General features: G+C 71.5%; 57 protein-coding genes (1 of these 57 running past the window's edge). 15 read left to right on the top strand and 42 right to left on the bottom strand.

All coding sequences use genetic code 11. From position 1 onward, the window contains the following. Positions 1-148: 148 nt before the first annotated feature. Genes kal through kdd form a run of 4 tightly spaced genes read right to left on the bottom strand, consistent with a single transcriptional unit; the run spans position 149 to position 3,976 of the window. Positions 149-559 (bottom strand): 3-aminobutyryl-CoA ammonia lyase, encoded by a 411-nt coding sequence (gene kal / locus AC57BS_RS20055; protein WP_496413207.1) that lies wholly within the window; start codon positions 557-559, stop codon positions 149-151. Further along, a complete protein-coding gene (gene kamE / locus AC57BS_RS20050) occupies positions 556-1,293 on the bottom strand; it encodes a lysine 5,6-aminomutase subunit beta (protein WP_496413206.1) in 738 nt (245 codons plus the stop codon). Before kamE ends, kal begins: the two co-directional genes overlap by 4 nt. Next, positions 1,290-2,885 carry a lysine 5,6-aminomutase subunit alpha gene (gene kamD, locus AC57BS_RS20045; protein ID WP_496413205.1) on the bottom strand — a complete coding sequence of 532 codons (1,596 nt, stop codon included), beginning with the start codon at positions 2,883-2,885 and terminating at the stop codon, positions 1,290-1,292. Before kamD ends, kamE begins: the two co-directional genes overlap by 4 nt. After that, a complete protein-coding gene (gene kdd / locus AC57BS_RS20040) occupies positions 2,885-3,976 on the bottom strand; it encodes an L-erythro-3,5-diaminohexanoate dehydrogenase (protein WP_496413204.1) in 1,092 nt (363 codons plus the stop codon). The genes kamD and kdd overlap by 1 nt, the downstream gene beginning before the upstream one ends. Positions 3,977-4,148: 172 nt before the next feature. Between kdd and AC57BS_RS20035 the strand changes: the two genes are divergently transcribed. Both AC57BS_RS20035 and AC57BS_RS20030 read left to right on the top strand, forming a co-directional pair. Further along, the gene (locus AC57BS_RS20035) at positions 4,149-5,615 is read left to right on the top strand and encodes a KamA family radical SAM protein (RefSeq protein ID WP_496413203.1); all 1,467 of its coding nucleotides are present in this window, start codon (positions 4,149-4,151) and stop codon (positions 5,613-5,615) included. Between the two features lie 192 nt (positions 5,616-5,807). Beyond that, positions 5,808-6,752 (top strand): putative endonuclease domain-containing protein, encoded by a 945-nt coding sequence (locus tag AC57BS_RS20030; RefSeq protein ID WP_496413202.1) that lies wholly within the window; start codon positions 5,808-5,810, stop codon positions 6,750-6,752. Between the two features lie 111 nt (positions 6,753-6,863). Here the strand turns inward: AC57BS_RS20030 and AC57BS_RS20025 are convergent, their stop codons facing one another. Continuing rightward, positions 6,864-7,070, bottom strand: coding sequence for a hypothetical protein (locus tag AC57BS_RS20025; protein ID WP_496413201.1), 207 nt, complete (start codon positions 7,068-7,070; stop codon positions 6,864-6,866). A gap of 156 nt (positions 7,071-7,226) precedes the next feature. Between AC57BS_RS20025 and AC57BS_RS20020 the strand changes: the two genes are divergently transcribed. Further along, positions 7,227-7,613, top strand: coding sequence for a hypothetical protein (locus AC57BS_RS20020; RefSeq protein ID WP_496413200.1), 387 nt, complete (start codon positions 7,227-7,229; stop codon positions 7,611-7,613). Here the strand turns inward: AC57BS_RS20020 and AC57BS_RS20015 are convergent. The 11 genes from AC57BS_RS20015 to pafA all read right to left on the bottom strand — a co-directional run bounded on the left by AC57BS_RS20015 (position 7,589) and on the right by pafA (position 18,920). Then, positions 7,589-8,041: an Lrp/AsnC family transcriptional regulator gene (locus AC57BS_RS20015; RefSeq protein ID WP_496413199.1), complete on the bottom strand. Its 453-nt coding sequence runs from the start codon at positions 8,039-8,041 to the stop codon at positions 7,589-7,591. The two genes, AC57BS_RS20020 and AC57BS_RS20015, sit on opposite strands and share 25 nt — an antisense overlap. A gap of 10 nt (positions 8,042-8,051) precedes the next feature. Then, entirely contained in the window at positions 8,052-8,987 is a 936-nt protein-coding gene (locus AC57BS_RS20010) for a 5'-3' exonuclease (protein WP_496413198.1), read from the bottom strand. A 102-nt stretch (positions 8,988-9,089) separates the two neighbouring features. After that, positions 9,090-11,894: a DEAD/DEAH box helicase gene (locus AC57BS_RS20005; protein ID WP_496413197.1), complete on the bottom strand. Its 2,805-nt coding sequence runs from the start codon at positions 11,892-11,894 to the stop codon at positions 9,090-9,092. Further along, positions 11,891-12,796, bottom strand: a complete 906-nt coding sequence (locus AC57BS_RS20000) for a diacylglycerol kinase (protein ID WP_496413196.1) — start codon at positions 12,794-12,796, stop codon at positions 11,891-11,893. Before AC57BS_RS20000 ends, AC57BS_RS20005 begins: the two co-directional genes overlap by 4 nt. A 62-nt stretch (positions 12,797-12,858) precedes the next feature. Continuing rightward, positions 12,859-13,254, bottom strand: a complete 396-nt coding sequence (locus tag AC57BS_RS19995) for a hypothetical protein (protein WP_496413195.1) — start codon at positions 13,252-13,254, stop codon at positions 12,859-12,861. Between the two features lie 45 nt (positions 13,255-13,299). After that, the gene (tatC, locus tag AC57BS_RS19990) at positions 13,300-14,136 is read right to left on the bottom strand and encodes a twin-arginine translocase subunit TatC (protein WP_496413194.1); all 837 of its coding nucleotides are present in this window, start codon (positions 14,134-14,136) and stop codon (positions 13,300-13,302) included. An 18-nt stretch (positions 14,137-14,154) separates the two neighbouring features. Continuing rightward, positions 14,155-14,439, bottom strand: coding sequence for a Sec-independent protein translocase subunit TatA (locus AC57BS_RS19985; RefSeq protein ID WP_496413193.1), 285 nt, complete (start codon positions 14,437-14,439; stop codon positions 14,155-14,157). 5 nt (positions 14,440-14,444) lie between these two features. Then, a complete protein-coding gene (locus AC57BS_RS19980) occupies positions 14,445-15,482 on the bottom strand; it encodes a helix-turn-helix transcriptional regulator (protein ID WP_496413192.1) in 1,038 nt (345 codons plus the stop codon). Then, positions 15,479-16,462 (bottom strand): helix-turn-helix transcriptional regulator, encoded by a 984-nt coding sequence (locus AC57BS_RS19975; RefSeq protein WP_496413191.1) that lies wholly within the window; start codon positions 16,460-16,462, stop codon positions 15,479-15,481. The genes AC57BS_RS19980 and AC57BS_RS19975 overlap by 4 nt, the downstream gene beginning before the upstream one ends. A gap of 41 nt (positions 16,463-16,503) precedes the next feature. Beyond that, positions 16,504-17,457 carry an FKBP-type peptidyl-prolyl cis-trans isomerase gene (locus AC57BS_RS19970; protein ID WP_496413190.1) on the bottom strand — a complete coding sequence of 318 codons (954 nt, stop codon included), beginning with the start codon at positions 17,455-17,457 and terminating at the stop codon, positions 16,504-16,506. Positions 17,458-17,558: 101 nt separating this feature from the next. Next, positions 17,559-18,920, bottom strand: a complete 1,362-nt coding sequence (pafA, locus tag AC57BS_RS19965) for a Pup--protein ligase (RefSeq protein WP_496413189.1) — start codon at positions 18,918-18,920, stop codon at positions 17,559-17,561. A gap of 78 nt (positions 18,921-18,998) precedes the next feature. On the opposite strand from pafA, the gene AC57BS_RS19960 reads away from it, so the two are divergent. Both AC57BS_RS19960 and AC57BS_RS19955 read left to right on the top strand, forming a co-directional pair. Beyond that, complete coding sequence (locus tag AC57BS_RS19960) at positions 18,999-19,472, top strand: hypothetical protein (protein ID WP_496413188.1); 474 nt, start codon at positions 18,999-19,001, stop codon at positions 19,470-19,472. Positions 19,473-19,482: 10 nt separating this feature from the next. Further along, positions 19,483-19,893, top strand: a complete 411-nt coding sequence (locus AC57BS_RS19955; protein ID WP_496413187.1) for a hypothetical protein — start codon at positions 19,483-19,485, stop codon at positions 19,891-19,893. A 152-nt stretch (positions 19,894-20,045) separates the two neighbouring features. On the opposite strand, the gene prcA is transcribed toward AC57BS_RS19955, so the two are convergent. From prcA to dop, 4 genes are all read right to left on the bottom strand, one after another. After that, complete coding sequence (gene prcA / locus AC57BS_RS19950) at positions 20,046-21,077, bottom strand: proteasome subunit alpha (protein WP_496413186.1); 1,032 nt, start codon at positions 21,075-21,077, stop codon at positions 20,046-20,048. A gap of 22 nt (positions 21,078-21,099) precedes the next feature. Further along, complete coding sequence (prcB, locus tag AC57BS_RS19945; RefSeq protein ID WP_496413185.1) at positions 21,100-21,930, bottom strand: proteasome subunit beta; 831 nt, start codon at positions 21,928-21,930, stop codon at positions 21,100-21,102. A gap of 5 nt (positions 21,931-21,935) precedes the next feature. Then, a complete protein-coding gene (locus AC57BS_RS19940; RefSeq protein ID WP_496413184.1) occupies positions 21,936-22,133 on the bottom strand; it encodes a ubiquitin-like protein Pup in 198 nt (65 codons plus the stop codon). A 69-nt stretch (positions 22,134-22,202) separates the two neighbouring features. Further along, positions 22,203-23,723, bottom strand: coding sequence for a depupylase/deamidase Dop (gene dop / locus AC57BS_RS19935; RefSeq protein ID WP_496413183.1), 1,521 nt, complete (start codon positions 23,721-23,723; stop codon positions 22,203-22,205). A 3-nt stretch (positions 23,724-23,726) separates the two neighbouring features. Between dop and AC57BS_RS19930 the strand changes: the two genes are divergently transcribed. Next, positions 23,727-24,350, top strand: coding sequence for a class I SAM-dependent methyltransferase (locus AC57BS_RS19930; RefSeq protein WP_496413182.1), 624 nt, complete (start codon positions 23,727-23,729; stop codon positions 24,348-24,350). Between the two features lie 150 nt (positions 24,351-24,500). Here AC57BS_RS19930 and AC57BS_RS19925 read toward each other — a convergent pair whose 3' ends face one another. From AC57BS_RS19925 to AC57BS_RS19905, 5 genes are all read right to left on the bottom strand, one after another. Continuing rightward, positions 24,501-24,848: a hypothetical protein gene (locus tag AC57BS_RS19925; RefSeq protein ID WP_496413181.1), complete on the bottom strand. Its 348-nt coding sequence runs from the start codon at positions 24,846-24,848 to the stop codon at positions 24,501-24,503. Between the two features lie 7 nt (positions 24,849-24,855). Continuing rightward, positions 24,856-26,601 (bottom strand): proteasome ATPase, encoded by a 1,746-nt coding sequence (arc, locus tag AC57BS_RS19920; protein ID WP_496413180.1) that lies wholly within the window; start codon positions 26,599-26,601, stop codon positions 24,856-24,858. Positions 26,602-26,717: 116 nt separating this feature from the next. Continuing rightward, the gene (locus tag AC57BS_RS19915) at positions 26,718-27,257 is read right to left on the bottom strand and encodes a GrpB family protein (RefSeq protein ID WP_496413179.1); all 540 of its coding nucleotides are present in this window, start codon (positions 27,255-27,257) and stop codon (positions 26,718-26,720) included. Next, complete coding sequence (locus AC57BS_RS19910) at positions 27,254-28,216, bottom strand: tRNA (adenine-N1)-methyltransferase (protein WP_496413178.1); 963 nt, start codon at positions 28,214-28,216, stop codon at positions 27,254-27,256. The genes AC57BS_RS19915 and AC57BS_RS19910 overlap by 4 nt, the downstream gene beginning before the upstream one ends. Before the next feature lie 48 nt (positions 28,217-28,264). Then, positions 28,265-29,434, bottom strand: a complete 1,170-nt coding sequence (locus tag AC57BS_RS19905; protein WP_496413177.1) for a site-2 protease family protein — start codon at positions 29,432-29,434, stop codon at positions 28,265-28,267. A gap of 90 nt (positions 29,435-29,524) precedes the next feature. Between AC57BS_RS19905 and AC57BS_RS19900 the strand changes: the two genes are divergently transcribed. Continuing rightward, a complete protein-coding gene (locus tag AC57BS_RS19900) occupies positions 29,525-30,439 on the top strand; it encodes a RecB family exonuclease (protein WP_496413176.1) in 915 nt (304 codons plus the stop codon). A gap of 9 nt (positions 30,440-30,448) precedes the next feature. Here the strand turns inward: AC57BS_RS19900 and AC57BS_RS19895 are convergent, their stop codons facing one another. The 6 genes from AC57BS_RS19895 to AC57BS_RS19870 form a co-directional block, all read right to left on the bottom strand. Beyond that, positions 30,449-31,609 carry an ABC transporter ATP-binding protein gene (locus AC57BS_RS19895; protein ID WP_496413175.1) on the bottom strand — a complete coding sequence of 387 codons (1,161 nt, stop codon included), beginning with the start codon at positions 31,607-31,609 and terminating at the stop codon, positions 30,449-30,451. Beyond that, entirely contained in the window at positions 31,606-32,619 is a 1,014-nt protein-coding gene (locus AC57BS_RS19890; protein ID WP_496413174.1) for an ABC transporter ATP-binding protein, read from the bottom strand. Before AC57BS_RS19890 ends, AC57BS_RS19895 begins: the two co-directional genes overlap by 4 nt. A gap of 5 nt (positions 32,620-32,624) precedes the next feature. Then, entirely contained in the window at positions 32,625-33,599 is a 975-nt protein-coding gene (locus AC57BS_RS19885; protein WP_496413173.1) for an ABC transporter permease, read from the bottom strand. A 6-nt stretch (positions 33,600-33,605) separates the two neighbouring features. Next, complete coding sequence (locus AC57BS_RS19880; protein WP_496413172.1) at positions 33,606-34,616, bottom strand: ABC transporter permease; 1,011 nt, start codon at positions 34,614-34,616, stop codon at positions 33,606-33,608. A 90-nt stretch (positions 34,617-34,706) separates the two neighbouring features. Continuing rightward, positions 34,707-36,380, bottom strand: coding sequence for an ABC transporter substrate-binding protein (locus AC57BS_RS19875; RefSeq protein WP_496413171.1), 1,674 nt, complete (start codon positions 36,378-36,380; stop codon positions 34,707-34,709). 93 nt (positions 36,381-36,473) lie between these two features. Then, a complete protein-coding gene (locus AC57BS_RS19870; RefSeq protein ID WP_496413170.1) occupies positions 36,474-37,184 on the bottom strand; it encodes an HAD family hydrolase in 711 nt (236 codons plus the stop codon). A 126-nt stretch (positions 37,185-37,310) separates the two neighbouring features. Here AC57BS_RS19870 and AC57BS_RS19865 point away from each other — a divergent pair, with 126 nt between their 5' ends. Beyond that, positions 37,311-38,693 carry an ABC1 kinase family protein gene (locus AC57BS_RS19865; protein WP_496413169.1) on the top strand — a complete coding sequence of 461 codons (1,383 nt, stop codon included), beginning with the start codon at positions 37,311-37,313 and terminating at the stop codon, positions 38,691-38,693. Continuing rightward, positions 38,575-38,994, top strand: a complete 420-nt coding sequence (locus AC57BS_RS19860) for a hypothetical protein (RefSeq protein ID WP_496413236.1) — start codon at positions 38,575-38,577, stop codon at positions 38,992-38,994. The genes AC57BS_RS19865 and AC57BS_RS19860 overlap by 119 nt, the downstream gene beginning before the upstream one ends. 19 nt (positions 38,995-39,013) lie before the next feature. On the opposite strand, the gene metH is transcribed toward AC57BS_RS19860, so the two are convergent. Next, complete coding sequence (gene metH / locus AC57BS_RS19855; RefSeq protein ID WP_496413235.1) at positions 39,014-42,691, bottom strand: methionine synthase; 3,678 nt, start codon at positions 42,689-42,691, stop codon at positions 39,014-39,016. 208 nt (positions 42,692-42,899) lie between these two features. Here metH and AC57BS_RS19850 point away from each other — a divergent pair, with 208 nt between their 5' ends. Further along, a complete protein-coding gene (locus tag AC57BS_RS19850) occupies positions 42,900-43,745 on the top strand; it encodes a PAC2 family protein (protein ID WP_496413168.1) in 846 nt (281 codons plus the stop codon). A 246-nt stretch (positions 43,746-43,991) separates the two neighbouring features. On the opposite strand, the gene mshC is transcribed toward AC57BS_RS19850, so the two are convergent. The 4 genes from mshC to AC57BS_RS19830 form a co-directional block, all read right to left on the bottom strand. Continuing rightward, on the bottom strand, positions 43,992-45,230 hold the full coding sequence (gene mshC, locus AC57BS_RS19845) for a cysteine--1-D-myo-inosityl 2-amino-2-deoxy-alpha-D-glucopyranoside ligase (protein WP_496413167.1): 1,239 nt from the start codon (positions 45,228-45,230) through the stop codon (positions 43,992-43,994). A gap of 201 nt (positions 45,231-45,431) precedes the next feature. Then, entirely contained in the window at positions 45,432-46,220 is a 789-nt protein-coding gene (locus AC57BS_RS19840) for an SCO1664 family protein (RefSeq protein ID WP_496413166.1), read from the bottom strand. After that, positions 46,210-46,794 (bottom strand): DUF3090 domain-containing protein, encoded by a 585-nt coding sequence (locus AC57BS_RS19835; protein WP_496413165.1) that lies wholly within the window; start codon positions 46,792-46,794, stop codon positions 46,210-46,212. Before AC57BS_RS19835 ends, AC57BS_RS19840 begins: the two co-directional genes overlap by 11 nt. A 10-nt stretch (positions 46,795-46,804) precedes the next feature. Then, positions 46,805-47,521: a histidine phosphatase family protein gene (locus AC57BS_RS19830; RefSeq protein WP_496413164.1), complete on the bottom strand. Its 717-nt coding sequence runs from the start codon at positions 47,519-47,521 to the stop codon at positions 46,805-46,807. Between the two features lie 32 nt (positions 47,522-47,553). Here AC57BS_RS19830 and corA point away from each other — a divergent pair, with 32 nt between their 5' ends. Continuing rightward, positions 47,554-48,558, top strand: coding sequence for a magnesium/cobalt transporter CorA (gene corA / locus AC57BS_RS19825; protein WP_129453960.1), 1,005 nt, complete (start codon positions 47,554-47,556; stop codon positions 48,556-48,558). Continuing rightward, on the top strand, positions 48,549-49,787 hold the full coding sequence (locus AC57BS_RS19820; RefSeq protein ID WP_496413163.1) for an MFS transporter: 1,239 nt from the start codon (positions 48,549-48,551) through the stop codon (positions 49,785-49,787). The genes corA and AC57BS_RS19820 overlap by 10 nt, the downstream gene beginning before the upstream one ends. Here the strand turns inward: AC57BS_RS19820 and AC57BS_RS19815 are convergent. Beyond that, positions 49,753-50,574, bottom strand: coding sequence for an undecaprenyl-diphosphate phosphatase (locus AC57BS_RS19815; RefSeq protein ID WP_496413162.1), 822 nt, complete (start codon positions 50,572-50,574; stop codon positions 49,753-49,755). The genes AC57BS_RS19820 and AC57BS_RS19815 overlap by 35 nt on opposite strands. Before the next feature lie 67 nt (positions 50,575-50,641). On the opposite strand from AC57BS_RS19815, the gene AC57BS_RS19810 reads away from it, so the two are divergent. Both AC57BS_RS19810 and AC57BS_RS19805 read left to right on the top strand, forming a co-directional pair. Next, positions 50,642-51,589, top strand: a complete 948-nt coding sequence (locus tag AC57BS_RS19810) for an aldo/keto reductase (protein WP_496413161.1) — start codon at positions 50,642-50,644, stop codon at positions 51,587-51,589. Between the two features lie 43 nt (positions 51,590-51,632). Beyond that, entirely contained in the window at positions 51,633-51,860 is a 228-nt protein-coding gene (locus tag AC57BS_RS19805; RefSeq protein ID WP_496413160.1) for a DUF5703 family protein, read from the top strand. 24 nt (positions 51,861-51,884) lie between these two features. On the opposite strand, the gene AC57BS_RS19800 is transcribed toward AC57BS_RS19805, so the two are convergent. The 3 genes from AC57BS_RS19800 to rpe are packed head-to-tail and all read right to left on the bottom strand — an operon-like array spanning position 51,885 to position 53,445. Next, entirely contained in the window at positions 51,885-52,349 is a 465-nt protein-coding gene (locus AC57BS_RS19800; RefSeq protein WP_496413159.1) for a DUF427 domain-containing protein, read from the bottom strand. A gap of 23 nt (positions 52,350-52,372) precedes the next feature. Further along, positions 52,373-52,786, bottom strand: coding sequence for an MmcQ/YjbR family DNA-binding protein (locus tag AC57BS_RS19795; protein ID WP_496413158.1), 414 nt, complete (start codon positions 52,784-52,786; stop codon positions 52,373-52,375). Beyond that, entirely contained in the window at positions 52,783-53,445 is a 663-nt protein-coding gene (gene rpe, locus AC57BS_RS19790) for a ribulose-phosphate 3-epimerase (RefSeq protein WP_496413157.1), read from the bottom strand. Before rpe ends, AC57BS_RS19795 begins: the two co-directional genes overlap by 4 nt. Positions 53,446-53,675: 230 nt before the next feature. Between rpe and AC57BS_RS19785 the strand changes: the two genes are divergently transcribed. Further along, the gene (locus AC57BS_RS19785) at positions 53,676-54,146 is read left to right on the top strand and encodes a hypothetical protein (protein WP_496413156.1); all 471 of its coding nucleotides are present in this window, start codon (positions 53,676-53,678) and stop codon (positions 54,144-54,146) included. A 1-nt stretch (position 54,147) separates the two neighbouring features. On the opposite strand, the gene ligD is transcribed toward AC57BS_RS19785, so the two are convergent. After that, positions 54,148-55,122, bottom strand: a complete 975-nt coding sequence (ligD, locus tag AC57BS_RS19780; RefSeq protein ID WP_496413155.1) for a non-homologous end-joining DNA ligase — start codon at positions 55,120-55,122, stop codon at positions 54,148-54,150. A gap of 22 nt (positions 55,123-55,144) precedes the next feature. Next, a protein-coding gene (locus AC57BS_RS19775; protein ID WP_496413154.1) for a hypothetical protein crosses the window boundary here: on the bottom strand, positions 55,145-55,655 show its final stretch. It continues 542 nt past the right edge of the window; the window shows 511 of its 1,053 coding nt (coding positions 543-1,053); the start codon falls outside the window, past its right edge — the gene reads right to left on this strand; its stop codon occupies positions 55,145-55,147.

The raw sequence follows: 55,655 nt of genomic DNA, 5'->3' as shown, positions 1-55,655 counted from the left end.
GGCTCGGGGAGTGTCAACACGCGTCTGACCTGCGAGAACGCGCGTTTTCGCAGGTCAACGAACTGCACTCGCGGAGAAACTCGTCAGACAAATCTCGGCGGTCGCGGCGTGTCGCAGCGTGACACGCCGAGGGTCGGACCTCCCCGCCTCAGCGGCGCGGTGGTACGACGACGGTGCCGGTGGCAGTGGTGGCCACGACCGGCGGGTCGAGGACCTCGGCGGCGCCCGGGGCGGCCTCGGTCGGTGCGCCCCGACCGACGACGTGCACGGCGAAGTCCATCACCCGGCTGCGGGTGCCCTCCTTGACCAGCGTCGCGGTGATCTCGAGGACGTCGCCGGCGCGGACCGGGGCCTTGAACTGGACGTCGGAGTAGGACGCGAAGAGTCCCTCGTCGCCGTCGAGGACGATGCACATCTCGGTCGCGACGTCGCCGAACAGGCCGAGGCTGTAGGCGCCGTCGACGAGGTTGCCGGCGTAGTGGGCGTGGGAGTAGGGCACGTAGCGGCGGTGGGTGACCACGGTGCCGACACGGCCCCCGTACGGCTCGGTGTCGCTCATGAGGCCTTCTCCTGGGTGAGGCGGTGGACGATGAACGAGGCCACCTCGCCGGGCGTCGTACCCCGGCTGAAGACGCGGTCGACGCCGAGCTCGTCAGCCATCGTCTCGTCGAAGCGGGGGCCGCCGACGACGAGCAGGGGCCGCTTGGCCGCGGGATAGGCCTCGCGGAACGCCGCGGACATCTCGCGCGTGTTGAGCAGGTGCGCGTCGCGCTGGGTGACGACCTGCGAGACGAGGACCGCGTCGGCCTTCTCCTCCCGCGCGGCCTCGACGAGCTGCGGGACCGAGACCTGGGCGCCGAGGTTCACGACCTTGAGCTCGCGGTAGTACTCCAGGCCCTTCTCCCCCGCGAACCCCTTGATGTTGAGGATCGCGTCGATGCCGACCGTGTGGGCGTCGGTGCCGATGCAGGCCCCCACCACGGTGAGTCGGCGGCGCAGCGAGCGCTTGATCGCGGCGTTGGCCTCCTTGGGCGTCAGGAGCGGGTAGTCACGCTCGACCACCTCGACGGTGCTGGGGTCGACGAGGTGGTTGACCCGGCCGTAGACGACGAAGAACGTGAAGCCCTCCCCCATCGGCTTGGCGTGCACGACGAGCGCCGGGTCCATGCCCATCTTGGTGGCGAGCTGCACCGCGGCGCCCTCGGCGACCTTGGAGTGCTCGATCGGCAGCGTGAACGAGAGCTGCACCATGCCGTCGCCGGTGGTGTCGCCGTAGGGGCGGATCAGGCTCATCGGCCGGCTCCTTCCAGGATCTCGGTCGCGGGGTTGTGGTAGTCGCGGGCCTTCCTCGCGACGCCGTCGAGGCCCCTGCCCTTGTCGGCGGGACGCTTCATCAGACCGAAGGTGCCGTCGGCGATCGCGGCCAGCAGCGGCGGGTCACCGGCGGCGTCCCTGTCGTCCTTGATCTGCTGGAGCAGCCCGATCGCCTCGCCGAGCACCTCGCGCGCACGCGTCGCGATGAAGCCGTCGGGCGAGGGGTGGAAGTCCTCGCGCAGGTTGCCGGCCGCGTTCATGACGTAGCGGACGTTCTGCAGGGCCAGGTCGCGGTCGGAGATCCACGGGGTCACGACGGCCTCGGTCATCATCCCGACCAGCAGGATGCCCTGGCCGGTCATGGCACCGACGAGGTTGAAGAAGCCGTCGAGGAGGTAGCCCTTGAAGATGTCGCCGGTCATGTGGCGCGTCGGCGGCATCCACTTCAGCGGTGCGTCGGGGAACAGCTCGCGCGCGAGCATCGCGTGGGCGAGCTCGAGGCGGAACGAGTCGGGGACCTCCGGGTCGATCTCGAAGGCGTGCCCGAGCCCGAGCTGCCAGTCCTCGAGGCCGGCCTCCTTGGCGAAGTACTCGTTGAGCAGCTGGCTGGTCGTCACGGTGTGCGCCGCCTCGACCGCGTCGGCGGTGGTGAGGTAGTTGTCCTCGCCGGTGTTGATGATGATGCCGGCGCGGGCGTGCACCTGGCGGCTGAAGCGCTGGTCGACGAAGGTCCGGATCGGGTTGATGTCGCGGAAGAGGATCCCGTACATCGAGTCGTTGAGCATCATGTCGAGGCGCTCGAGCCCGGCGAGCGCGGCGATCTCGGGCATGCACAGGCCGGAGGCGTAGTTGGTGAGCCGGACGTAGCGGCCGAGCTCCTTCGACGTCTCGTCGAGCGCCGCGCGCATCAGGCGGAAGTTCTCCTGCGTGGCGTAGGTGCCGGCGAAGCCCTCGCGGGTCGCGCCCTCGGGGACGAAGTCGAGCAGCGACTGTCCCGTCGAGCGGATCACGGCGATGACGTCCGCGCCCTCGCGCGCGGCCGCCTGTGCCTGCGGGATGTCCTCGTGGATGTCGCCGGTGGCGACGATGAGGTAGATCCACGGCTTGCTGGGGGCGTCGCCGACCTTGGCGATCATCTTCTCGCGTGCGACACGCTGGCGGTCGATCTGCTTGATGCCGGCGCCGACCGCCTTGCGCGAAGCCGCCCGCGCGCGGATGGCCTCCTTGCCCTCGGGGACGCGGAAGGTCACCGAACCTGCGGCCGCCTTCTGGGCGAGGGTGAGCAGGTCGTCGCCCTCCCCGCGCAGCAGCGCGTCCCACACGGGCAGGCTGACACCGTGCTCGAGGCCGACGTCCGCGCGGACGGCGTCGGTGAGGCGGTTGACCCACGGGGTGCCGTCGGGGTCGGCGCCGCCGAGGCCGGCCAGGCGCAGCGTGGCACGCTCCACCGACACCGTGGTGTGGCGAGTGGCGAGGTCGACGATGGGCTTGCCGACCTGGCGGGCGAGCGTGCGCGCGCGGCGTACGTCGGCCTTGTCGATGCCGAGCTGGCTGCCCTTCCTCGCTGCCATCAGAGCCTCCGCTCGAACAGGGCGCGGACCCCGGCGTCGGAGCGCAGCAGCTCCATCGCGTACGCCGCGTGGCCGGGGACGTAGCCGTTGCCGACGAGCATCCGGACGTCGGCGGCCAGCCCCTCGGCCCCCAGCGCCGCGGCGCTGAAGCTGGTGGCCATGGAGAAGAAGATGACGGTGCCGCCCTCGGCGGTCGCGAGGATCGCGCCGCCCTCGCAGCCGGGCACGTCCACGCACACGACCGTGAGGTCGGCCGGGCCGCCGGCCTCGGTGACCGCATCCCGCAGGGCGATCGGGTCACGGGCGTCGGCGATCGTGACGGCATCCGCGATGCCGGCTCCGGCGAGGAGGTCGTGCTCGTCCTGGTGGGGCACGACACCGATGGTGCGCGCCGCGCCGGCCGCACGGGCGGCCGCGAGGCTGAGCGAGCCGGACTTGCCCGCCCCGCCGATGACCGCCACCACCGGTGCGCGCCCGCGGGCGGCGTACTCCTCCACGACCCGCCGGGTGAGTGCCGGGGCACCGCACACGTCCATCACGCTGAGCGACAGGGCCGGGTCGAGGTCGTCGGGGATGACGGCTGCGATCGAGCGGCCGAAGAGCACGGCGTAGCCGTCGCAGGGCACCTGCTCGCTGTGGCCGTCCCAGCGGGCGAGGCCGTCCTCGATGACGAGGGGGGTGAGGGTCAGGCTGACGAGCGTGGCGACCCGGTCCCCCACCGACAGCCCCAGGGGTGACTCGGGTCCGACCTCCTCGACGGTGCCGACGAGCATGCCGCCGGACCCCGTCTCGGGGTTCTGCATCTTGCCGCGCGTGGCGACGATGTCGAGGACCTCGGCGCGTACGGCGTCGGCGTCGGTCTCGCCGTACTTCGTGTGCTTGCGCTCGAGCTGGCGGAACGACGCCGCGTCGAGGTTGAGCCGCTCGACCCGCACCCGGACCTCGTCGGGCCACAGCTCGGCGCGGGTGTCGAGCCGCTGGGCGGCCTGCGGCAGCACGGCGCCGTCGTCGAGGACGCGGTGCAGGCCGGTCGGATCGCCGACGGGCAACCCGGTCCGCTGGTCCGACTGGAGGTCCGCGGGGGGTGTCATTCAGGTCATCCTTCTTGTCTTGCGCCACAGAGCCGCAAATCTTGCGGCGTGGCATTGGACTGGCCGCACGTTCTCCGCGTACTGTTCCAGATGTGTCGCCGCACACACAACCGGCACGCCGCTCGGCCACAACCCCGGGGCGACCCCGGGGTTTCCGCTTCAAGGAGATCTCATGAGCATCGAGACCACCAGCCCGCTGGACCTGGCCCTCGCCACCGGTCAGCCCTACCCCTACGAGCGGGTCGAGCTCGTCGAGCCCGACTGGACGCGGTTCCCAGGGTGGGCCGGCGTGAGCGCCGCCGACTGGGCTTCGGTGCAGTGGCAGCGCGCGCACTGCATCAAGAACGTCAAGCAGCTGCGTGAGCTGATGGGTGACCTGCTCGACGAGCGGTTCTACGCCGACCTCGAGCGCGACCAGGCCGAGCGCGCCACGATGTCGATGCTCGTGCCGCCGCAGATGATGAACACCATGGTGCCGGCCTTCGAGCCCGCGGGCGCCGGCTCGATGACCGAGGCGTTCTACGCCGACCCGATCCGCCACTACATGATCCCCGTGCTGAGCGACCGGCGCACCGACTGGCCCTCGCACCCGCACGCAGCGCGCGACTCGCTGCACGAGCACGACATGTGGGCCACCGAGGGCCTCACCCACCGCTACCCCACCAAGGTCCTCGCCGAGCTGCTGCCGACCTGCCCGCAGTACTGCGGCCACTGCACCCGCATGGACCTGGTCGGCAACTCGACGCCGGTGATCGACAAGCTCAAGTTCGCCGGCAAGCCCAACGACCGGCTCGGCGACATGCTCGACTACCTGCGTCGTACGCCGTCCGTGCGCGACGTGGTCGTCTCCGGCGGCGACGTGGCCAACATGCCCTGGCCGCGCCTCGAGGCGTTCCTGATGTCGGTGCTGGAGGTCGAGAACATCCGCGACATCCGGCTCGCGACGAAGGCCCTCATCGGCCTCCCGCAGCACTGGCTGCAGCCCGACGTCGTCGAGGGTGTGAGCCGGGTGGCCGCCGTGGCCCGCTCGCGCGGCGTCTCGCTGGCCATGCACACCCACGCCAACCACGCGAGCTCCGTGACGCCCATCGTCGCCGAGGCCTCGCGCGCGATGCTCGACGCCGGCCTGCGCGACGTACGCAACCAGGGCGTGCTGCTGAACGGCGTCAACGCCGACCCGCACGCGCTGCTCGACCTGTGCTTCCGCCTGCTCGACGGCGCGCAGATCATGCCCTACTACTTCTACATGTGCGACATGATCCCGTTCTCGGAGCACTGGCGGGTCTCGCTCGCCGACGCGCAGCGCCTCCAGCACCACATCATGGGCTACCTGCCGGGCTTCGCGACGCCGCGCATCGTGTGCGACGTGCCGTACGTCGGCAAGCGCTGGGTGCACCAGAACGCCGACTACGACACCGAGCACGGGATCTCCTACTGGACGAAGAACTACCGCACGTCCATCGAGGGTGACGACGCCGAGGCGCTGTCGCGCTACTACGAGTACTACGACCCGATCCACACGCTGCCCGAGTCGGGCCAGCAGTGGTGGGAGGAGCACGGGCGTCTCGACGAGACCTCCCTCAAGGCCGCCGAGATGGCCGAGGCGTCGCGGCGTACGGCGGCCCTCCAGGCGTACTGAGGCCCCGGTTCTCCCGGATCCGGGGTTTCGGGTTTCCGCGGTCCGGGGACTCCCCGCTCGTGCGGGGAGTCCGGCACTTCGAGGGGCGTACAACACCCTCCAGGTGTCGGACTCCCCCACCCAGCAGCGCTTTCTCCACAGGCGGGACGGCTGCCCGTTTGGCCCGCGGGTGATCCCGGGCACCACTGGGGCATGGCCGAGTTCCAGCTGTCCCCCAATGACGTCCTGCTACGGCGCGACCTGATCGCAGAGGGCCTCACCGACCGCGACATCCACGCGCAGGTGAAGGCCGGCGCGCTGACCAAGCTGCGCTACGGCGCGTACGCCCCGACCGGGCTCCTCCACGAGGTCGACGGGGTCGACATGATGCGTGCGCGCGCACGAGCGGTGCTCCGCACGGCGCACGAGTCCGCGGTGCTGTCGCACCAGAACGGCCTCGCCGAGCACGGAGTCCCGCTGTGGGGCGTCGGGCTGGACGAGACACACCTGACCCGTACGGACGGACGAGCCGGGCGGCGGGAGGCCGGCGTCGTGCACCACCGCGCCGTACTCGAACCGCGGTGGTGGAGCGTCCACCACGGCGTCCCGGTGGTGCACCCGGCGCGCGCGGCCATCGAGGTGGCGACCGCTCATGGCCCCGAGGTCGGGCTGGTGGCGGCATGCGGTGTGCTGCACCTCGAGCTCGCCACGGTCGCCGAGCTGCACGAGGCCGCAGCGGCGGCGCGCCACTGGCCCGGCAGCCTCGGCACGAGGCTCGTCCTGGCCCGCGCCGACGGCCGCCTCACCAACGTCGCAGAGGCGCGGACCTGGCACATGTTCTTCGAGCAGCGAATCCCACGACCGGAGCCGCAGGTACGCGTGCTCGACGAGGACGGCAACCTGTTGGGGATCGTCGACTTCCTGTGGCCGGGGCTCGGGGTGTTCCTCGAGTTCGACGGTCGGATCAAGTACGAGCAGCACCGTCGACCGGGTGAGTCGCTCGCCGACTACCTCATGCGCGAGAAGCGTCGGGAGGAGCAGATATGCGTGCAGAAGGGATGGATCTGCATCCGCGTCACGTGGGCCGACCTCCAGCGTCCCGCCGTCCTGGCGCGGCGGATCATGAGGGCGCTGGACAGCCGCAGCCCGAAGCGCTGAACGCCGTCTTGTCGGCGTAGTCCGACACTGTGAGGGCGTTGTACACCCCTCGAAGTGGCGGACTCCCCGCTCGAGCGGGGACTCTGCGAGCCGGTGTTCGCGGCCCCCGGTTCAGGCGGCGCCGAGCCGGGCAGCGAGGGTGTCCGCCCCCGGTCCGGTGAGCTCGCCAGGACCCGGCCGGCGACCGAACAGAAGCAGGAGCAGCGCCCCGGCCGAGCCGCGCGCCTCGGGGCCGTCGCCGTGCGACCAGGCGGCGTCGGTGCCGACGAGCTCGAGGGCGGCGTCGAGGAGAGTGGTGCGTCGCTCGAAGGAGCTCACGCGCCACAGAGTAGTGCGAGCCCAGCGCGACGACGCCGCCGTGGTGGGCGGATGTGCGGGGTCCGGTCCCCGTTCAGGGTGATGTGCACCGGGGGCAGGTGGTGCTTGACTGACCCGGACGCCGGCTCCTGCCGGTGAGCGGCGAGGTGGTGCCTGATGACGCAGCTTCGCTCCTCGCCGCCCGCCGTGCCCCGTCGACGAGGCACGGAGCCGTGGGGCGAGAACGCGCCGATCCGCGCCGAGCTCTTCGGCCCGGACCGGTTTTCCCAGCACGCGGCCAGCCTCGCGGACGAGCACGTCGTCGTACGGAGACCGCCGCGGGTCGTCCCGCTCCTCCATCGACTGAGCGAGGACGCTGCGGCCATCGCGGCGGCGCACCGGGCCCTCGACACGGAGGTGCAGCAGGGACGCGCGGTGACCCCGGCCGCCGAGTGGCTGATCGACAACACGCACATGGTGTCGCGCCACATCGGGCAGATCCGCCAGGACCTGCCCAGGTCCTACTTCAACGCTCGGCCTCAGGCGATGGGGCGGTTCTCGTAGGGGGTCGAGAGCACGATCGTGGTGCGCGTGGACACGCTGGCCACCCCGCGGATGCGGGCGAGGAGCTCCTCGAGCGCGAGGGGCGTGGCGACGCGGATCTTGAGGATGTAGGACTCGTCGCCGGCCACCGACCAGCAGGACTCGATCTCCTCGATGCCGACGAGCCGCTCGGGGTAGTCGTCGGGCTGCGAGGGGTCGATCGGCGTGATCGAGATGAACGCCGTCAGCGGACGGCCGAGCTGGTCGTGGTCGACCGTGGCGCCGTAGCCCTTGATCAGGCCGCGCTGCTCGAGGCGCTTGACCCGCTGGTGCACCGCGGAGGTCGACAGGTCGGTGGCCTTGCCGAGGTCGGTGAAGGACATCCGGCCGTCGGCTGCCAGCAGGGACAGGATCTGCCGGTCCTTGGACTCGACCTCGGAGGAGCTCACAGGACGCACCCTAGTCCGAGCCGGACAGTGCCTGCACGAGTCTCACGGCGGACGAGCCGAGTCCCCAGCGCTCGTCCAGCGCCACGACCGCGTCGTGGTCCGCGGGCGTACGCGGTCGCGCGAGGTCGGGCGACCCGAGGTCGAGGTCGCGGCGTACGGCGACCACGCGGGGCGCGACTGCCAGGTAGTCGGCCGCCGCCTTGACCTTGCCGCGCGGGCCGGGGCCCATGTCGGAGTCGGGGTCCTGCGCGGCCTCCACGATCGCGTCGATCGTGCCGAAGCGGTTGAGCAGGGTCGCGGCCGTCTTGTCGCCCACCCCCGCGACGCCCGGCAGGCCGTCGGAGGCATCACCCCGGAGCGTGGCGAGGTCGGCGTACTGGCCGGCATCCACGCCGTACTTGCCCCGCACCCAGGCGTTGTCGACGCGCTCGTGCCTGCTCACGCCCCGGGCGACGTAGAGCACCCGCACCGCGGCGTCGTCGTCGACGAGCTGGAACAGGTCGCGGTCCCCGGTGACGATGTCGACCGGCATCCCGGCACCGGTCGCGAGGGTGCCGATGACGTCGTCGGCCTCCATCTCGGGGTGGCCCACCACGGGGATCCCGTAGGCCTCCAGCACCGACAGGATGACCGGGACCTGCGCCTCGAGGGGGTCGGGCACCTCCTCGACGTCCGGTCGCGGACCGGGGACCTCGCGCACCACCCGGTGCGCCTTGTAGGACGGGATCAGGTCGACGCGCCACTGTGGTCGCCAGTCGTCGTCCCAGCAGCAGGCCAGGTGCGTGGGGTCGTACTCCCCCACCAGTCGGCTGATGAAGTCCATCAGGCCTCGCACCGCGTTGACCGGGGTGCCGTCCGGGGCCTTCACCGAGTCGGGGACGCCGAAGAACGCCCGGAAGTAGAGCGAGGCGGTGTCGAGCAGCAGGAGGCGGTCGCCGGTGGCCATGGCGTGAGCCTTCCACATCGGCTCCGCCGCACGGGCCCGCGACCTGCGTGATCATGGCCGTGCCCGCCGGCCCGGCCTCACCGTGGTCGACTCGCTCGGCGGTCAGTCCGCGAGGACGGAGTAGGCGATCACGCCGCGCTTGAGCAGCCTGGCCGTCGTGCGGGCGGTGTCGCGCAGCTCCCTGTCGCCGGCCGCGTCGGCCACCTGGCCGCACAGGTCGAGCAGCTGCTTCATCCAGCGGACGAAGTCGCCGGCGGAGAGCCCGGTGACCATCAGGACGTCGTCGAGGTCGTCACCCTCGGCCCACCGCCACGCCGCCCAGGCGAACCCGACGTCGGGCTCGCGCAGGAAGTCGAGCCTGTGGTCGCGCTCGAGCGCGTCGAGCTGCCCCCACAGGCGCACCAGCTCGCCCAGCACCGGGCGGACCCGACCGCCCGGCATCTTGGGCGACGACGCGTCGTCGGCGCGACGCGCCTCGAAGACGAGCGCGGAGAGCACGGCTGCGAGCTCGGAGGGCGCCAGCTCGTCGAAGAGCCCGGCCCGGATCGCCTCCGCGGCGACCAGGTCCATGTCGGTGTAGATCCGTCGCAGGTGCGAGCCCTTCTCGGTGACCGTGTCGCCCTCGAGGTAGTCGAGCGCGGTGAGCACGTCGCAGACCCGGTCGAAGGTGCGCGCCACCGTGTTGGTGCGGTTCTCGACGCGGCGCTTGAGCGTCTCGGTGTCGCGCTGGAGCTTGAAGTAGCGCTCGGCCCAGCGGGCGTGGTCCTCGCGCTCGGGGCACTGGTGGCAGGGGTGCGCCTTGAGGTCGGCGCGCAGCCGTCCGATCTCGCGGTCGGTGGGGGTGTCGCTGAACGACTCGTGCTGCTTCGTACGCCGCGGCGCGGGCGCCTCGAAGGAGTCGGCCCGCGACCGGAGGGCGTTGGCGAGCTCGCGCCTCTGCCCGGGGTTGCGGCCGTTGAACGACTTGGGGATCCGCAGCCGGCCGATCGACTCGACGGGGACCGGGAAGTCCATCATCGCCAGGCGGCGCGCCTGCCGGTCGGCAGTCACCACGTAGGGCCGCGGCTCGTCGCCCGACGTGCCCGGGTCGATGACCACGGCCAGCCCGCTGAACTTCCCCGCCGGCACCTGGATGACGTCGCCGGGGCGCAGCCTGCCCAGGGAGGCGGCGGCCTCGCCGCGGCGGTCCTGGCGGCGCTCCCGCGCGGCGCCCTTCTCCAGCTCGGAGATGCGGCGCCGCAGGTCGGCGTACTCCATGAAGTCGCCGACGTGGCACGTGGCTGCCTCCCGGTAGCCCTCGAGCGCCTCCTCGGCCTTGTGCACCTGGCGGGCGAGCCCGACCACGGCCTTGTCGGCCTGGAACTGGGCGAAGGACTGCTCCAGCAGCTCGCGCGAGCGGGCGCGGCCGAACTGGTGCACGAGGTTGACGGCCATGTTGTAGGACGGCCGGAAGGACGAGCGGAGCGGATAGGTGCGCGTCGAGGCGAGGCCGGCGACCTCGCGCGGGTTCATCCCGGGCTGGTAGAGCACGACGCCGTGGCCCTCGATGTCGAGGCCGCGGCGTCCGGCCCGACCGGTCAGCTGGGTGTACTCCCCCGGCGTCAGGTCGGCGTGGGTCTCGCCGTTCCACTTCGACAGCTTCTCGATCACGACCGTGCGGGCGGGCATGTTGATGCCGAGCGCGAGGGTCTCGGTGGCGAAGACGACCTTGACCAGCCCCTCCTGGAAGAGCTCCTCGACCACCTGCTTGAACGCCGGCAGCAGGCCGGCGTGGTGGGCGGCGATGCCGCGGGTGAGCCCGTCGAGGAACTCGTGGTAGCCGAGGACGTGCAGGTCCTCCTCGGGCAGCGTGCGCGACGCCTCCTCGACGCGGGCGAAGATCTCGTCGCGCTCGGCGGCAGTGGTCAGGCGGGTGTTGGCCTGGACGAGCTGGGAGACCGCGGCGTCGCAGCCGGCGCGGCTGAAGATGAACATGATGGCGGGCAGCAGGCCCTCGCGGTCGAGCCGCTCGACGACGTCCACGCGGCTCGGGATCCACACGCGGCGCCCGTTGCCGACCGCGCGGGGGTTCTTGGACGAGCCCGGCTTGCCCTTGCGGGGCGAGCGCCGGTCGCGCATCAGGCGCGAGCTGGCCCAGTCGTCGCGGGCGATGCGGGTCAGCTCGTCGTTGACCGGTGCGCCCTCCTTGACGAAGCCCGCGCTCGCGTCGACGTCGGAGGAGGCGAAGAGGTCGAGCAGGCGCCGGCCCACCATGACGTGCTGGAACAGCGGGACAGGCCGCTTCTCCTCGAGGATCGTGGTGGTCTCCCCGCGCACCGTGGCCAGCCACTCGCCGAACTCCTCGGCGTTGGACACCGTCGCCGACAGCGACACCAGCGTGACGGACTCCGGCAGGTGGATGATCACCTCCTCCCAGACCGCGCCGCGCATCCGGTCGGCGAGGTAGTGGACCTCGTCCATGACCACGTAGCCGAGGCCGAGCAGGGTGCGGGAGCCGGCGTAGAGCATGTTGCGCAGCACCTCGGTGGTCATCACCACCACCGGGGCCTCGCCGTTGACGACGTTGTCGCCGGTGAGCAGGCCGACGTTGTCGGCGCCGTAGCGCCGCACCAGGTCGTGGTACTTCTGGTTGGACAGCGCCTTGATCGGGGTCGTGTAGAACGCCTTGCGCCCGGTCTGGAGCGCCAGGTGGATGGCGAACTCGCCGACGATGGTCTTGCCGGATCCGGTCGGCGCCGCGACGAGCACCCCACGACCGTCCTCGATCTCCCGGCAGGCGCGGACCTGGAAGTCGTCGAGCTCGAACCCGTAGAGGCCGGCGAAGTCCTTGAGCATCGGGTAGGGCTTCTGTCGCTGGAACGCCGAGTAGCGCTCGGCAGGTGACAGCTCCTCGTCAGGGGTGCTCATGCGATCACCTCCAGTGCACCGGGGACGCACTCCACCGTGAGCGGCAACGGGCCGAAGCGCTCACCGTCGGCGTACGCCACGATGCCGGGCGCCGCGATCGTCACCGTGCGCACCCGTCGGTGGACGTACTCCTGGACACCGTCGATGCGGCCGGTGAAGAGCCGTGGGTAGGAGCGCACCAGCTTGGGTTTGCTCATCCGGGTGATGACCACGACGTCGAGCAGACCATCGTCGAGCAAGGCACCCTCGGTGATCCGCAGCCCGCCACCGAACGAGGGGCCGTTGCCGACCGCGACGAGCATCGCGTCGTGCTCGACCGTCTCGTCGTCGAGCTGGAGGGTGTAGTGGAGGGGACGGAACGTGCGCAGCTCAGCGAGCGTGGCGAGGTTGTAGCGCATCTGGCCGCGGGGCCAGGTCATCGCGTTGGCGCGCTCGTTGACGATGGCGTCGAAGCCGGCGGCGAGGACGGTGACGAACCAGCGGTCGCCGCTGCGGGCGAGGTCGATCGTACGCCGGCGCGAGGCGATGATCCGGTCCGCGGCGGCCACCGGGTCGGTGCGCGGGAGGCCGAGGTAGCGGGCGACGTCGTTGCCGGTGCCGCTGGGGATGAGGCCGAGCGGCACGCCGGTGCCGGCGACCGCCTGCACGCCGAGGTGGACCAGGCCGTCACCGCCGCAGACCACCAGCGCCTCCACGCCGTCGGCGACGCACGCGCGAGCGAGGTCGGCGGCCTCGTCGGCGTCGCGACCCTCGAGGTTGCGCACCACGAACCCGCTCGCACGGAGCCGCAGCAGTGCCGCGTCGCGGTGCCGGGCCCCCTTGCCCCTGCCCGCCGTCGGGTTGGTCAGGAGTGCGATCTCTCGCCCACGCACAGGGTGGTCGGGCGCAGCCGGGTGGTGCATGGCGCGACCCTATCCCCCGGCACCGACCGCGCCACGGCGACCGGCCGCCCAGGAGGTTCGGGTCAGCCCAGCCGCAGCAGCGCGGCGTAGCGCTCGGCACGAGCGCCCACCGCGCGGGCGAGACGTCCCAGCGCGTCGAGGACGAGCTCGGGGCCGAACCGCGTGCCCGGGACCGCCAGGACCAGGCGGGAGTCGAGCTCACCGACCACGACCTGGCCATGGCGCCACGCCTGGTGCACCCGCAGCCGGGTCTCGTCGTCGACGACGGGGGCGGGGTAGGCCTCGTCGACGGCGAGGAGGTCGCACGCGATCGTCAGCCCGGCGTCGGGCTCCGCGGTCAGGCGTCCACGGACCAGGTGCCCGGTGCTCAGCCCGGCGCCGGCCCGCCAGACGACGTCGTGGGTGCCGAGCCACTCAGGCAGGTCGAACGGGTCGACGTCGATGATCGCGGCCTGCATGGGTCCACCCTGTCAGACCGGCACCGGCGGTCGGAGCGGTGGCGCTCAGATCGAGGAGAGCTCGTCGGGGCTCAGGCCGGCGTTGGGGTTGCGTCGCGCCCGACGCCGGTCGTTGAAGCGCGCGATCGCCTCGGAGGCGAAGAACAGCAGCACCATCGGCACCGCCATGAGGGTCATGGTGAAGGGGTCGGCCGAGGGCGTGGCGACGGCTGCGAAGATGAACGTGCCGATGACGATCCACGGGCGGTAGGCCTTCAGCGAGGCGCCCTTGACGACGCCGGCGAAGTTGAGCAGGACGACGAACACGGGGATGTTGAAGGCCAGGCCGAACACGAACAGGGTCCGCGTGAAGAACTGCAGGTAGTCGTTGAAGTCGATGAGGTTGGTGACCCCCTCGGGGTTGAACCCGATCAGGACTTCCAGCGCGACCGGCAGCGTCAGGTAGCCGAGGGCGATGCCGGCGAGGAACAGCGGCCCGGCGATGGCGACGAAGATCCGGCTCATCTTCCGCTCCTGCGCGTAGAGCCCGGGCAGGACGAAGGCCCAGATCTGGTAGAGCCAGTAGGGCGCCGTGACGATCGCTGACGCGAAGCCGCACAGCGTCAGCCAGAGCAGCAGGCCGGCACCGGCACCGCTCGTGGTGGCGGTCGTGGTGCCCTCGGGCAGCTTGGCCCGCGCGTCGTCGTAGGGGCCGTAGACCAGGTCCAGCAGCGCGTGCCTGAAGACCAGTGCGACCGCCAGGGCGATCACGAACACCAGGAGGCAGCGCAGCAGCCGTGCACGGAACTCCCGGAAGTGGTCCGAGAGGGCCATCCGTCCGTCGGGGCCGACGTCGTGGTGGGGCCGGCCCTTGAACAGGCCGACGAGACCGGCGATCCTCACGCTCGTCGCGGCTCCGGGTCAGGCGGTGGTGTCGTCGCGACGCTCGCGGAGCACCTCGCCCGAGGTGTCGCTGCGGGCGTCGCCGGCAGCCTGCTCCCGAGCCTCGATCTCGCGCTGCTCGGTGGTCTTCTGGTCGTCGTCCTCGTCGCGGAGACCCTTGGTCTCCGTCTTGAAGATGCGCAGCGCCTGGCCCGAGCTGCGTGCGAGGTCGGGGAGCTTGGCGGCACCGAACACGAGCACGACGATCGCCAGGATCACCAGCCACTCGAGACCCTGCGGCATGCCGATCATGGGACTGAACATGGGCGTCACTCCGTCATTCCTGGGGGTTGGGGGTGGGCGTGATTCGCTGGTCGCGACGAGTCTACGCCGTCGTCCTCGTAGCGGCTGAGCGCCTCGCGTGCGGAGGCCGTGAACGACTCGGCGTACGCGTCGGGGGCCAGCAGCGTGGCGTGGGGGGCCAGTCGCAGCAGGAGGGACGTCACCCACTCCTCGCTGGCCACCTCGAGGTCGACGTCGACGGTGTCGCCGGGGCCGGGACGCTGGCCGGTGACCGGGTAGTACTCGACGACCCAGCGCGCCGGCGGCGCGAGCCGGAGCGTCACCGTCGTCGTCTCCGCGTCGGTGAACCACCCGCCCGTGAGGTCGCGGGCCCGGGCGCCGGGGTCGGCGACGGAGGTCTCCAGCTCCGTGGCGGCGACGATGCGGTCCACCCGGAACGCCCGGTCGCCGCCGGCCGTGTGGCACCAGGCGTCGAGGTAGAGCAGGTCCTCGACCCGGGCCAGGCCGCGCGGGTCGACGACGCGCGCCGACTGCCGGTCGCGCGAGGGGACGTGGTAGGTGATCTCGACCTGGTGGCCGTGGGCGATCGCCGACTCGAGGACCGGCACGACCGCGCTGGTCTCGAGCGGGGTGGGCGTGACGTGCAGGCGCAGGAGCTCCTCGCCGTCGTGCCCGGCCGCCTCCTCCAGCTTGGCCAGCGTGCGCGCGATGACCTCGCGCGCCTCGGCCGGTGCCGTGTCGACCATGGTGCGGAGCGCCACCACCAGCGCCGTCGCCTCGGCCGGCGAGAAGCGCACGGGTCGGGCGAGGTAGTCGGCGTTGTCGACCCGGATGACGCGGTCACCCTCCAGCGCATCGAGGTCGACCTCGATGAGGTCGCCGGGCAGGCCCGGGGACAGCCCCGTCATGAAGAGCAGCCGCAGGTCGCGCTCGATCTGCTCGGCGTCGGTGCCGAAGTGCGCGGCCGCGTCGTCGAGGCGCACCTCCCCGCGCGCGAGGAGGTAGGGCACGAGCGCGAGCAGGCGTGCGACCTGGTCGGGTGCGGTGTCGGCCTGGTTGGTCATCGGTCCTCCCCCGCCGTGGCGACGACGGCACGCAGGCGGGCCACCACGTCGTCGCGCAGGGACTCGGGTGCCTCGACCACGACGTCGGGGCCGTAGGTCAGGACCTCGTCGGAGAGCTCGTGGACGGTTCCCTCGACCACGACGGCGTCCCAGCCGGGGCGCTCCGCGATCGGGACGACGGACTCGGCCCTGCGCCGCAGGCCGATGCCGGTGCCCTGGCGGACCCGGACCCGGGCGCGTACGGAGGGGAACGACGGCGAGAGCCGCCGGGCGACGGCACGCACGTCGGTGCCCGCGGGCACGTCGTACGCCGCCGACCGGCCGGTGGCGCGCACCGGGCCGACGATGCGTGACAGGCGGAAGACGCGCTCCGCGCCACGGTCGACGTCGAGGCCGACGACGTACCAGCGTCCGGACGACCGGGCCAGGCCCCAGGGCTGGAGGCGGCGCGTGGTGGGCGCCGTCTCGTCGGCCCGCTGGTAGGGGAAGCTCACCTGGCGCCGCTTGCCGACGGCGTCCCAGAGCGGCTCGAAGGCCGGCTCGTCGGCGGTGATGGCCGGGGCGACGACCTCCAGCCGGGACGGGTCGATCTCGACCCCCTGGCCCTTGAGCTTGGCCAGCGCGCGTCCGGTCGCCTTGGCGAGCGTGGCGTGCTGCCAGACCTGCGCGGCCAGGCCCAGCACCGCGGCCTCGTCGGGTTCGAAGCGGATCTCGGGCAGCGAGGTCTGCTCGGTCGGGATGCGGTAGCCGATCTCGTCGTCGAAGAACGCGTCGGCGCTGCCGACCTCAATCACGGCGCCGATCTGGCGCAGCGCGTCCTTGTCGCGCTCGAAGGCGCGCTCGAACGCCTCGTCACCGGCGGGTCCGCGGGCGTGCTCGGGATAGCACGCCTCGCGGATCGCGTCCTTGCCGATGAACCGCTTGGCGCCGAGCAGCAGGATGTGCAGGTTCATCAGCCGTTCTGCCCGTGGCTGGACCATGCGCCTCTCCCTGCCTCTCCCCGTGCGCCCGACCGGTCAGCTCACTTGGCGCCGAGGATGTCGACGACGAAGAACAGCGTGTCGGTGCCCTTGATGCCGGCCTGCTCGTTGCCCTGCTTGCCGTAGCCGTCGGCCGGCGGGATCTCGAGGATCACCCGCGAGCCGACCGTACGACCGACCAGGCGCTCGTCCCACCCGGTGATGACCTGGCCGACGCCGATCGGGAACTCGGCCGGCTCCCCGCTGTAGGACTCGTCGAAGGGCTCCTCGGCGTTGTAGACCTGACCGAGGTAGTCGACTGTGAGGGTCTGGCCGGACTTCACCTTGGGGCCGTCGCCCTTGACCAGGGTGGTGGCGATCAGCTTGCCGGTCGGCGTGTGGGCGGTGCTGAAGTCGAGGCCGGTGATGACACCGTCCTCCTCGATGAGGGTGGGCGCCCAGCCGGCGGGCTTCTTGTCCTCGCCCTGCGGGCCGTCGAGGGGCGGAACGGTCTCGGCGGTGCCCATGATGTCGACGACGATGAGGACGGCGTCGCGGTTGCCGATGCCGATGTCGGGACGACCGCCCTCGCCGAAGGCGTCCTCGGCGGAGGTGAGCAGCACGATGCGGTCACCGACCTGGTTGCCGATCAGCGTCTCCCGTAGGAACGGGAGCGTGTCGTCGGCCATCTCGACGGACTGGGGCCCGGTCTCGTAGGTGCTCTGCGCCTGCTCCTCGGTGAAGCCGTTGCCGACCCACCAGTCGACCGACACGGTGTCGCCGTCGGCGACCTCGTCGCCGTCGCCCTCGACGAGGACCTCGGTCTCGGCCTTCGAGCCGTCGAGGCGACCGTCGAAGGTGACCTTGGGCTCCTCGCCCTGCTTGCCCTCGATGGTGACCGAGCTGAGCGGCGCGCCGCCCTCGTCGGCGTCGCTGGAGTCGGAGCCACACGCGGCGAGTCCAAGCAGGCTGAGGGCGAGGACACCGCTGAGGGCAGCGGAACGTACACGAGACACTGGTTCACCTTGTTCGTTCGGTCGGCGTTGCCCGGTCACCCTATCCAGCAACCCCCACCCGTCCGGGCACGACACCGCCTGACGAGTCGTCAGTGCGCGGGTCACATGCCGTCGATGAGTCGCTGCACCCGCTCGTCGTAGGCCTTGAACGGGTCCTTGCAGAGCACCGTGCGCTGCGCCTGGTCGTTGAGCTTGAGGTGCACCCAGTCGACGGTGAAGTCGCGGCGCCTCTCCTGGGCCTTCCTGATGAACTCGCCGCGCAGCCGCGCGCGGGTGTTCTGCGGAGGGACGCTCTTGGCCTCGAAGATCTTGAGGTCGCTGCTCACGCGGGCGACCGCGCCGCGCTTCTCGAGCAGGTAGTAGAGACCGCGGCCGCGGTGGATGTCGTGGTAGGCGAGGTCGAGCTGGGCGATGCGCGCGTCGCCGAGCGACAGGCCGTGCTTGGCGCGGTAGCGCTCGATGAGCTTGAGCTTGATGACCCAGTCGATCTCGCGGTCGATCAGGCCGAGGTCGTCGGACTCGACGGCCTTGAGCCCGCGCTCCCACAGGTCGAGGGCGCGCTCAATGGTGGGGGTGGAGATCTGGCGGCGGTCGACGAAGTCGCGGGCCTTGCCGAGGTACTCGGCCTGGATCTCCAGCGCGCTAGCCTCGCGGCCGTTGGCCAGACGCACCTTGCGGCGCCCGGTCGGGTCGTGGCTGATCTCGCGGATCGCGCGGATCGGGTTCTCCATCGTGAGGTCGCGCATCACCACGCCCTCCTCGATCATCCGCAGCACGAGGTCGCAGGACGCCACCTTGAGCATCGTGGTCGTCTCGCTCATGTTGGAGTCGCCCACGATCACGTGCAGGCGGCGGAACCGCTCGGCGTCGGCGTGCGGCTCGTCGCGCGTGTTGATGATCGGGCGGCTGCGGGTGGTGGCGCTGCTGACGCCCTCCCAGATGTGCTCGGCACGCTGGCTCACGCTGTAGGAGGCCCCGCGCGGCGTCATCACGACCTTGCCGGCCCCGACGACGATCTGGCGGGTCACCAGGAACGGGATGAGGATGTCGGCCAGCCGGCTGAACTCCCCCGCCCGGCCGACGAGGTAGTTCTCGTGGCAGCCGTAGGAGTTGCCGGCGGAGTCGGTGTTGTTCTTGAACAGGTAGATGTCGCCGGCGATGCCCTCCTCGTGCAGGCGCGCCTCGGCGTCGAGGAGCAGCCCCTCGAGGATCCGCTCCCCCGCCTTGTCGTGCGTGACGAGGTCGACGATGTCGTCGCACTCGGGGGTCGCGTACTCGGGGTGGCTGCCGACGTCGAGGTAGAGCCGGGCGCCGTTGCGGAGGAAGACGTTGGACGAGCGGCCCCAGCTGACGACCTTGCGGAACAGATAGCGGGCGACCTCGTCGGGGCTCAGTCGGCGCTGCCCCTTGAACGTGCACGTGACGCCGTACTCGTTCTCGATGCCGAAGATCCGCCGGTCCATGTCCCCACACTAGGACCGGGGGCCACGTCCGCGCGGCACTCCGCACCGAAACTTGGCGAGCCTGCCTAGGTTGCGGGCATGGACCAGTCCTCGCGCGAGCGATCCGTCGACTCGCCGGCACTCACGACGACCGACGTCGCCCTGGCCGTGGCCACCGGCCTGGTCACCGCCTGCCTCCCGACGCAGCGGTGGTCACCCACCGCCCGGTGGGGGCTCCACGGAGGAATGGGCGCACTGGCAGCCGGTGCGGCCGTCCTCGCGCTCCGCCACCCCGAGCGGTTCGGCGGGCCCGAGCAGCGACAGGAGCCTCCGGTCGACGTCGGTCCTGCGGCCGGCGCCGCGATCGCGCTCGCCTTCGGTGCGCTCGTGACCGGGGTGAGTCGCGGCGGTGAGGCCGCCGACGGGTGGACGGAGCGCACGCTGGCCGCACGGGGCGTACGCCGCCCGCGGGCGTGGATGGGTGTCGTGGCCGCGGGCGCCTCGCTCGCGATGAGCCTCGCCGACAACAGGCGGCGACGTCTCACGCTTGACGTCGCCTCCCCGGGCGGGTGAGCGTTCCTCCATGGGACCCCGCCACCTCGTCGCGACGGTCCTGGTCGAACCGGGCACCGTGGAGGACCTCGAGCTGAGGGTCATGACCGACGACCTCTGGTTGTGGTCGGTCAGGACGGCGCCCGTGGTGGTCGACGGGACGCGGCTGGAGTTCCAGCTCCGTCGGCGCCTGGTCGAGCAGCGGCGCGGGGCGTGGGACGACGCAGCCGACTGGACCCCGGCGTGGATCGGCTTCGGCGCCGCGTGGCACGAGTTCGGACCTGACGGTGACGTACGCCCGGCGGGGCCGCTCCCCTGGGCAGCGCACCAGCGGCTGTGGTGCGCGCTGGACGAGTTCGGTCCGTTGGTGCGCTACCGGCGCCGGCTCACGGGGATCCCGACGGTGCCGACGCCCGGGTGGCCGGGGCTCCACCTCCGCTGAGTCGTCGCACCCGCGGTCCGGGGAGCGAGCCCGCGCCGCCCGGGGACTCCCAGCTCGAGCGGGGAGTCCGCCACTTCGTGGGGTGTACGACCCCCTCCAGGTGTCGGACTTCCCCCACCCAGCAGGCGCGGGACCCCGCCGGCACGCGACGGTCAGATCTTGCCGGGCTCCGCGGGCGGCGGCGTGCCCGGTGCCGGGGGTTGGGGTGCCGGCGGCTGGGGTGCCGGCGGGCGCGGCTCGCCGGGGGCGGCCGGGTCGGTCGGCTCGGTCGGCCGGTCGGCGGGCGGGGCCACCGGGGGCGCGACCGGAGGCGCGACGGGAGGAGCCACCGCCGGCGATCCCGGCTCCCCGGTGACCGGGTCCTCGAGGGGCGGCGTCGCGCCCGAGACCTGGTCGGTCGGGTCGCTCGGGTCATCCTGGCCGGAGTGGCGCGGCCCCGACCCGGCGAGCGCGTCCTCCGGGGACGCCTCGTCCGCGCGCTCGTCCCCGCGGGCCCCGAGGACCTCGGCGAGCCGCGCCGCGCGCAGCCGCAGGAACTTGCGCGGCTGCGTACGGGTGCGGTCCAGGACGGCGACCTCGAGGTCGCGGACCGGGATCACCCGGTCCTCGGAGTCGCTGTGGCCGAGGGCGGCGACCGCGACCCGCAGGGCGTCGTCGAGGGAGGCCCCGGCGACGTAGTGCTCGGCCAGGTGCCCGGCCACGACGTCGGCTGCTCCCCCCATCACGGCGTAGCCGTGCTCGTCGGCGACCTGGCCGTCGTAGGTGAGGCGGTAGAGCTGGTCGTCCTCGGGGGCGTCGCCGATCTCGGCGACGAAGATCTCGACCTCGTAGGGCTTCTCGCCGCCCGAGGAGAAGATCGTGCCGAGCGTCTGGGCATAGGCGTTGGCGAGGCCGCGGCCGGTGACGTCGCGCCGGTCGTAGGCGTAGCCGCGCATGTCGGCGAGGCGTACGCCTGCGATGCGGAGGTTCTCGAACTCGTTGTAGCGACCGACCGCCGCGAAGGCGATCCGGTCGTAGATCTCGCTGACCTTGTGCAGCGCCTGGGACGGGTTCTCCGAGACGAACAGGATCCCGTCGGCGTACTGGACGGCGATCACCGAGCGCCCGCGCGCGATGCCCTTGCGCGCGAAGTCGGCCCGGTCCTTCATCAGCTGTTCGGGGGAGACGTAGAACGGCATGCTCATGGGAAGTGCGTCCTATCTCGGATCAGGTCAGGGCCGCGGCCGGGCCGTCGGGGCGTTCCATGCGGGAGGCGAGGATGCGGTCGGCGATCGCGGCCACCTCGTCGTCGGGCATCCGGCGCCCGCCGTCGGCGGTGATCACCTGGACGACGGGGAAGATCCGGCGGGTGATGTCGGGGCCACCGGTGGCGGAGTCGTCGTCGGCGGCGTCGTAGAGGGCCTGCACGATGGCGGTGACCGCCTCCTCGACGTCGAAGTCGTCGCGGTAGAGCTTCTTGAGCGAGCCGCGGGCGAACAGCGAGCCCGAGCCCACCGAGTGGAAGGCAGTCTCCTCGTAGCGACCGCCGGTCACGTCGTAGCTGAAGATCCGGCCCTGGTCGGCGGTGAGGTCGTAGCCGGCGAAGAGCGGCACCACCGCGAGGCCCTGCATGGCCATGCCGAGGTTGGCGCGGATGAGGGCCGCGAGCCGGTTGGCCTTGCCGTCCATCGACAGCGTGGTGCCCTCGATCTTCTCGTAGTGCTCGAGCTCGGTCTGGAAGAGCCGCACCATCTCGACCGCGAGCCCCGCGGTGCCGGCGATGCCGACCACGGAGTACTCGTCGGCGGGGAAGACCTTCTGGATGTCGCGCTGGGCGATGATGTTGCCCATCGTCGCGCGACGGTCGCCCGCCATCACGACACCGCCGTCGAAGGTCGCCGCGACGATCGTGGTGCCGTGCGGGGCCAGGTCGCCGGCGCTGCCGGCGGGCACGGCACGGCGGGAGGGGAGCAGGTCAGGGGCCTCGGCGCCGAGGAAGTCGGCGAAGCTGGAGGTGCCGGGCGTCATGAACGACGCGGGGAGGCGGGAGTCTCCCATGCGGGCTACTCGCCGCCCTTCTGGATGAACGACTTCACGAAGTCCTCGGCGTTGGTCTCGAGCACCTCGTCGATCTCGTCGAGGATCGCGTCGACGTCCTCGTCGATCATCTCCTTGCGCTCGGCGACGTCGGTATCGACGACCTCCTCGGTCGCCGTCTCCTCCTGCGAGGACTTGCGCGGCTGCTTCTGCTCCTGGGCCATGCCTCGACCCTATCCACTCCCACCGACGCCACAAGGACGTTCACCGTCGGCGGACGGGTGTTTCCTCGATCAGCGGGTGATCGCCGCGACCAGCGCCTGGGCGGTGTCGCAGCGGTCGATCAGCTGGCCGACGTGGGCGCGGGTGCCGCGGAGCGGGTCGATGGTCGGCACCCGTTGGAGCGACTCGCGGCCCGGAAGGTCGAAGATGACCGAGTCCCACGACGCGGCGGCGACCGCGTCGGCGTACTTGTCGAGGCACCGGCCGCGGAAGTAGGCACGCGTGTCGACCGGCGGGTCGTGCATGGCGGCCTCGATGGTGGCGTCGTCGAGGAGGCGTTCGATCCGCCCGGCGGCCGCGAGGCGGTGGTAGAGGCCCTTGTCGGGGCGTACGTCGGCGTACTGCAGGTCGATGAGGTGCAGCTTGGCGTCGTCCCAGCCGAGGCCGTCACGGTCGCGGTACTGCTGGAGCAGCTTGAGCTTGGCGACCCAGTCGAGCTCGGTCGCGCACTCCATCGGATCCCGCTCGAGCCGCGTCAGCACCGACTCCCAGCGCGCCAGCACGTCGACGGTCTGGTCGTCGGCGTCGGAGCCGTAGCGGTCCTCGACGTACTTGCGGGCGAGGTCGAGGTACTCGAGCTGCAGCTGCACCGCGGTCAGGCGCCGCCCGTCGCGGAGCGTGACGAGGTGCCGCAGCGTCGGGTCGTGCGAGACGTCGCGCAGTGCCTTGACCGCTCCCTCGACGCTCAGGTCACGGTCGATGAAGCCGTCCTCGATCATCGCCAGCACGAGGGCGGTGGTGCCGGTCTTGAGGTAGATCGACACCTCGGCGAGGTTGGCGTCGCCCAGGATCACGTGGAGGCGCCGATAGACCGCGGGATCGGCGTGCGGCTCGTCGCGGGTGTTGATGATCGGGCGCTTGAGCGTCGTCTCGAGGCCGACCTCGACCTCGAAGTAGTCGGAGCGCTGGCTGATCTGGAAGCCGCGGTCGGCCGTGGTGTCCCGGCCGTCCTGCCCGATGCCGACCCGGCCGGCCCCGGTGACGACCTGGCGCGAGACGAAGAACGGGGTCAGGTGGCGCACGATCTCGGCGAACTGGGTCGAGCGCCGCATGAGGTAGTTCTCGTGGGCGCCGTAGGAGGCACCCTTGTTGTCGGTGTTGTTCTTGTAGAGCAGGATCGGCGTGCTGCCGGGCACCTGGGCGGCCATCCGCGAGGCGTCCAGCATCACCTGCTCCCCCGCCTTCTCCCACCGCACCACGTCGAGCGGCGTGGTGACCTCGGGCGAGGAGTACTCGGGGTGGGCGTGGTCGACGTAGAGCCGGGCGCCGTTGGTGAGGATGACGTTGGCCAGGCCGAGGTCCTCGTCGGTCAGCTGGCTCGGGTCCGCGATCTGGCGGGCCATGTCGAAGCCGCGGGCGTCGCGCAGCGGCGACTCCTCCTCGAAGTCCCAGCGGGCCCGCCGGGCGCGCGCGGTCGAGCTGGCGTACGCGTTGACGATCTGCGAGGACGCGACCATCGGGTTGGCCGACGGTTGTCCCTGCACCGAGATCCCGTACTCGACCTCCGTGCCCATCACACGTCGTACGCTCATGCCATGAGCCTACGGGTGTGGGACGAGCGGGTGCTGCCGCGACTGACCGACCTGAGCCTGCGCGGCCACGAGATCGGCGAGCTGCGCAAGCCCACGTGTGCCGGCCTGGTCGGGCGGGTGCTGGAGATCGGGTTCGGCAGCGGGCTGAACATCCGCTGGTACCCATCGGCCGTGACGTCGGTGACCGCGATCGAACCGTCCGACGCGGCCTGGGAGATCTCGGCGAAGCGACGTGCGCGCACCCGCCTGCCGATCGAGCGGGCCGGTCTCGACGGCCAGCGCCTGGACCTGCCGGACGACTCCCACGACAGCGCAATGGTGACGTTCAGCCTCTGCACGATCCCCGACCCGCTCCTCGCGCTGCGGGAGGCTCGACGGGTGGTGCGCGACGGCGGTCGCCTGCACGTGCTCGAGCACGGAGTGGCGCCCGAGGAGTCCGTACGCCGCTGGCAGCGCCGGCTCGAACCGGTCCAGCGCACCGTCGCCGGAGGCTGCCACCTCACGCGCGACATCCCGGCCCTCGTCGAGGGCGCGGGATGGCGCGTGCAGGAGCTGGAGCAGGCGTACTTCCCCGGGCCCGGCATCGCCCGCCCGTGGACGTACGGCTACCGGCTGGTGGCCGGCTGAAGGTGGTGGTGCTCGGTCAGCGTCCGCGACGGAGGAAGCCGGCGAGGAAGAGCACGATGACGACGATGACGACGATGATCAGAATGGTTCGCATCTGCTCAACCTAGTGCCCCGAGGGCCGCTGGCAACCCCTCCTGAGGGGTGTCGCGGCTAGGGGTTGCGGGACTGCCAGGCGTGGGCGAGGTTCACGCCGACGATGCCGGCCAGGGTGACGAGCAGGGCGAGGAACTGGCCGTTGACGCCCAGCGCGATGCTGATCGGGATGAAGGCCACCAGCGAGACGATGCCGAGCGCGAGCTGGCGGCCGCCCGCGTCGCCGACGGCTGACGTACGCCGCTGCGCCAGCGCGACATGGTCGGCCACCCGGCGGTCGACGGCCCGCTCGATCCGCTCGGCGAAACCCTCCACCAGCTCGGCGTCGTAGCGGGCGCCGAGCTCGCGCCTGGCCTCCAGAGCGGCTTCGATGTCGCGGTGCCCCAGGTCCTCCTCCCGGTCCACCAACGCCTCACAGGTACTGGCCGGTGTTGGACACCGTGTCGATCGAGCGCCCGGGCTCGGTGCCCTGCTTGCCGGTGATGAGGGTGCGGATGAACACGATGCGCTCACCCTTCTTTCCCGAGATCCGCGCCCAGTCGTCCGGGTTGGTGGTGTTGGGCAGGTCCTCGTTCTCCTTGAACTCGTCCACGCACGCCTGGAGCATGTGCTGGACCCGGAGACCCCGCTGGGCGGGGTTGAGGTCGCTGTCGAGGAAGTCCTTGATGGCCATCTTCTTGGCGCGGTCGACGATGTTCTGGATCATCGCGCCGGAGTTGAAGTCCTTGAAGTAGAGGACCTCCTTGTCGCCGTTGGCGTAGGTGACCTCGAGGAACCGGTTCTCCTCCGACTCGGTGTACATCCGCTCGACCGTCGCACGGATCATCGCGTTGACCGTCGCCATGCGGTCCTGGCCGAACTCGGCCAGGTCGTCGGCGTGCAGCGGGAGGGTCGGGGTGAGGTACTTGGAGAAGATGTCGCGGGCCGACTCCGCGTCGGGGCGCTCGATCTTGATCTTCACGTCGAGGCGTCCCGGACGCAGGATGGCGGGGTCGATCATGTCCTCGCGGTTGGAGGCACCGATCACGAGCACGTTCTCCAGCGCCTCGACGCCGTCGATCTCGCTGAGGAGCTGCGGCACGATCGTGTTCTCGACGTCGGAGGACACACCGGACCCGCGGGTGCGGAACAGCGAGTCCATCTCGTCGAAGAACACGATGACCGGCGTGCCCAGCGAGGCCTTCTCGCGGGCCCGCTGGAAGACCAGGCGGATGTGCCGCTCGGTCTCGCCGACGTACTTGTTGAGCAGCTCGGGGCCCTTGATGTTGAGGAAGTAGGACTTCCCGGAGGCTCCGGTCCTCTCGGCGACCTTCTTGGCCAGCGAGTTGGCGACCGCCTTGGCGATCAGGGTCTTGCCGCAGCCGGGCGGGCCGTAGAGCAGCACGCCCTTGGGCGGCTTGAGCTCGTGGTCCTTGAACAGCTCCGGGTGGAGGTAGGGCAGCTCGACGGCGTCGCGGATCGCGTCGATCTGCGTGGCGAGGCCGCCGATCTGGGTGTAGTCGATGTCGGGCACCTCCTCCAGGACGAGCTCCTCGACCTCGGACTTCGGCACGACCTCGTAGACGTAGCCCGCCCGGGTGTCGAGCAGCAGCGAGTCGCCGGCGCGGATGGTGACGTCCTCGGCGCACAGCGGCTCGGCGAGGCGTACGACGCGCTCCTCGTCGGCGTTGGCGATGACCAGCGCCCGCTCGCCGTCGGCGAGGATCTCCTTGAGCATCACGACCTCGCCGACCTGCTCGAAGTCGAGCGCGGCGACGACGTTGAGCGCCTCGTTGAGCATGACCTCCTGGCCGCGCACGAGTGCGTCGAGCTCGACCGCCGGGCTCACGCTGACGCGCAGCTTGCGGCCCCCGGTGAACACGTCGACCGAGTCGTCCTCGTTGCGGGCGAGGAAGGTGCCGAAGCCCGCCGGCGGCTGCGCCAGCCGGTCGACCTCCTCCTTCAGCGTGGTGATCTGGTCGCGGGCGTCGCGCAGCGTCTGCGCGAGTCGCTCGTTCTGCCCGGAGACCGCCGCCAGCGACCGCTGCGCGTCGGCCAGGCGGCTCTCCAGCCCGAGGGCGTGGCCGGGCACATCCTCGAGGCGGCGGCGCAGGTCGGTGACCTCTGCCTCCAGGTAGCGCACCTGAGTGGCAAGTTGCTCGCGTGTCGGCTCAGACATCTCGCACCTCCTGTCCAGTGACACTACCCATGGATCCATGGGACGGAAGGGGTTGTCTCGCCGTGTCGATCACCGTTTGGCAACGACGTGTTCGTCGCCTCGACGGCCGGCGTTCGTCAGCCGGCGTCGTTGAGCCGTCGGATCGCTGCGAGCTCCTCGTCGCTGAAGGCGCCCGACGCCTCGAGCACCTGCTGCAGCACGGCCGTCTTGCCGGCGATGTAGGTGTCGATGTCCATGCCGGGGTCCGCGGCGAGCGCACGCTTGACCGAGTCGTACGCCTCGCGCAGGTCGGCACGACGTCGCAGCACGTCGCGCACGGCGAGGTGGTTGCGCACGTTCGCGGTGCCCGCCGTGCACACGTAGACGTTGCGCCGGGGCTCGCCGGGCGCGTGGAACGCCTCGCGCCCGGTGACACCGAGGTCGCCGCGGTGGACGTAGCCGACCGACTCCAGCGCGGCCACGGCCGCCTCGACCTCCGACGACTCGACGATGACGTCGACGTCGAGGATCGGCTTGGCGGCCAGCCCGCGCACCGACGTCGACCCGACGTGCTCGACCCGGGCGGACCGCACGTCGGCGAGGGCGCGCGTGAGGACGGTGGCGACCTCCTCGAACTGCTCGGCCCAGCGCGGCGACCAGTCGACGACCTCGATCACGCGTCGGCGTCGGGCTGCTCGTGCGGGGGCACGTCCGCCGGGCGCGGCCCGGTGTAGTCGGGTCCGTACGCGCCGGGTGCGGGACGTCGCGTCTTGCGGGGCGGCTTCTCCCCCGGCGCCATCCGCCTCGCGGTGACGAGGAACGCCGTGTGGCCGATCATCTTGTGGCCGGGCCGCACGGCCAGGCCCTCGACGTGCCAGTCGCGGACCAGGGACTCCCACGGCTGCGGCTCGGTGAAGCCTCCGTGGGCGCGCAGGGTCTCCACCACGCGCGACAGCTGGGTGGTCGTGGCGACGTAGGCGCAGACGATGCCGCCGGGCACCAGCGCGTCGGCGACGACGTCGACGCAGTTCCACGGGTCGAGCATGTCGAGGATGATCCGGTCGACCTGCGCGCCCAGCGCAGGCAGGCCCTGCTTGAGGTCGCCGAGCCGCAGGTCCCACGCGGGGTGGGTGCTGCCCTCGGGCGCGGAGAAGAACTGGTGGACGTTGCGGCGGGCGACGTCGGCGAACTCCTCGCGCAGCTCGAAGGACGTCAGCCGCCCCCACGGACCGACGGCGCGCAGGAGCGAGCAGGTCAGTGCGCCGGAGCCAGCGCCCGCCTCGACCACGCGTGCCCCGGGGTAGATGTCGGCCAGGGCGACGATCTGCGCGGCGTCCTTGGGGTAGACGACGGCCGCGCCGCGGGGCATCGAGACGACGAACTCGTTGAGGAGCGGTCGGAACACGAGGTACTGGCCGCCGGCCGACGAGGTCACGGTGAAGCCCTCGTCGCGCCCGATCATCTCGTCGTGGTCGAGGTGGCCCTTGTTGGAGAAGAACCGCTTGCCGGCGACGAGCTCGAAGTTGTGCTTGCGACCCTTCTGGTCGGTCAGCCGCACCCACTCCCCCTCGCGCAGGGGGCCGCGGTGGACGCCGGACCAGGCCTCGGCGGGGACGTCGGGAGAAGGCTCGGACATGGCGCGAACCCTAGTGCGCGAAGGGCCGATCCACTCAGCCGACGAGGCTCAGCGGCGGGCGTTCTCGCGGAAGGCGCGGTCCACGTCGGCGGTCGACAACACCCCGTAGATCGTCCCGTCGGCCTCGACGAGGAGGTACTCCTCCGCGGGACGGCGACTGATGGCGAGGATCAGGTCCTCCCCGGCCACCGTGGCGGGCAGGGTCAACCCCTCCTCGAGCGTGCGGGCGACGGAGGAGACCGCCACCCACGGCCGGCGGTCCGCCGGCATCGCGGTCACCGCGGCCTCGCTCACGATGCCGGCGGGCGAGCCGTCGGCATCGACCGTGACGATGCTGCCGGCACCGGCCTCCTGCGCCCGGCGTACGGCCTCCGCCAGCGGCAGGTCCTCGGGGACGGTGAGCGTACGCCGGGCGAGCGGCCGTGCGACCAGCGCGGGCAGCCGCTCGCGGATCCGGGCGTGGGCCATCGCGGCCGTCGCTCCGGTCCACAGGAAGAGCCCGAGGATGAACACCAGGACGAGGTCGAGGATCGTCGGCTGCTGGCCGGTCAGCGGCTCCATCACCACGGGCCACGCGAGCAGCGCCAGCGCCGTGATCCGCCCGCCCCACCCGGCGACGATGCTGCCGCGGTGCTGGTTGCCGGAGGCGCCCCAGACCGCGGCCTTGAGGACGCGGCCGCCGTCGAGCGGGAGGCCGGGCACGAGGTTGAGGACGCCGATGATGAGGTTGGCGCCGGCGAGACCCCCCAGGGCGAGCCGCACGAGGCCGTCGGGGACCACGAACCAGAGCGCCCCGGCGGCCAGGCCGACCGCGATGGACGTCAGCGGCCCCACGACGGCGATCCAGAACTCGTGGCGCGGACGTCTGGACTGTCCGTCGATCTCGGTCATCCCGCCGAGGAAGTGCAGGGTGATCGAGTTGACGCCGTAGCCCAGGCGCTGGGCCACGACCGCGTGGGAGGCCTCGTGGAGGAGGACGGAGAGGTAGAGCACGACCGCGAAGACGAAGCCCGCGACGTACTTCCAGAACCCCAGACCGGGCTGGGCGTCCTCGATGCGCGGGGCGAACGTGAGCGAGATCAGCAGGGCGACGATGAACCACGAGCTCGTGACCAGCACGTCGATGCCAGCGATCGAGCCGATCCGCAGGGTGCCGGGTGCGCGCTTGGGAGGGCGCGAACGCCCCTCGACGGGGGCTGGATCGGTGGGCTCGGGCACACCTCGACCCTAACGAACCGCGCCCACAGCGGCTGCGGGCAGGAGCGGCGCCCGGCCGGTGTCGTACGGCTCCCCTAGGGTGACGGCGTCATGTCGATCACCGCTCCAGAGCCTGCCCCCGACCCGCTCCCGTCCCCCGCCGAGCGGGTCTCCACCCCGGTCGACGGCGTCGACGTGCTCGGCGCGCTGTCACCGAGCCGGGCGGGCGACTTCATGACCTGCCCCCTGATGTACCGCTACCGCACGATCGACCGCCTGCCCGAGGCCCCCTCCCCCGATGCCGCCCGGGGCACGCTGGTGCACAAGGTGCTGGAGGACCTCTTCGACCTGCCGGCGCCGGAGCGTACGCCCGAGCGAGCCGCCGACATGCTCGCGCCTGCGTGGGACGCCATCCTCGAGGTCGAGCCCGCCCTCACCGAGATGTTCGGCGAGGACGGTCCCGACGTCGCGGCCTGGATGGCCTCGTGCCGCACCGTGCTCGAGCGCTACTTCGACCTCGAGGACCCGCGCCGCCTCGAGCCGGCCGAGCGCGAGCTCTACGTCGAGTCGCTCCTGGAGTCCAGGCTGCTCCTGCGGGGTTTCGTCGACCGGATCGACGTGGCCCCGGACGGACGCATCCGCATCACCGACTACAAGAGCGGCCGCAGCCCTGCCGCGGGGTTCGAGGCCAAGGCCCTGTTCCAGATGAAGTTCTACGCCCTGGTCGTCTGGCGCCTGCGCGGCATCGTGCCGTCGGTGCTCCAGCTGATCTACCTCGGCAACGGCGAGATCGTCCGCTATGAGCCCGACGAGCAGGACCTGCTCGCGACCGAGCGCAAGGTCGAGGCGCTCTGGCGTGCGATCACGCTCGCCCAGGCGACCGGCGACTGGCGACCCAGCCCGTCGCGGCTGTGCGACTGGTGCTCGTTCCACGAGTACTGCCCGACCAAGGGCGGCACCGTCCCGCCCCTCCCCGAGCCTGTGGTGCCCGTCGCAGACGCCTCGGTCGACGAGTCGGCCGACTGACCCTGCGGGTCAGGGAGCGATGTACGCCTCGGGCGGCGTGGGAGGACCGTCCGGTCCACTGAACCCCTCGGTGACGAGGGGGGCCTCGACCTCGTGGCGCTCGATCTCCCCCGCGGCGATCTGCTCGGCGAAGTGGCACGCGACCCGGTGCCCCGACGACGCGCCGGCGACCTCCACGACCCGCAGCTCGGGCCGCTCGGTGTCGCACCGGGTCTCCTGCCGCCAGGGGCAGCGGGTGTGGAAGCGGCAGCCCGTGGGCGGGTTGGCCGGCGAGGGCAGGTCGCCGGTGAGCAGGATCTGCTCGCGCGAGTCCTCCACGGTGGGGTCGGGCACGGGGACCGCGGACATGAGTGCGCGGGTGTAGGGGTGCAGCGGCACCTCGTAGAGCTCCCCCGCCTCGGACTCCTCGACCAGGCCACCGAGGTACATCACGCCGATGCGGTCGCTGATGTGGCGCACCACGGCCAGGTCGTGGGCGACCACGAGGTAGGTGAGCCCGAGCTCGTCCTGGAGGTCCTGGAGCAGGTTGATCACCTGCGCCTGGATCGAGACGTCGAGGGCGCTCACGGGCTCGTCGGCGACGATCAGGTCGGGACCCACCGAGAGCGCCCGCGCGATGCCGATGCGCTGGCGCTGGCCGCCGGAGAACTCGTGGGGGTACTTCTTCAGACCGGCCGGGGGCAGCCCGACCGCCGACATCAGCTCGCGCAACCGGGCGTGCGTGGCGGCCTTGTCGGTGTCGAGACCGTGGGCGCGCATTCCCTCGAGCAGGAGGGCCTCCACGGTCTGCCGGGGGTCGAGGCTCGACATCGGGTCCTGGAAGACCATCTGGAAGCGCTTGCGCTCGGTGCGCAGGTCCTCGCCCTTGAGGGAGGCGATGTCGACCCCGTCGAAGATCACCGAGCCCGCCGTGGGCGGCTCGAGGTTGAGGATCGCCTTGCCGAGGGTGGACTTGCCGCAGCCGGACTCCCCCACCAAGCCGTAGGTCTCCCCACGGTGGATGGTCAGGTCGACGCCGTCCACGGCACGCACGTGTCCCACGGTGCGGTCGAAGATGACCCCGCTCTTGATCGGGAAGTGGACCTCGAGGCCGCGCACCTCGACGAGCACCTCGCCCGGCGCGGCCGTACGGGCTCCGCGCGCCCCGTCGAGTCCTGTCGATGCGCTCATCGGGACACCCCCATCGGGTTGAAGCAACGCAGGCCGACCACGTCGTCCCCGTCCCACTGGGGCGTCTGCCGGACGCACACGTCGAGCGCGTTGGGGCAGCGCGGGGCGAACGCGCAGGCCGAGTCCCACGGCAGGTTGTCCGCCACGGAGCCCGGGATGGGCGAGAGCGCCTCGCCCCGCGGGGCGTCGAGGCGCGGGATCGAGTTGAGCAGGCCGACCGTGTAGGGGTGACGTGGCCTCGCGAACAGGCTGTGCCGATCGCCGCGTTCGACGATCTTGCCGCCGTAGAGCACGTTGACCTCGTCGCAGAGCCCTGCCACGACACCGAGGTCGTGGGTGATCATCACCATGGCCGTGCCGGTCTCCACCACGAGCTCCTTGAGCAGGGCGAGGATCTGCGCCTGGATCGTCACGTCGAGGGCGGTGGTGGGCTCGTCGGCGATGAGGAGCCGCGGCTGGCAGGCCAGCGCCATCGCGATGAGGGCGCGCTGGCGCATCCCGCCGCTGAGCTGGTGGGGGTAGTTGGCCAGGCGAGCCCTCGGGTCGGGGATGCCGACGCGCTCCAGCAGCTCGGCCGCCTTCGGCATCGCCTCCTTGCGGCTCAGGCCCTGGTGCCGCTCCATCACCTCGGTGACCTGCCGGCCGATCTGGATGACCGGGTTGAGCGACGACAGCGGGTCCTGGAAGATCATCGCGATGTCGGCCCCGCGGCGATCGCGCATCTGCGAGGCCGACAGCGACAGCAGGTCCTCTCCGTCGAAGACGGCCGAGCCCTCGACGGTGTTGCCCCGGGTGGGCAGCAGGCCCATGATCGCGAGCGAGGTGACGGACTTGCCGCACCCGGACTCGCCGACCAGGCCGACGGTCTGTCCCGGCCGCACGTCGAAGCTGACGCCGTCGACGGCGCGGAAGGGCTCCTCGCCGCGACGACCGAACGTCACCCGCAGGTCGCGCACCGCGAGCAACGGCTCGCCGTGCCGGGCGGCGGGGTGGACCGGTTGCGTGCTCATCGCACTCACCTCCGGGTCTTGGGGTCGAGGGCCTCGCGCAGCGACTCGCCCATCAGCGTGAACCCCAGCGCGACCACGATGATGCAGGCGGCGGGGTAGAAGGCGAGGTGGGGCTCCTGACCGAGGTAGGGCTGTGCCGCGCCCAGCATCTGCCCCCACTCGGGCCGCCGGTCGTCGGGGTTGCCGAGGCCCAGGAAGGACAGCGCCGCCGCGTCGATGATGGCGACCGCGAGGACCAGCGTGGCCTGGACGATGACCGGGCCGAGGGCGTTGGGGAGCATGTGCCGGAACACGATCGCGTGCGGCTTGACACCGAGCGACCGCGCCGCGAGGACGTGGTCGCTGGCACGCTGCCCCAGCATCGACCCGCGAAGAAGGCGGGCGAAGATCGGCACCTGGACCGTCGCGATGGCGATGATCAGCGTCCACTGGCTCGGGCTGCTGGCCAGTGCGGCGATCGTGAACGCCAGCAACAGGGACGGGATGGACAGCATCACGTCGACGATGCGCATCACGAGCGAGTCGGCCCACCCGGCCAGCGCACCTGCGATGGTGCCGAGGGTGACGCCGCCGAGGAGGCCGAACACGGTTGCCAGCACACCCACCATCAGCGTCTGCTGGCTGCCGACGAGCAGGCGGGACAGCAGGTCGCGACCCTTGTCGTCGCCACCGAGCGGGTGGCCGGGCTCGGGGCCGGGCACGGGGTTGGACTGGGGCCGGATGTCGTCGAGGAGCGGACGTGCCGCCGGGTCGTACGGTGCAAGCCACGGCGCGATGATCGCGAGCACGACGAAGGTGACCGTGATCGCGAGGCCGACGAGGAAGACCGGGTTGCGACGCAGTCGCCGCCAGGCACTGAGGATGAGCGAGACGCCGCCCTCCTCGTCGGCCGAGGCGGCGGCCAGCGCGTCCAGGCGCTGCTTGCGTCGGTCGGCGTACGACGTGCGCTCGGGGGGCAGCTGGGGGGTCTCAGAGGTCATCGCGGCTCACCTCGTCCGGATCCGGGGGTCGATGAGGGCATAGGTGATGTCCACGAGCAGGTTGACGAGGACGTAGATTGCTGCCGCGGCCATGATCAGGACCTGCAGCACGGGGTAGTCCTTCTGGAGGAAGCCCTCCGCGAGGGCCTGCCCGACCCCCCGCCACGAGAACACGGTCTCGGTGAGGACCGCCCCGGACAGCAGTGCGCCGACCTGGAGTCCCACGGTGGTGACCACGGGCAGCATGGCGTTGCGCAGGACGTGCCGACCGCGGATCACCCGGGCCGTGAGCCCCTTGGCCTCCGCGGTGCGGACGTAGTCCTCGTCCAGCACGTCGAGCACCGAGGCCCGGGTGATGCGGAAGACCACGGCGAACGGGATCGTGGCCAGGGCGAGGGATGGCAGCACCAGGTGCTTGAGGGCGTCCCAGGCCGCGTCCCACTCCCGCGTGAGGATCCCGTCGAGGACGAAGAGCCCGGTCACGCGGGTCGCGTCCAGGCCGATGCTCTGCCGCCCGGAGACGGGGAGCAGGTTCCACTCCACCGCGAAGAAGTACTTCAGCAGGAACGCCGTGAAGAAGACCGGTACGGCCACCCCGACGAGGGAGAAGATCACGGTGGTGGTGTCGAGCGCGGTGCCCTTGCGCCGCGCCGCGAGGTAGCCGAGCGGGATGCCGAGCGCGATGGCGATGACGAGGGCGAAGAACGACAGCTCCAGCGTCGCCGGGAGACGACTCAGGAAGATGTCCAGCGCGTCCTCACCGGGGAGCACCTGCGTGGACACCCCGAAGTCGCCCTGGAGGGCGCGCTGCATGAATCGCAGGTACTGGACGGGCAGGGGCTGGTCGAGGCCGAGGGCCTGCTCCAGCGCCTCCCTCCGGGCTTCGGTCTGCCGCTCGCCCAGCAGGGCGGACACCGGGCCGCCCGGCAGGGAGCGCAGCCACACGAAGACGAGCAACGACAGGACCAGCAGGACGCCCACCATCTGCAGCAGGCGCCGTACGACGAAACGAAGCATGGTTCTCCTCAGCCACCAGCGGGTCAGGGGGTCGTCCCGCCGGGACGACCCCCTGACTCACACATCACGTGTCACGGGGCGGTGGGTGCCTCACTCACCGCCCACGGTGACGGTGTCGAACTCCTCGGCCGTGAGCGGGCTCGGGATCACCCCTTCGACGCCGGGTCCGACGACGAGCGCGGGCGGCGAGTGGCTGATCGGGAGCCCGGGGAGGTACTCCTCCATGATCTGGCGGTTGATCTCCTCCCACGCGGCGCCGCGCTCGTCCTCGTCGACGATGGCGTCCGCGGCCTTGAGGTCGTCGGCCAGCTGCTTGCCCCACGGCATGACGTCGGTGCCGAAGTCGTTGTCCTTCAGGTTGCCGAAGAACGTGCCGATGAAGTTGTAGGCCGAGTCGTAGTCACCGGTCCAGCCGAGGATGTAGGCGTCGTACTTGCCGGGCTCACCGGACACGTTGTCGAGGTAGCCGCCGTTCCACGATTCCGTCGACACCTTCACCTTGATGCCCACGGCCTCGAGGTCGGTGCGCAGGGCCTCGTAGATCTTCTGCGGGTCCGGCATGTACGGGCGGCTCACCTCGGTGGGGTACGCGAAGTTGAGCGTCATGCCCTCGGCTCCGGCCTCGGCCAGCAGTCGCTTGGCCTCGTCGGGGTCGTAGGCGTACGGCTCGAGGCTGGTGTTGTAGCCGCTGACCGTGTCGGGCATGAACTGCGTGGCGACCGCGGCGCCCTCGGGCAGCTGCGTCTGGACGAGCTGCTCACGGTTGAGGGCGTGGTAGATCGCCTGACGGACCTTCAGGTCCTTGAGCTGCGGGTTGGCCTCCGGGTTCAGGCCGAGGTAGAGGATGTTGAACGGGTCACGGATCTCGACCGAGTTGCCGTCCTCCTCCAGGCCGGCCCAGTCGACCGGGTTGGGCAGGTCGTAGCCGTTGATGCTGCCCGCCTCGAGCTCCTGGCGCCGCGTGCTCTCGTCGGGGATGACCCGGAAGACGATCTCGCTGACCTGAGCCGCCTCGCCCCAGTAGTCATCGTTGCGCGTGAGGGTGATCGAGCCGTTGGCCTCGTCGTACTCGCCGAACGTGAAGGGACCGGTGCCGACCGGGGCGTCGGCGTAGGCGGGGAAGCTGAAGCCCTCACCCTCGGAGGCGATGCCGTTGGCGTCACCCTCCTCGAGCGCCTTGGGCGACTGCATCGACAGCGACTCGAGGGTCAGCATCGTCGGGAAGCCGGAGGTCGGACGGCTGATCGAGATGACCGCCTCGAACTCGTCCGTCGCCTCGCAGCCCTGGTAGAGCGAGTTCTCGGCGTCGTTGGAGTACGCGCCCATCACGTAGCCCCAGTACTCGCCGGCAACCTGACCCGCGTCGTTCTGGTCGAACATGCGCTCGAAGTTGTAGCAGACGGCCTCGGCGTTGAAGGGCTCGCCGTCGTGGAAGGTCACGTCGTCACGGAGCGTGAAGGTCCACTCGGTGCCCTCCTCGTTGGAGGTCCACTCCGTCGCGAGCTCCGGCACCACCTCGGCGCTGCCGGGCTCGATGCCGAGGAGGCCCTCGAACATCTGCCGCGTGATGCGGAACGTCTCACCGTCGGTGGCGTAGTAGGGGTCGAACATCTCGGGGGCGCCCGCCGCGCCGAAGACGAACGTGCCGTCGTCGCCGCTGCCCCCGCTCCCGCCGTCATCGCGCTCGCTCTCGGCACAGCTCGCCAGGGTGGCGACAGCCAGGACAGCCGTGGTCCAAGCTGCCACGGTGCGTGTCACAGACATCCGGGGTCCTTCCGTCCGGTAATCGATCAGGTGTGTCCAGCACACTAGACCGCCGGAAGTGAGCCGGGCCACAGCAACATGGTCACGGTCGGGTCACGTGTCGATCGCACCCGGCCGGCCGGCGTGGACGTCCACGGGCAGGTCCACGAGCGCGGCGACGCCGGCCGCGTCGAGGCCCGACAGGGACTCGGCGAAGACCCGCCGCTCCCCCTCGAGGATCGGGACGTGGTTGGGCACGCACACCACGGTGCACCCGGCGGCGACCGCGGACTTGGCGCCGGTGTTGGAGTCCTCGATCGCGACACACACCTCGGGAGCGACCCCGAGCTCCGCCGCGGCGAGGAGGTACGGCTCGGGGTGCGGCTTGCCGAGCTCGACCCGGTCGCCGGTCACGACGCTGGCGAAGGTGTCGGCGGGCAGCTCGGCCAGGATGGGCGCGACGAAGCGCTGCCACGACATCGTGACGAGGGCGCACGGCACCGCGTGGGCGTGCAGGTCGGCGAGGAGCTCGCGCGCGCCCGGACGCCACGGCACCTCGACCTCGACGCGTGCCACCACGCCGTCGAGCAGCTCGTCGACGATCTGCTGGGGCGTGCGGTCGATGCCCATGTGCACGCGGATGTAGTCGCCCGACGCCAGCAGGGCGTTGCCGACGAGGTTCATCGCGTGCTCCTGCGACCACGTGCCGCCGTACTTCTCGGCCATCGCGAACTCGGTGTCGATCCAGTAGGGCTCGGTGTCGACGAGCGTGCCGTCCATGTCCCAGAGAACCGCGGCGGGCAGGGACGGCGGCTCAGGAGTCACGGCGCAACCCTATCGAGGGCGCGGCCCCGCCCGACCGTTCGCCCTGCGGCGGCCTGCGGGTGCTGCCGACTCCGGCTGCCCGGATCCCCCGGTGCGAGCCGGCGCCTCCGCGTGCATGCTTGCGCCATGACAGGACTGCTCGACAACCGGTACGTCGCCCTCGCGCGACTCGTCCGCCGCCACGGCCACTCCGACCTCCTCGCCGGTGCCCAGCTGGACGAGTTCGACGTCGATGGCGAGGCTCCTGCCGGCGATGCCGATCGGGCGCCCGCCTTCGCCGCGGACCTGGAGGCGATGGGCCCGACGTTCATCAAGCTCGGCCAGCTCCTCTCGACCCGGTTCGACCTCCTCCCTCAGGCGTACACGACGGCTCTGGAGCGGTTGCAGGACTCCGTCGACCCGCTCCCCTTCGCCGCGGTCCGCGACGTGGTGGAGGCCGAGCTCGGCGCCACCCTGAAGGAGCGGTTCAGCGAGTTCGCCGAGGAACCGTTGGCTGCCGCCTCGATCGGGCAGGTCCACCGAGCCGTCCTGCGCAACGGTCGGGAGGTCGTGGTGAAGGTGCAGCGCCCCGGGGTCCGGGACGTGGTCCGCGAGGACATGGCGGTGCTGGAGCGACTGGCATCAGTGGCGGACAACCGCACCGACGCGGGACGTACGTTCGGATTCGGCAGGCTGCTCGACCAGTTCCGCCGGTCGCTGGCCGGGGAGCTCGACTACCGCCGCGAGGCCCGCAGCCTGGTGACCTTCGGCGAGCTGACCGCGCCCTACGACCTGCTGCTCGTGCCCCAGCCCGTGCCCGAGTACAGCACGTCGCGGATCCTCACCATGGACTACGTCGAGGGACGCAAGATCACCGACATCGGCCGCCTGGGACTCGTGGACCTCGACACGCGGCCGATCGTCGAGCAGCTGTTCAGCGCCTACCTGCACATGATCCTGGATGCCGGTGTGCTGCACGCCGACCCGCACCCGGGCAACCTGCTGCTCACCGACGACGACCGCCTCGCACTGCTGGACCTCGGGATGACGGCATCCGTGCCGCCCCGCATCCAGAACGACATCATCAAGCTCCTGCTCTCGATCAGCGACGGTGACGGGGAGGAGACCGCCGTGGTCCTGGCCGCGATGGGCCACCCGCTCGACGGCTTCGACCCTGCTGCGTTCCGGGACGACGTCTCGCACCTCGTCTCGGAGGCCCTCGCGGCCGGCTCCGACGTCTCGGTCGGCGCGGTGCTCATGGACCTCAGCCGGCTGTCCGGCCACCACGGGCTGCGCCCCCCCGGCGGAGATGTCGATGGTCGGCAAGGCGTTGCTCAACCTCGATCGGGCGACGTAGCACCTCGATCCCGGCTTCTCCCCTGCCGTCGCCATCCGCACCAACGTGAGCGAGATCTTCGCCGCCGGCCTGAAGGTGTCCGCCGGCGGGCTGATCGCCGCGGCGATCGAGTCCAAGACCTTCATGGCCCAGCTGCCCACGAGGGCCAACCGGATCATGGACTCGCTCGCTGACGGCGAGTTCCGGATCCAGGTCCAGGCCATCGACGAGGAGCGCCTCCACACGGTGATCCAGCGGGTCGCGAACCGCGTCACGCTGGGCATCATCATCGCCGCCACCATCCTGGGCGCGGCGATGGTCGTACGTGTCCCCTCGGAGTGGACGGTCCTCGGCTACCCGGGGCTCGCCATCCTGTTCTTCCTCTTCGCCGTCTGCGCCGGCGTCGCCATGGCCGTCTGGGTCGTCATGACCGACCGCAAGGTCGCGCGCACCCAGCACACGGCGTCGCCCCAGGGCGGGATGCGCCTGCGCTAGCTGTCGTGCTCCGCGGGGGTCAGTCCTCGGGGTCGTAGCCGAGGTTGGGCGAGAGCCACCGCTCGGCCTCGGCCAGCGTCCAGCCCTTCCGCTCGGCGTAGTCGGCGACCTGGTCGCGAGCGAGCCGCCCCACGACGAAGTACTGCGCCTGCGGGTGGGAGTAGTAGAAGCCGCTCACCGAGGCGCCGGGCCACATCGCCATCGACTCCGTGAGCCTGATTCCGGTGTGCTGCTCCACGTCGAGCAGCTCCCAGAGCGTCTGCTTCTCGGTGTGCTCGGGGCACGCGGGATAGCCGGGCGCCGGCCGGATGCCGTCGTACTGCTCCTTGATGAGCCCGACGTTGTCGAGCTGCTCGTCGGGTGCGTAGCCCCAGTGCTCCTTGCGGACCTGCTCGTGCAGGTGCTCGGCGAACGCCTCGGCGAGCCGGTCGGCGAGCGACTCGAGCAGGATGGCGTTGTAGTCGTCGAGCTCGGCGCGGAAGGCCGCGACCCGCTCCGAGAGGCCGTCGCCGGCCGTCACGGCGAACGCACCCACGTGGTCGCGCAGGCCGGTCTCCTTCGGGGCGACGAAGTCGGCCAGCGCGCGGTTGGGCACCCCGCTGCGGTGCTGGCCCTGCTGCCGCAGGTGGCGCAGCGTGGCGTGCACGCGGCTGCGGTCGTCGTCGAGGTAGAGCTCCACGTCGTCACCGACGCTGTTGGCGGGGAAGAACCCGATCACGCCGTGGGCGCTGATCCACTTCTCCTCGACCATCCGGTCGAGCATCTCCTGGGCGTCGTCATAGAGCTTGCGCGCGGCAGGGCCGGAGCTGGGGTTGTTGAGGATGTCGGGGAAGGCGCCCTTCATCTCCCAGGCGTTGAAGAACGGCTGCCAGTCGATGTAGCCGCGCAGGACCGACAGGTCGTGGTCGCGCAGCACCCGTACGTGCTCGCGGTCCTGCCGCAGCTGCTGCGGCACCGGCGGCTGGTAGTCGCTCCAGTCCATGGGCGTCGCGTTGGCGCGCGCCTGCTCCAGGGTGACCATCGGGCGGTCGGTCTTGGCGGAGTGGCGGGTGCGCAGCGAGTCGAAGTCGGCCTGCACGTCGGCCATGAGCTTCGCGCGACCGGTCTCGTGGAGCAGAGCGGCGGCCGTGGGCACGGAGCGCGAGGCGTCCTTGACCCAGACGACGGGGCCGTCGTACTTGGGGTCGACCTTGACCGCGGTGTGCGCGCGCGAGGTGGTGGCCCCGCCGATCAGCAGCGGGATCGTGAGGCCCTGGCGCTGCATCTCGGTGGCGAAGTTGACCATCTCGTCGAGCGAGGGCGTGATGAGCCCGGACAGCCCGATGATGTCGGCACCGACCTCGGCGGCGGTGTCGAGGATCTTCTGCGCCGGGACCATGACCCCGAGGTCGACGACCTCGTAGTTGTTGCACTGCAGGACCACGCCCACGATGTTCTTGCCGATGTCGTGGACGTCGCCCTTGACGGTCGCCATGACGATCGTGCCGTTGGTGTCCTTGGCGGTCGCGAGCTCGGGGTTGTCGAGCTTCTCCTGCTCGATGAAGGGGATCAGGTAGGCCACGGCCTTCTTCATCACGCGAGCGCTCTTGACGACCTGCGGGAGGAACATCTTGCCGGCACCGAAGAGGTCGCCGACGACGTTCATCCCGTCCATCAGCGGGCCCTCGATGACCTCGATCGGGCGGCCGCCGCGCGCGGCGATCTCCTGGCGCAGGACCTCGGTGTCGGACTCGACGTGCGCGTCGATGCCCTTCACCAGGGCGTGGGTGATCCGCTCGCCGATGGGCAGCGCGCGCCACTCGTCCTCGGCAGCCTCCTCGGCCTCGGCCGAGCGGTTGTGCGCCTCGGCGACCTCGAGCAGGCGCTCGGCGGCGTCGGGCCGTCGGTTGAGCACGACGTCCTCGATGCGTTCGCGCAGCTCCGGGTCGACCTCGTCGTAGACCACCAGGGCGCCGGCGTTGACGATGCCCATGTCGAGGCCGGCCCGGATCGCGTGGTAGAGGAAGACGGCGTGGATCGCCTCGCGGACCGGGTTGTTGCCGCGGAAGGAGAACGACACGTTGGAGATGCCGCCGCTGACCTTGGCGCCCGGCAGGTTCTGCTTGATCCAGCGGGTCGCCTCGATGAAGTCCTCGCCGTAGGTGGCGTGCTCCTCGATGCCCGTCGCGACCGCGAAGACGTTGGGGTCGAAGATGATGTCCTCGGGCGGGAACCCGACCTCGTCGACGAGGATCCGGTAGGCCCGCTCGCAGATCGCCTTGCGACGCTCGAGGTTGTCGGCCTGGCCGTCCTCGTCGAAGGCCATGACCACGACGGCGGCACCGTACTTGCGGCACAGGCGGGCCTGATCGCGGAAGGCCTGCTCGCCCTCCTTCATGGAGATGGAGTTGACGATCGCCTTGCCCTGCACGCACTTGAGCCCGGCCTCGATGACCTCCCACTTGGAGGAGTCGACCATCACCGGCACGCGGCTGATGTCGGGCTCGGACGCGATCAGCTTGAGGAAGCGGTCCATCGCGGCGACGCCGTCGATCATGCCCTCGTCCATGTTGACGTCGATGACCTGGGCGCCGGCCTCGACCTGCTGGGCGGCGACGCTGAGCGCGGTGTCGTAGTCGCCGTCCTTGATCAGCTTGCGGAAGCGCGCGGACCCGGTGATGTTGGTGCGCTCGCCGACGTTGACGAAGAGGCTCTCCTCGGTGATCGTCAGCGGCTCCAGCCCGGCGAGCCGCATGACCGGCTGGTGCGCCACGGGCTCCCGACGCGACTTGCCGTCGACGGCCTGCGCGATCGCGGCGATGTGGTCGGGGGTGGTGCCGCAGCACCCGCCGACGAGGTTGAGGAAGCCGGCCTCGGCGAACTCGGCCAGGACCGCCGCCGTCTGGTCGGGCGTCTCGTCGTACTCGCCGAACGCGTTGGGCAGCCCGGCGTTGGGGTAGACGCTGACGAACGAGTCGGCGAGCCTGGACAGCTCGGCCACGTAGGGGCGCATGTCGCGGGCCCCGAGCGCGCAGTTGAGGCCGACGGCGAGCGGGCGCGCGTGGCGTACGGAGTCCCAGAACGCCTCGGTCACCTGGCCCGAGAGCGTCCGGCCGGACGCGTCGGTGATGGTGCCGGAGATGATGACCGGCCAGCGGCGTCCCTGCTCCTCGAACAGCGTCTCGACGGCGAAGATGGCCGCCTTGGCGTTGAGGGTGTCGAAGATCGTCTCGATCATCAGCAGGTCGGACCCGCCGTCGACGAGTCCGCGGGCGGCGACGAGGTAGGCGTCGGCGAGCTGGTCGAAGGTCACGTTGCGCGCGCCCGGGTCGTTGACGTCGGGCGAGATCGAGGCCGTACGCGTGGTCGGGCCGAGCGCACCGGCGACCCAGCGCGGCCGCTCGGCCGTCCCGACGGCGTCGGCCGCCTGGCGGGCCAGTCGCGCGGCCTCGTAGTTGAGCTCGTAGGCCAGCTCCTCGAGGCCGTAGTCGGCGAGCGAGATCGCGTTGGCGTTGAACGTGTTGGTCTCGATGACGTCGGCGCCCGCCGCGAGGTACTCCTCGTGGATCGTCCGGATGATCTGCGGCTGCGTGATCGTGAGCAGGTCGTTGTTGCCGACCAGGTCGCTGGGATGGTCGGCGAAGCGCTCGCCGCGGTATCCCGCCTCGTCAGGGCGGTCGCGCTGGATCGCCGTGCCCATCGCGCCGTCGAGCACCATGATCCGCTCGGCGAGGATCGCCGTGAGGGCATCGGTGGCATCTGGTCGGTGCTGCGGCTCCACTGGTGCGTGGCTCCTCTCGGGTGGCAAGGGTGCCAGCCTAGGAACGTCGTCCGAATCGCGGACCGGATTCCCACATGGTGGCACTCGGCGCGTCAGGCAGCGAAATCACGGCAGCCCACTGGGCCTCGCGCCCTAGGCTGGGCTGGTGATCGAGTTCGACGACGTGCAGGACCTGGTCTCCCCCGTGGTGATCGCCGCCTTCGAGGGATGGAACGACGCGGCCGACGCTGCCTCCGGGCTGGTCGACCACCTCATCGAGCAGTGGAAGGCGGAGGTCATCGGCGCGATCGACCCCGAGGAGTTCTACGACTTCCAGGTCAACCGCCCGGTGATCGGCACCGACCACCACGGCCACCGCCGGCTCACCTGGCCGACCACGCGCATCGCCGTCGCCCGCCCGGCGGAGCTCGACCGCGACGTCATCCTCGTGCGCGGCATCGAGCCCAACATGAAGTGGCGCCAGTTCTGCGCCGAGCTCCTCGCCGCCTGCGACGACCTCGGCGCCGAGCTGGTCGTGACGCTGGGCGCCCTGCTCGCCGACACCCCCCACACGCGGCCGATCCCGGTCACCGGCACGGCCACGGAGCCCGAGCTCGTCGACCGGCTCGACCTCGAGCAGTCGACCTACGAGGGGCCGACCGGAATCGTCGGCGTCTTCAACGACGCGTGCACCCAGCTCGACATCCCCGCGGTGTCCTACTGGGCGGCCGTGCCCCACTACGTCGCGCAGCCGCCCTGCCCCAAGGCCACGCTCGCGCTCCTCGGCCACCTCGAGGAGCTGCTGCAGGCGCCGATGCCGCTCGGCGAGCTCCCCGAGGACGCCAAGGCCTGGGAGCGCGGTGTCGACGAGCTCGCCGCCGAGGACGAGGACGTCGCCGACTACGTCCGCGCGCTCGAGGAGACCCGCGACACCGCCGACCTCCCCGAGGCGAGCGGCGAAGCCATCGCGCGGGAGTTCGAGCGCTACCTCAAGCGGCGCGACACCGACTGAGCCTCGGCGGGCGGTGGCGTACGCCGACACGCCGCTTGGCGGTGCCCCACCCACATTCGGCGCGCCCGAAGCGTCGCTCAGCCACCGCCCACGGGCGCGGCGTACGCCGACACGCCGCCCGGTGGTGAGTGAGACATGTTCTGGGCGCGAGAACCTGCCCCACGCACCGCCAGACCCAGCGGTGCCCCACCCACCTCCGGCGCGCCCGAAACGTCGCTCAGCCACCGCCCACGGGCGCGGCGTACGTCAGAGCGACAGGCCCAGGGCGGCGTCGAGGAGGCGGTGGACCGTCGCCGCGGCCTCGTGGTCGGAGGTGTCGGCGAGCCCGGTGGTGCCGAGCGTGGCCTCGACCCACTCCTGCACCACCCGCACCGCGGTGGGGGCGTCGAGGTCGTCGGCCAGCGCCGCCAGGACCCGCTCGACCACGGGACCGGAGGGAGCGCCGTACCCGAGGGCCAGGGCCCGGCGCCACGTGGCGAGGGTGTCGACGGCGTCCCAGAGCTGGTCGTCGGTCCACTCCCAGTCGCTGCGGTAGTGGTGGCGCAGCAGCACGAGCCGGATGGCCATCGGGTCCACCTCGCTCATCCGCAGCGCGGAGACGAAGACGAGGTTGCCCTTGGACTTCGACATCTTCTCGCCGTCGTAGGCGACCATGCCGGCGTGGGTGTAGGCCCGGGCGAACCGCTGCCCCGGGTGCGCCACTTGCGCCTCGCCGGCCGACATCTCGTGGTGCGGGAAGACCAGGTCGCTGCCCCCGCCCTGGACGTCGAACGCAGTGCCGAGGTGGTCGAGCGCGATGGCGGTGCACTCGACGTGCCAGCCGGGACGGCCGGGGCCCCACGGGCTGTCCCAGGCGGGCTCGCCGGGACGCTCGGCGCGCCACAGCAGGCAGTCGAGGGGGTCCTTCTTGCCCGCGCGGTCGGGGTCTCCCCCGCGCTCCGGGAAGATCTCGAGCATCTCGGCCCGGTCGAGCCCCGAGACCGAGCCGAACGCGTCGTCGGCGGTGACGGAGAAGTAGAGGTCGTCGTCGACGCGGTAGACCGCGCCGGCCTCCTCGAGCAGCTGGATGAGGTCGATGACCTGCGGGATCGACTCGACGGCGCCGATGTAGTGCGCCGGCGGCAGGACGCGGAGCGCCTCCATGTCGTCGCGGAACAGCTGGGTCTCGCGCTCGGCGAGCTCGGTCCAGTCGACCTTGACCTTGTCGGCGCGCTCGAGCAGCGGGTCGTCGACGTCGGTGACGTTCTGGACGTAGGTCACGTCGTGGCCGGCGTTGCGCCAGGCGCGGTTGAGGAGGTCGAAGCCGACGTAGGTCGCCGCGTGGCCCATGTGGGTGGCGTCATAGGGCGTGATGCCGCAGACGTAGAGCCTGGCCGGCCCCTCGGGGCGCGTCTCGACGAGGGTGTTGCTCGCGGTGTCGTGCACCCGCACGACGGGGCCCGTCAGGGGCAGTCGGGGAACGTCGGGCGACGACCAGGCACGCATGCGGCGCAGCCTATCGGCCGGTCGGGAAGGTCTCACCGCCACGTGGCACGCCCTGATCTCGATACGCCCTCGCGCGGGCTCGTCCCTCGCCCGCGGGGCTACTCGATCTGGCCCGGCCCACGCCGCCGGCTCGTTCCCTTCGATACGCCCGATCGTCCCTCACGGGCACTCAGGACGCCGCCTCGCCGACGACTGCCGGGCTCAGAACGGTGGCCAGGGGATGACGGGGTACGCCGAGGTGGCGGGCGCGGGGAACTCCCCGCGGGCCAGCAGCCGCGCGAGCCGTCGCTCGGTGGTGGCCAGCTCGTTCTCGGTCACCAGCCCGGAGAGCGTCGTGCCCAGGTCGCCGGCCAGTGCGGCAGAGAGCCGGCGGAGCCCGTCGAGCTCGTCGGGCGAGATCGGCTCGCCGACGAAGCCCCACAGCACGGTGCGCAGCTTGTGCTCGACGTGGAAGGTCAGGCCGTGGTCCACGCCGTGGCGGTGCCCGTCGGGCATCGGGAGGACGTGGCCGCCCTTGCGGTCGGCGTTGTTGACCACCACGTCGAAGAGCGCCATCCGGCGGAGCGCCTCGCTGTCCTCGTGGACGAGCGAGACCGCCTGGTCGTGGGCGTCGAGGCCGTCGAAGACGTGCCGGAAGCCGTCGGGCACCTGGCCCTCGGCGACGATGTCGACGGGTGAGACGTCCTCGACCTCGTCGCGCCACAGCTGCACCATCCCCGGGCCGTGAGGTCCCTCGCCGAGGACTGTCGGCGGCACGATGTCCCAGCCGAGGGCCTCGGAGACGACGTACGCGCCGACCTCGCGGGGGGCCAGCGTCCCGTCGGGGAAGTCCCAGAGCGGCCGCTCCCCCGCGACCGGCTTGTAGACCACCCGGACGCCGCTGATCTCGCCGACGAAGGTGGCGTTGGAGGCGGGCAGGACACGGCCGTGCAGCGTCAGGTCACCGGTGGGGACGCCCGCTGGGGGCTGGAGCCCTGGGTCAGGGGTCACGGCGCCGGAAGCCGTTGGCACGGACGCACAGGTGCCCGTCGGGGTCGACCGGCTCGCCACAGAACGGGCAGTCGGGTCGGCCCGCGCCGATGACGGACAGCGCCCGCTCCACGAACGACCGGGCCGAGGCCGCGGTGATCCGGACGAGGAAGATCTCCTCGGGCTCCGGCTCGAGGAGGTCCTCGAGGTCCTCCTGCAGCTGCTCGGGCGAGACGACGGCGGCCTCGGTGAACGGGAAGACCTCTATCACCACGCGCTCGTCGGTGCCGTCCCACGACAGGGTCATGGTGCCGGCGCGGAACTCCTCCTCGATGGGCTGCTCGAGCGGCTGGCCGTCGGCGAGGTCGCGCGGGGCGATGGCCGGGATCAGCACGTCGTCACCGGCGGCACGCATCAGCTCGTCGAGGAGCTCGTCGATCCGCTCGGCCAGCGCCTGCACCTGCTGCTTCTCCAGCGAGACGCTGACGAGGCGGGTTCCCTCACGCGCCTGGAGGAAGAACGTGCGCTGGCCGGGCTCGCCAACGGTGCCGGCGACGAAGCGCTCGGGTGGGTCGAAGCGGTGCACGACTGGCATGTCACTCACCCTAGGGCGTGCCTGTCTGGGGGCCGGCGCCTCCACCCACCTCGGCGTCCGTACGCCTCCGACCGCGCGCCTTCTTGCGCGGCGGGGTCAGCCAGGCCAGGTCGCCGGCGTGGGTGTTGGTGCCGAGCACGAAGGGCCGCGACTCGGCGTAGCGCACGATCGACACCGACGCCGGGTCGACGTGGATGCGCTGGAAGAGGTCGAGGTGCGTGCCGAGCGCGTCGGCGAGGATCGACTTGATCACGTCACCGTGGCTGACGGCCAGCCACACCGCGTCCGCGCCGTGCTCGGCGGCGACACGCGCGTCGTGGCGGCGTACGGCGGCGACGGCACGGTCCTGCATCGCCCGCATCGACTCGCCGCCCGGGAAGGTGGCCGCGGACGGCTGCGCCTGCACCGTCTTCCAGAGCTTCTCGCGGGCGAGGTCCTTGAGCGCGCGCCCCTGCCACTCGCCGTAGTCGCACTCGGAGAGCTGCTTGTCGGTGCCCGCCCGCAGGGCAGCGGCCTGCCGCGAGGTGATCTCGCGTGCCGTCTCCCGGCACCGCTCGAGCGGGCTGCTCACCGCCGCCGCGAGGCGTACGCCGGCGAGCCGCTCGCCGACCGCGACGGCCTGCTGCACGCCGGCCTCGTCGAGGTGCACGCCCGGCAGGCGCCCGGCGAGCACTCCCGTCGCGTTGGCGGTCGAACGGCCGTGGCGGACGAGGATGACGGTGGGCACGCAAGCGACCCTAGTAGGACTAGCCTGACCGCGTGATCGTGGACAACGCCCTCTACCACCGCGGGAAGCGGGTGCCGGTCGGCAACGGCGACGACCAGAGCCTCGGGCACGCGCGGGTGCCGTGCGACCCCGGTGACTTCCAGTGGATCGGGATCCACGAGCCCAGCCCCGACGAGCTCCAGCTCATCGCCGACACGTTCGGCCTGCACCCGCTGGCGGTGGAGGACGCGGGCGACTCCCACCAGCGACCCAAGCTCGAGCACTACGGCGACACGCTCTTCCTGGTGCTCAAGACGCTCTGGTACGTCGACGAGGAGGACGCGGTCGAGACCGGCGAGATCAACATGTTCGTCGGCACGGACTTCGTCGTGACGGTCCGGCACGGCGAGGGGATCGACCTCGCCGACTCGCGCCGCGACCTCGAGGAGCGGGCCCAGGTGCTCGAGCACGGCCCGATGGGGGTCATGTACGCCATCTGCGACCGCGTCGTCGACGAGTACGAACGGGTCGGCGCCGCGCTCGAGGAGGACGTCGACGAGGTCGAGGAGTCGGTCTTCTCCCCCGCCCGCACCGACGACGCGAACCGCATCTACGTCCTCAAGCGCGAGATCGCCGAGGTGCGCCGCGCAGTCATGCCGCTGCGCGAGCCGATGCGGAAGTTCTCGCTGCACTCCGACACCGTCCCGACGATCCGCACGCCGATCCCGATCACGGCCGAGACCGCGACCTACTTCCGCGACGTGGCCGACCACCTGCAGCGCGTCTCGGAGGTCATCGACAACCTGGACATCCTGCTGTCCACCGCCTTCGACGGCCACCTCGCCCGCATCTCGGTCCAGCAGAACGAGGACATGCGCAAGATCTCGGCCGGGGCGGCGCTCGTCGTCGTGCCGACGCTGATCGCCGGGATCTACGGGATGAACTTCGACCACATGCCCGAGCTGCACTGGACCTACGGCTATCCGTTCGCGATGGCGCTGATGGCCGGCGTCGCGGCGGGGCTGTTCGCGCTGTTCAAGAAGTCCGGGTGGCTGTGACCCGACCGGCTCCGACAGCCTGGCGGGTGGTGTGGTGGTTCGGCTTCGTCAGCCTGGCCGCCGACATGGTCTACGAGGGCGCCCGCTCGGTCTACGGGCCGCTCCTCGCCGCCCTGGGCGCCTCCGCGGTCGTCGTCGGCCTCGTGACCGGTGCGGGCGAGGCCGTCGCGCTGGTGGCTCGGCTCGCGTTCGGCCCGCTCGCCGACCGGACCGGGCGCTACTGGACGCTGACGATCCTCGGCTACGGCCTCACCGCCGTCTGCGTCCCGTTGCTGGCACTCGCACCACGGCTGGGTGCCGCAGGGCTGGCCTTCGCCGCGACGCTGATCCTCCTCGAGCGCCTGGGCAAGGCGATCCGCTCGCCGTCGAAGTCGGCCCTGCTCGCCCACGTGGCGTCTGCCGTGGGCCGAGGCCGCGGCTTCGGCGTGCACAAGGCGCTCGACCAGGTCGGCGCCTTCGCCGGCCCGCTGCTGGTCGCGGGCGTCGTCGCGGTCGCGTCGATCTGGGCCGGCATGGCCGTGCTCGCCGTCCCGGGCGCGATCGCCATGGTGCTGCTGGTGGCCCTGCGCCGTCGCGTGCCCGACCCCGGCGCGTACGACGTGGCGCGCGCCGCGCCGGCCGACCCGTCGGTGCCCCGCCGCGGCTGGTGGGCCGAGGCGGTCGGAGCCGGGCTGTCGGGCGACTTCTTCCGCTACGCCGTGGCGGCCTCGCTCACCACCGGCGCGCTGGTGACCTTCGGGATCATCGGCTACCACCTGACCGTCGAGGGGCTGCTGCCGGTCGCGGCCGTACCCGTCGTGTACGCCGCCGCGATGGCCGTCGAGGCGGTCGCCGCGCTGGTCGTGGGGGCGGTCTACGACCGCACCGGCACCCGGGTGCTGCTCGTGGTCCCCGTGCTGGTCGCGCTGGTCCCCGCACTCGCCTTGGGCTCCGCGCTCGGCGCCGTGCTGGCGGGAGTCGTGGCCTGGGGCATCGCCCAGGGCGTCCAGGACTCGACGGTCAAGGCCGTGGTCGCCGACCTCGTGGAGGCGCCGCGGCGCGCCACGGCGTACGGCGTCTTCGCAGGTGTCCAGGGCCTGTTCGCGATCGTCGGCGGGGTCACCGCCGGGTGGCTCTACGAGCGCTCGCTGCCGTTGCTCGTGCTGGTGGTCGCACTCAGCCAGCTCGCGGCGCTGGTGCTGCTGGCCGACACGTTCAGGCGGTCAGCACGCCTGCACCGAGCAGGATGAGCGTGCCCGCGCCGAGCAGGATCCGGTAGATGACGAACGGCGTGTAGGACCGGGTGCTGACGTAGCGCAGCAGCCAGGCGATCGCGGCGTACCCGACGACGAACGAGACCACCGTCGCGGTGATGGTCGGGCCCCAGCCGAAGTCGTTGTGCCCGTTCGGGATCTCCCTCAGCTCGAACAGACCGGCCCCGACCACCGCGGGGATCGCGAGCAGGAAGGCGAACCGGGTGGCGGCCTCGCGCTCGAACCCGAGGAAGCGGCCCATCGAGATCGTCGCGCCCGAGCGGGAGACACCCGGGATGAGTGCGAGGGCCTGCGCGGCGCCCATGAGCACGGCGTCCCTCATCGTGATCTTGCCCAGCGGCCGGTCCGTACGCCCGATGCGGTCGGCGACCCCGAGCACGACGCCCATCACGATCAAGGTGGTGCCGATGATCCAGAGGTTGCGGAAGTCCTCCTCGATGATGTCCTTGAGGAGCACGCCGAGCACCACGATCGGCAGCGAGCCGACGATGATGAACCAACCCATCCGCGAGTCGAGGGTGCCGCGGTACTCCGCCTGGAACAGCGAGCGCACCCAGGCGGTCCCGATGCGCCAGATGTCCTTGCGGAAGTAGATCAGCACGGCGAGCTCGGTGCCGATCTGGATCACCGCGGTGAACGCCGCGCCCGGGTCGCCCCAGCCGAAGAGCTCGGGGAAGATCCGCAGGTGCGCACTGCTCGAGATCGGCAGGAACTCGGTCAGCCCCTGGATCACTCCGAGGACGACGGCTTTGAGGAGATCCATCACAGGGGGTGAGCCTACGGGCGCGTCCCGTGCCACCGGCGCAGGCCCCGTGGCTACTCTCACCCCCATGCAGCAGCGTTCCCTCGGCGCGACCGGCCTCAAGGTGTCCCGGCTCGGCCTCGGCACCATGACCTGGGGCCGTGACACCGACGAGCACGAGGCGCGTGACCAGCTCATCGCCTTCGCCGAGGCGGGCGGAACCCTGCTCGACACCGCGGCCGGCTACGGGGACGGTGCCAGCGAGGAGCTGATCGGCACGCTCATCGGCGACGTCGTCGCCCGCGACGAGATCGTCCTGGCGACCAAGGCCGGCATCTCGCGGCGTACGGGCGAGCGCGTCACCAACACGTCCCGTGGCAACCTCCTCACCACGCTGGACGCGTCCCTGAAGCGGCTCGGCGTCGACCACGTCGACCTGTGGCAGGTCCACGTGTGGACCGACGAGACCCCGGTCGAGGAGACGCTGCACGCCCTCGACCTCGCGGTGACCTCGGGACGCGCGTCCTACGTCGGGATCTCCAACTACACCGGCTGGCAGACCGCCCAGGCCGCCACGTGGCAGCGCGCGGTCCCCGGCCGGGTCCCGCTGGCCTCGACGCAGGTCGAGTACTCGCTGCTCAACCGCCAGGTCGAGCACGAGGTCGTGCCGGCCGCCCAGGCCCTCGGTCTCGGCGTCCTGCCCTGGTCGCCCCTCGGTCGCGGGGTGCTGACGGGCAAGTACCGCACCGGTACGCCGTCGGACTCGCGCGCCGCCACCGAGCACTTCGCACGGTTCGTCGGGGTCTACCTCGACGAGCGCGCCCGCGGCATCGTCGAGGCCGTCGCCCGCGCCGCCGACGGGCTCGGCTGGTCGCCGCTGGAGGTCTCGCTCGTGTGGGTGCGCGACCGGCCCGGGGTCAGCGCCCCGATCGTCGGAGCGCGTACGGCCGCCCAGCTCGACGGAGCCCTCGGCATCGAGGAGCTCACCCTGCCGCCCGAGATCGTCGCCGCCCTCGACGACGTGTCCGCCGACTGACGCCCCACCCTCCACACACTTTCTGCGAGACGGGAGACAACCCTTGGCCAGGATCCAGCGACGCCCGCCGGCCCGCGGGGTGGAGTGGGAGTTCGAGACGCTCGTGCTCCCCCAGGAGTTCTCCCGCAACGTCGTCACGCGCGTGCTCGTCGAACGCGCCGAGCACGGCGGCTGGGAGCTCGACCGGTTGCGCATCGGCAACGACGGCATGCGGCGCGTGGTGCTGCGCCGCAAGATCATCCGCCAGCGGCTCACCCTGTTCGCCGGCTGAGCGCCGACTGCTGGTCGAGCGCGGCTACCAGCCGGACGAGCCCGGGACGCCCTTGAACGGACCGGTCACCCGTGAGGTGATCCAGCCGCCGTAGAAGCTGCCCGGCTGCGGCTCGACGACCTCGTCGTCGACGGTGCACCGGTCCACCCGGCCCGGGTAGAGGGCGACGTGGTCCACGAGCTGCTCGAAGCCCTTCGACGGGCTCGGGTAGGTCCATGCCACCGCGGGCAGCACCTCCTCGCCCACCACGAGGTCGAAGTAGGCCGCCTGTCCCTTCCACTCGCACCACGAGGCGCCCTCCGCCGGGCGCAGCACGCCCTCCGCGAACGCGTCGTGCGGGAGGTAGTAGGTCGGCGGGTGGCTGGTCTCGAGCACCCGCAGGCTGGACGCGGTGTCGGCGAGTACGACGCCGGCGTGCGTCACGACGACGTGCTCGGTGCTCGGCTCGACCCGCGGCGGTCGGGGGTAGTCCCACACGGACTCGGTCATGTGAGCCAATCTACGGACCGGACCTACGGCTCGAGGCCGCGCGAGGCGAGCCAGGCCCGCCCGCGGCGCTCCGACGCCTGCGCGAGCCAGGCCTCCTCGACGATCTCCACGAGCTCGTCGGCCTCCATCTCCCCCACGCGCGAGGCGCGCAGGAGCACCGAGGGGTGACCGTCGAAGTGGGCGGTGGTGAAGAACGGGAGGCCCTCGTCCTGGAGCAGCGCCTGCTTGTCCCCCTCGGATGCCACCCAGATCACCACGACGTCGTCGTAGCGCGCCCCTGTGTCCGGGTCGACCGCGTCGGGACGCGGCGTACGGAAGAAGACGAAGGACTTGCCGCCCACCTGGTAGACCGGGTTCTTCTCCGGGCGGTGGACGGTCACGTGCGGCATCCCCCGCGCGGTGGCGTGGAGGTCGTCGACCGTCGCCCGGCGACTCACGTGGCCGCGGCCTCGGCCTTCGCCTTGAGCGCCTGCACCATCGCGTCCGGGTCGTCGGCGGAGTAGACCGCGGAGCCCGCCACGAACACGTCGGCGCCGGCCTCCGCGCAGCGCTCGATGGTCTCCAGCGAGACCCCGCCGTCGACCTGGAGCCAGGTCTCGACACCGTGCTTGCGCATCAGGTCGCGAGCGGTGCGGATCTTGGGCAGGCACAGGTCCAGGAACTTCTGCCCGCCGAAGCCGGGCTCGACGGTCATGATCAGGACCATGTCGAGCTCGGGCAGCAGCGCTTCGTAGGGCTCGATCGGGGTCGCCGGCTTGAGCGCCATCGACGCGCGCGCACCCCGCGCGCGGATCTCGCGGGCGAGGCGTACGGGTGCCTGAGCGGCCTCGACGTGGAAGGTGACGGACCCGCAGCCCGCCTCGGCGTACGCCGGTGCCCACCGGTCGGCGTCCTCGATCATCAGGTGCGCGTCGAGGGGTTGGCTGGCGTGCTTGCTGAGCGCCTCGATCACCGGCAGGCCCAGGGTGAGGTTGGGAACGAAGTGGTTGTCCATCACGTCGACGTGCACCCAGTCGGCGCTGGGGATGCGGGCGACCTCGTCGGCGAGACGCGACAGGTCGGCGTTGAGGATGCTCGGCGTGATCTGGATGCCCACGGGACGAGCCTAGTGACTGCGCCCGCCGTCCAGTCGCGCGGCACGGCTCCGAGCAGGGACGACGACGTGCAGGGCGACGTAGACGCGGTCGCGCAGCCGGCCCTGATCACGGCGTACACGTCGAGCAGGTGGTCGTCGATGGAGGCCTGCGGGGCGACGGTGAGGCCGTCTGTGCACGGGCAGTGCCCGTTCCCGGGACACCGACGGCGGTCCGGCGCGAGGATGCCGGCATGGGCCTCTTCTCCCGCCGCCGCGAGCCGGCTCGTCCGGCGTGGCAGCCACCCACCCCGCCGCACTGCACCTGCCCACGACACCTCGACGACGCACTGCTGGCACAGGTGGTTCCGTTCGCCGTCGCACTGGCGATGGACGACGAGCCGTCCGCGACGGTGGCGGACCTGCTGGGACCCGGTGGCCTCTCCGTCCGACCCGCCTCGGCGGACGAGCAGCCGCCCGGCGCAGACGCGGTCCTCACCTGGAACCTGGGGGTCTACGACGACGCCCGGGTGCACTACGACGACACCGACGACGGCGCCGGGCTCGACCTGGCCGACAGGCTCCTGGAGCACCCCGGCATCGACGAGGTCGAGGGGTACGACCGGGAGGTCTTCCTCCTGGCTGCACCCACGTTGTGTGCCGAGGGTGTGCTCGCTGCCGCCGCCGCGACGCTGCTGGACGACCGGGTCCGCGCCCCGCGCTGACCTACTCCGCGTCGGGCTCGGGCGGTGGGTCCGCCCCCTCCGCCTCGTCACGGTCCGCCCACTCCAGCAGCGGAGCGATGTCGAAGGGGTGGTCGTCGATGTCGGCGTGCAGGTCGCCGATCTCGTCGAACCGCCCGGGCATGGTGAACATCGTGAAGTCGTCGGGCACGCAGGCGTCGATCTCGGCCCAGCGCACCGGGGCCGACACCCGCGCCTCAGGGACCCCGCGCACCGAGTACGCCGCGGCGATCGTGTGGTCGCGGGCGTTCTGGTTGTAGTCGACGAACAGCTGGGCGGGGTCCCGGTCCTTGCGCCACCACGCCGTGGTCACCTCTCCCCCGGCCCGGCGCTCGACCTCGCGCGCGAACGCCAAGGCCGCGCGGCGTACGTCCTGGAAGCCGTGGTCGGGCGGGATCCGTACGTAGACGTGCAGGCCCGAGCCGCCGCTGGTCTTCGGGAAGCCGACGGCGCCGAGCTCGTCGAGCACCTCGTGGGTGACGTGCGCGACCCGCTGGACCGTCGCCCAGTCGCACTCGGGGCCGGGGTCGAGGTCGATGCGCCACTCGTCGGGCTTCTCGGTGTCCGCGCGGCGGCTGTTCCACGGGTGGAACTCGACCGTCGACATCTGGACCGCCCAGATCACGCTGCCCAGCTCGGTCACGCAGAGCTCGTCGGCGGTGCGCTTCCAGCGCGGGAAGAACAGCTGCACCGTCTCGACCCAGTCGGGCGCACCGGCAGGCAGGCGCTTCTGGTGCACCTTGTCGCCCGCCAGGCCCTTGGGGAAGCGGTGCAGCATGCACGGGCGCTCGTAGAGCGCGTTGACGATGCCGTCGCCGACGGCGAGGTAGTACTGGACGAGGTCGAGCTTGGTCGCCCCGGTCGGTGACGCGTCGGACGGCGGGAAGTAGACCCGGTCCGGGTTGGTGACCTTGACGACGCGGTCGTCGACCTCGATCTCGATGAACGGCGACGCCACGCCTCGACCCTAGCGGTGCCGGCTACTGCTGCTCGGGAGTCTCGGGAGTCCCGGGAGTCTCGGGCGCCGCGGGACCGCCGTCGGAACCCTCAGCGGGCGTTTCCTCGGGCGCCGTCACGGTCACGGTGACCACGTCGGACCACCCCTCGTCGGCGTACTGGCTCTCCGGACGGTGCCAGCGGAGCTCGGTGGTCTCCTGGAGCTCCACCGCGGTCCGGGTCGTGCCGTCGCGGTCGGCGAGGACCGGTGCTTCGGCGGACGTCCAGGCGCCGCCGGGGACGCGGGTCTGCAGGACGAGCGGGTCGCCCGTCACCCGACCGGCGGCGTCGGAGACCGCTCCGGTGACGGTGACCTTCTCGCCGGCGCGGACCTGGGGGGCGTCCACGTCGACCGAGGTGCGGAGCGCCACGCCCTCGAAGTCGTAGGTCGTGCCCGCTCCGTGGACCGCGTCGAGGTTGAAGGGCCGACCGTCGCAGCCGAACCCGGTGACCGCGAAGCCGGGGCCGTCACCGTGCGCGGCGGCGAACGCGGCG

Source organism: Nocardioides sp. BGA-UO-ETr-FS32 (assembly GCF_059567905.1).
The sequence above is the reverse complement of the archived record's forward strand: the minus strand, read 5'-3'. Positions and strand labels throughout refer to the sequence as shown.

Bases quoted from the DNA above. Each gene is read 5' to 3' on its own strand.
- AC57BS_RS19940 (WP_496413184.1), bottom strand. From the start codon at position 22,133: ATGGCCCAGGAGCAGAAGCAGCCGCGCAAGTCCTCGCAGGAGGAGACG.
- prcB (WP_496413185.1), bottom strand. From the start codon at position 21,930: ATGGGAGACTCCCGCCTCCCCGCGTCGTTCATGACGCCCGGCACCTCC.
- AC57BS_RS19955 (WP_496413187.1), top strand. From the start codon at position 19,483: ATGGGACCCCGCCACCTCGTCGCGACGGTCCTGGTCGAACCGGGCACC.
- metH (WP_496413235.1), bottom strand. From the start codon at position 42,691: ATGGTGCTCGACGGCGCGATGGGCACGGCGATCCAGCGCGACCGCCCT.
- AC57BS_RS19885 (WP_496413173.1), bottom strand. From the start codon at position 33,599: ATGACCTCTGAGACCCCCCAGCTGCCCCCCGAGCGCACGTCGTACGCC.
- AC57BS_RS19900 (WP_496413176.1), top strand. From the start codon at position 29,525: ATGTCGATCACCGCTCCAGAGCCTGCCCCCGACCCGCTCCCGTCCCCC.
- AC57BS_RS20030 (WP_496413202.1), top strand. From the start codon at position 5,808: ATGGCCGAGTTCCAGCTGTCCCCCAATGACGTCCTGCTACGGCGCGAC.
- AC57BS_RS19895 (WP_496413175.1), bottom strand. From the start codon at position 31,609: ATGAGCGCATCGACAGGACTCGACGGGGCGCGCGGAGCCCGTACGGCC.
- AC57BS_RS19785 (WP_496413156.1), top strand. From the start codon at position 53,676: ATGGGCCTCTTCTCCCGCCGCCGCGAGCCGGCTCGTCCGGCGTGGCAG.
- AC57BS_RS20020 (WP_496413200.1), top strand. From the start codon at position 7,227: ATGACGCAGCTTCGCTCCTCGCCGCCCGCCGTGCCCCGTCGACGAGGC.
- AC57BS_RS19880 (WP_496413172.1), bottom strand. From the start codon at position 34,616: ATGCTTCGTTTCGTCGTACGGCGCCTGCTGCAGATGGTGGGCGTCCTG.
- AC57BS_RS19890 (WP_496413174.1), bottom strand. From the start codon at position 32,619: ATGAGCACGCAACCGGTCCACCCCGCCGCCCGGCACGGCGAGCCGTTG.
- AC57BS_RS19875 (WP_496413171.1), bottom strand. From the start codon at position 36,380: ATGTCTGTGACACGCACCGTGGCAGCTTGGACCACGGCTGTCCTGGCT.
- AC57BS_RS19835 (WP_496413165.1), bottom strand. From the start codon at position 46,794: ATGCCAGTCGTGCACCGCTTCGACCCACCCGAGCGCTTCGTCGCCGGC.
- pafA (WP_496413189.1), bottom strand. From the start codon at position 18,920: ATGGACCGGCGGATCTTCGGCATCGAGAACGAGTACGGCGTCACGTGC.
- AC57BS_RS19810 (WP_496413161.1), top strand. From the start codon at position 50,642: ATGCAGCAGCGTTCCCTCGGCGCGACCGGCCTCAAGGTGTCCCGGCTC.
- dop (WP_496413183.1), bottom strand. From the start codon at position 23,723: ATGAGCGTACGACGTGTGATGGGCACGGAGGTCGAGTACGGGATCTCG.
- AC57BS_RS19815 (WP_496413162.1), bottom strand. From the start codon at position 50,574: ATGGATCTCCTCAAAGCCGTCGTCCTCGGAGTGATCCAGGGGCTGACC.
- AC57BS_RS20035 (WP_496413203.1), top strand. From the start codon at position 4,149: ATGAGCATCGAGACCACCAGCCCGCTGGACCTGGCCCTCGCCACCGGT.
- AC57BS_RS19800 (WP_496413159.1), bottom strand. From the start codon at position 52,349: ATGACCGAGTCCGTGTGGGACTACCCCCGACCGCCGCGGGTCGAGCCG.
- AC57BS_RS19960 (WP_496413188.1), top strand. From the start codon at position 18,999: ATGGACCAGTCCTCGCGCGAGCGATCCGTCGACTCGCCGGCACTCACG.
- AC57BS_RS19975 (WP_496413191.1), bottom strand. From the start codon at position 16,462: ATGGTCCAGCCACGGGCAGAACGGCTGATGAACCTGCACATCCTGCTG.
- arc (WP_496413180.1), bottom strand. From the start codon at position 26,601: ATGTCTGAGCCGACACGCGAGCAACTTGCCACTCAGGTGCGCTACCTG.
- AC57BS_RS19865 (WP_496413169.1), top strand. From the start codon at position 37,311: ATGACAGGACTGCTCGACAACCGGTACGTCGCCCTCGCGCGACTCGTC.
- mshC (WP_496413167.1), bottom strand. From the start codon at position 45,230: ATGCGTGCCTGGTCGTCGCCCGACGTTCCCCGACTGCCCCTGACGGGC.
- AC57BS_RS20005 (WP_496413197.1), bottom strand. From the start codon at position 11,894: ATGAGCACCCCTGACGAGGAGCTGTCACCTGCCGAGCGCTACTCGGCG.
- AC57BS_RS20010 (WP_496413198.1), bottom strand. From the start codon at position 8,987: ATGGCCACCGGCGACCGCCTCCTGCTGCTCGACACCGCCTCGCTCTAC.
- kamD (WP_496413205.1), bottom strand. From the start codon at position 2,885: ATGGCAGCGAGGAAGGGCAGCCAGCTCGGCATCGACAAGGCCGACGTA.
- prcA (WP_496413186.1), bottom strand. From the start codon at position 21,077: ATGAGCATGCCGTTCTACGTCTCCCCCGAACAGCTGATGAAGGACCGG.
- kal (WP_496413207.1), bottom strand. From the start codon at position 559: ATGAGCGACACCGAGCCGTACGGGGGCCGTGTCGGCACCGTGGTCACC.
- AC57BS_RS19980 (WP_496413192.1), bottom strand. From the start codon at position 15,482: ATGACCAACCAGGCCGACACCGCACCCGACCAGGTCGCACGCCTGCTC.
- kamE (WP_496413206.1), bottom strand. From the start codon at position 1,293: ATGAGCCTGATCCGCCCCTACGGCGACACCACCGGCGACGGCATGGTG.
- kdd (WP_496413204.1), bottom strand. From the start codon at position 3,976: ATGACACCCCCCGCGGACCTCCAGTCGGACCAGCGGACCGGGTTGCCC.
- AC57BS_RS19995 (WP_496413195.1), bottom strand. From the start codon at position 13,254: ATGCAGGCCGCGATCATCGACGTCGACCCGTTCGACCTGCCTGAGTGG.
- AC57BS_RS19910 (WP_496413178.1), bottom strand. From the start codon at position 28,216: ATGTCCGAGCCTTCTCCCGACGTCCCCGCCGAGGCCTGGTCCGGCGTC.
- AC57BS_RS19985 (WP_496413193.1), bottom strand. From the start codon at position 14,439: ATGTTCAGTCCCATGATCGGCATGCCGCAGGGTCTCGAGTGGCTGGTG.
- AC57BS_RS19930 (WP_496413182.1), top strand. From the start codon at position 23,727: ATGAGCCTACGGGTGTGGGACGAGCGGGTGCTGCCGCGACTGACCGAC.
- AC57BS_RS20000 (WP_496413196.1), bottom strand. From the start codon at position 12,796: ATGCACCACCCGGCTGCGCCCGACCACCCTGTGCGTGGGCGAGAGATC.